We start from the raw sequence: 53,395 nt of genomic DNA on the forward strand, positions 1-53,395 counted from the left end.
GGGCGGCGCTCGATCTACCTGCAAATACAAATTTCAAGGCATGCACTACCGCTTGCCAAGAATCTTCCCCAGCAGCTCCGGCCGCGGCGCGCCTTGCTGGCTCTGCAGGTTGCCCTGCTCATCCTGGTAGAAGATCGCCGGGGTCGCCTGAAGCCCCATCTCTTCCATCAGGGCCATGTTCGCCGCCAGCTTCTGCTGCACGGCATCTGGCACCTTGTCCAGCGGCTTCAGGGCACTCGCCTTGCCTGCTTTCTCGTGCTCATGCAGCGCCTTGGCTGGGTCCTTGGCTGCCAACAGTGCCGCCGACTTGCCGGGGCTGTCCTCGCGGATGATACCGACCATGATATGGCGCAACTGCACCTTGCCCGATTCCACCCACGGCCGCGCTTGTTCCCAGAACATGTTGCAGTAGGGGCAGTTGGGGTCGCTGAACAGGTACACCTTGCGTGGCGCACTGTCCTTGCCGTCGGGGATCCAGGAGGTTTTCTCCATCTTCGCCCAGATTTCCTTGCTCATCGGCGCATACACCAGCTTCTGCAGCGGCTCGGCGCTGAGGTCCTTGCCCTGTTCGTCGAACAGGCTGCCGACCAGCACGTGCTTGCCGTCGGGTGTCAGGTACAGCGCCAGGGCATTGTTCTGGTACTCGGCGGCATAGCCGCGCAGGCCGTTGGGCGCATCGAAGCTGCCCTTGATTTCGGCGCCCTTGGCTTGCAGTTGCTGGATCGCCTTGGGCAGGTCTTCGGCCTGCACCAGCGGGGCGGCCAGCAGGGCCAGGGACAGGGGCAGCAGGGCAGTCAATCGCATGTCAGTTTCCTTGTGCGGCAGAGGCGGGCGGCTTGGCCCGCTCGAAAGGTTCCAGGGCATGGCGCAGGCTGGCCCGCGACAGCTCGCCCAGGTGGCTGCCGATCAGGCGGCCGTCGGCGTCGTAGAACAGGGTGGTGGGCAGGGCCATCGAGCCTACCCGCTGGGCCAGCACGCCGGTGCCGTCGAACAGCACGTGGGTCAGGCTCAGCCCGGTGGTGGCGAGGAACGTTGTGACGTTCTCCGGCGTCTCGCCCTGGTTGACGAAGATGAAGGTCACGTGGGGGTATTCGCCTTGGGCCTGTTGCAGTACCGGCATTTCCCGGCGGCAGGGCGGGCACCAGGTGGCCCAGATATTGATCACCAGCGGCTTGCCACGGTAGCTGTCCAGGGCCACGGACTGGCCAGCAGCATTGCGCAAGCTCAGTTCGGGCAGTGCAGTGCCCTTGCTGTACAGGTGGCTGCCCAGGCTGGCCAGGCCCCAGAACAGCGCACCGCTGAACAGTGCCCAGCCCAGCGGGCGACGCAGGCCAGGCTGGCGCCAGCCCTGCCACAAGGTGGCGAGGACGATGCCGACCAGGCCCGACCAGAGCAGGAAACCGCCATCACGGATATCGATGACTTGCAGCAAGTCGTCGCGGTACATCGGCCAGTAGGCCAGCACGAAACCCAGGCGGGCGCACAGCAGGCCGATCAGGAACAGGTTGAACAACGCCGATTCCGGGCTTTCGCCGCCGCGCCGGGCGGCCCACCAGCCGACCAGGCAGGCCACGCCGAGGGCGGCGAGCATCAGCAGGTGGTTGAGGGCCATGGTCAGTGGCCCAAGGGTTACCGTCAGCATCAGCCTTGGCTCCGGGTCTGGGTCCAGTGTTGCAGGAATGCGGCGGCATCTACCTCACCGGTGATGCGCCGTGCGCGGCGTTCTTCACCTTCCGGGCCGAGCCAGATGATGCTGGGGGGGCCGGGTACCTGGTAGCGCTGCAGCAGCGCGCGGCTGGCCTCGGAATCGGCAGTCACGTCCAGGCGCAGCAGGTGGACGCCCGCCAGGCTGGCTTGCACGTCAGGGCGGTTGAACACCTGCTTTTCCATGACCTTGCACGACACGCACCAGTCGGCGTAGTAGTCGACCATGACCCACTGGCCGCGAGCGTTGGCGGCATCCAGCTCGCGTTGCAGGGCTTCAGGGCTGCTGACCGTGACGAAGTGCTCGTCGGCCTTTTGCACAGTGGCGGTGGCAGTACCGCCGGCGAACGGCCGCAACGGTTGCCACAGATCGTCACCACCGGCTGCCGCGCCGACCAGCAGCAAGCCACCCCACAACGCGCCCAGCAGCGGTACCGCGCGCAGTGCCGGCAAGCGCTGCAGCGCCGGCCAGCTGGCCCAGCCCAGGGCAATCAGCCAGGCGCCGCTCAGGGCCAGCAATACAGGGGCGGCAAGCAGGCTGCGCACGGTGTACAGGGCCATGGCCAGGAACACGAAGCCAAACACACCTTTTACCCGGTTCATCCACGCCCCCGGGCGCGGCAGGTAGCGGTTGCCCAGGGTCACCAGCAACAGCAGCGGTACGCCCATGCCCAGGCCGAGGCTGAACAACACCAATGCGCCTTGGAGCACATCGCCACTCTGCGCGATGTACAGCAGTGCGCCGGCCAGTGGCGCGGTCATGCACGGGCCGAGCAGCAGGCCAGACAGTGCGCCAAGCAGCGCCGCGCCATACAGGTTGCCGCCACGGGTGCCTTGCCCGGCGCGGTCGAGGCGGTCGCGCAAGGCGGCCGGCAGTTGCAGTTCGAAGGCGCCGAACATCGGCAGGGCAAGGAGGATGAACAGGCCGGCCAGGCTGCCCAGCAGCCAGGGCTGCTGCAGCCACGCCTGCAGGCTGGCGCCCAGCAGTGCCGCGACTACGCCAAGGGCCGCGTACACCAGCGCCATGCTCAGTACATAGACCCCGGCCAGCAGCCAGCCACGCCGGGCACTGGCACCGTTGCCCAGGACCAGGCCGGCGAGAATCGGCAGCATCGGCAGCGAGCAGGGGGTGAAGGCCAGCAGCAGGCCAAGGCCGAAGAACGCCAGCAGGCTCCAGCCCAGGCTGGCGCTCTGCAAGCCGCTGGCCAGTGCTTGGTCGCTGGCTTGCTCGCCGGCCGGCGCCTCGCTGCCGCCTAGGTCGATGGGGGTAGTTTGCGGCGGGTAGCACAGGCCGGCATCGGCACAGCCCTGCCAGCCCAGCCGTAGCTGGCCTTGGGCATTGGCCGGGATCAACAGTTCGAGCTGGTCGCGGTACACCGTGGTGTCACCGAAGAACTCATCGTGGTGATTCAGGCCAGCAGGCAGTTGCGGTTGCTGGTCGGCGGGCAGGCCGTCGAACTTCAGGCGCTTCTGGTACAGGTAGTAACCCTGCTTGATCTGGAAGTACAGGCGCATCTGGCCGTCGGCCTGGCGGTCGTGGGTCAGCACGAACGCCTGGTTGACCGGCAGGAAGTCGGGTTTGACGTCGAACGGGTTGGCCTGCAACGGGCCGGCCAGGAGCAATGTCAGGAAGAGCAGAAGGATGCGCATGTCTTCGCCTTGGCAATACGGAATGCTGGCCATGCTGGCGGGGGTCGATTAACCCAAGGTTAACCGTTCCTGGTGAAGCTGTTGCAGCGGCGCCGCGTGTCGGTCTTCGAAACACCGCGACATATTGTCGGCTTGACTTTGCTTATACCCATATTCTTGTTGTAAAGTTGACGCAGAAGTCAGTTTTTCCTGGCTCAAGCGACAAGGTTCTCACCCTTCCGAGTTCCCCGCATAAGAATCAGAAAAAGATGGGCAGATACTCTTCTGCCCAGAGGATCAAGCATGTCCAACCGTGATATTTCCCGGCGCGCCTTCTTGCAAGGCGGCCTGATCGCTGGTGTCGGTGTGACCATGGCGCCGCTCGGCAGCCAGGCATTCGCCGCCCTGATGGAGGAGCGCGTCACCACCTCGCCGCAAAAGTGGATGAACCACGACGGCAAGGCTCGTTTTCGCAATGACGCGCTGTCAAAGGTCTGTGGCAACAAGGTCTTTGCCCGCGACATCCGCGCCAAGGACATGCCCGGCTGGCCGACCCAGCAAGGCCATGCGCTGCTGCTCAAGGCGACCAAGGCCGACCGTATCTACGCCGGCCATGACCTCAGCCTGCTCGGCGCCGACCTGCAGCCGGACCGTATCGTCACCGCCGCCGACCTGGCGAAGGACGGCATCGCCTGGCCCGAGGCCCACTCGCCCGACCCGCTGCTGCCGCCTGGCCAGGTGCCGATGTTCATCGGCCACCCGGTGGCGATCCTGATCTGGCACGACTTCGAGCGCTTCCGCCAGGCCAAGCGCAAGCTGCAGTTCAACGACAAGGCGATCAAGTACGGCGCCCAGGCTCCGCTGTACCAGCGTGACCCCTATGGCAGCTTCCGCTTCGTGCGCGTGGGCGGTGCCACGCCGTTCGACGACGATGAGTTCTCCAGCCTGAAGAACTCCATGCTGTTCCCCACCATCCTCAACCGCAAGCCGGTGTGGTCCAAAGCGCCCAACCAGCACGGTGACCTGACCGAACAGGGCCTGTTCTACGCCAAGCGCATGGGTGAACAACTGGACAATCCGCCCGAGGACTGGCTGGTGTTCGACGAACGCTACAAGACGCCGTCGATCGAGCCTGCCGCGCTGGAGCCGGACAACGGCAACGGCTGGTACGACCCTGCGACCGGCACGCTGCACTTCGTGGTCGCAACCCAGTGCCCGTTCGAAGCGGCACAGGAATGCGTGCACATGATCAAGCCGTCGCGCTTCGCCCTGAACACGCTGAACATGCACCCGGGCTATACCGTGGGCTACGGTTCGAAAGACAACAACATCTTTGTCTTCTACGCTGCCGTGGCCGCGCTGTATGGCAACGGCGTGCCGATCCGCCTGGCCAACGACCGCTACGAGCAATTCCAGAGCGGCATCAAGCGCCATGCCTTCGACATCCGTTACCAGCTGGCCGTGGACAAGAAGGACAACAGCTTCAAGATCTTCCGTGCCGACATGAGTTGCGACGGTGGCGGGCGTATCAACTACAGCCCGTCGGTGGCCGCAGTGGGCGCCACCGCAGCGCAATCGATCTACTACATGCCGCAGAACGACCTGTCGGTGACTGCCTACTTCTCGCGCGGTGTCGAGGCGGGCTCCATGCGCGGCTACGGCACCCTGCAAAGCATGGCGGCCACCGAAATGATGGTGGATGAGATAGCCAGTCGACTGGGCGTCGATGCCATCGACCTGCGCCGCGCCAACGCGCTGAAGTCAGGCATGAAGAACACCCAGGGCGCAGTCCCGGCCGGTGCCCTGCGCCTGTACGAGATCCTCGACAAGGCTGCCGTGCACGACTGGTGGCGCAACCGCGATACGCGCAAGCAACAGATGGACGCCAAGGACCCGGACCACTGGTACGGCGTCGGCTTTGCCATCTGCCAGAAAGACTTCGGCACAGGTTCCGAAGCCCCCATGGCCAGCGTCGAGTTCACCGCCGATGGCCGTATCACGCTGCGTCACATCGGCACCGAACTGGGCACCGGCATGTCCACGTCCCAGGCCCTGGTGGTCAGTGACTTCCTGGGCCGCTCGGCTGATGAGGTCAAGACTGCGGTCACCGAATGGCCGGAGTTGCAGCTGAGCACCAGCGGCAACCCGTACCTGATCAGCCAGCCCGAGCAGGACGCTGCGCTGCGCAACCCGCGCTGGGTCGGCAAGCTGGCCTCGCCGTCGTCGGCGACCAACTCGGCGTTCTACTTCAGCCACGCCACCCGTGAAGCGGCCCGTGTGCTGTTCAACCACGGCCTGTGGCCGGCAGCCATGGCCATCTGGAGCCAGGGGCCGCATGGCGGCCAGGCCAACCCGCTGGTGGTGCGCCGCGAGAATGCGGTGTGGGTCAACGGCGAGCTGACCGGCAACGGCCTGGCGCCGATCCCGTTCGCTCAGCTGGCGCAGAAGGCCCACGAGATGGGCCTGGTCACCGGTGCCAGCGTGCACGGTTTCAACCGTTGGAGCTGGGCCGAGGCCGACTTTGTCATCGATGGCGTGCGCGAACGCTTCCCGCTCGATGCCGTGGCGGTGAAATACGGCGACGGCGCGGTGAATGCCAAGAAGGCGCAGATGAGCAGCCATGGCTACCACTTGCTCGACCGGCAGAATGCCGCGTACCCGGATACCCAGCTGAACAACGCCATGGTCACCTACTACAGCCCGGTGGCGACCATCGTCGAGGTCAAGGTCAACAAGGGCACACACGAAGTGCAGGTGCTCAACCACCACAGCTGGGTCGAGTGTGGCCGGGTGCTGGTACCGGAACTGGTCAAAGGCCAGCTCGAAGGTGGTATTGCCATGGGCATCGGGCATGCGCTGACCGAAGAAATGCCGTTGTACGAGGGCGGGCCCGGGGAGGGCGACTGGAACTTCAACCGCTACCGCCTGCCGCATGCGCGCGATGTGGCGGTGTGGAAGCAGACCAGCGAAATCCTCCCGCCGCTGTCACCGACCGACCCGTCCAAGGGCATCGCCGAAGTGGTGATGATCCCGGTCGTCGGTGCCATCGGCAACGCCGTGGCGCATGCCATTGGCAAGCGCGTGCGCGATCTCCCTATCACCCCAGCCCGTATCAAGGAGGCCCTCAATGGCTAACCGTCCACTGCAACTGACCCTCAACGGTCAACCGGTCGGCCCGGTCGAGGTCCCTGATGACCTGGCGATGATCGACTACCTGCACGAACACCAGAACCTCACAGGTTCCCGCCTGGGCTGCGGCCAGGGCATCTGCCACGCCTGCGTGGTGATCGTCGACAACCCCGACGGCACCAGCGAGGAAGTGCGTACCTGCATCACCGGTGCACATTATTTCGAAGGCAAGAAGGTCCGTACCATCGAAGGCCATGCCAAGCAGGACGAGGCCGGCAACCTGACGCTGAACCCTATCCAGCAGAAGTTTGTCGACCTGTTCGCCTTCCAGTGCAGCTATTGCGCACCAGGCTTCGTCAACGCCGCCACGGTGCTGGTGGAAACCGCCCAGCGCCAGCCGTTGAAAAAGAGCGAAGTGGAAGACCGCATCGAGGCCAGCCTCGGCCACCACATCTGCCGCTGCACCGGGTACGTGCGTTACTACGACGCCACCCGCACGGTGCTCAATGACCTCGGCCTGGTCAAGGAGGGTTGAGCATGGGCTTCATTCGCAGCACTCTCGCGCTGGCCCTGGGCCTTGCGGCCGTCTCGCTTGCCCAGGCGGCCGACGAGGCGCAGGTCAAGCGCGGTGAATACCTGGCCCGTGCGGCCGACTGCATGGCCTGCCACACGGCCGAAGGCGGCGCACCGTTTGCCGGTGGCCTGCCGATCCATTCGCCGTTCGGCACCATCTATGGCAGCAACATCACTCCGGACAAGCAGTACGGCATCGGCAACTACACGGCCGACGAGTTCTTCGCTGCCGTGACCGAGGGCAAACGCAAGGATGGCGCCAACCTCTACCCGGCCATGCCCTACACCTCGTATCACCTGATCAAGCGGGAAGACTCGGACGCGATCCTGGCCTACCTGCTGACCATCCCGCCGATCAACCGCCCGGCGCCGGAAACCAAGCTGAGCTTCCCGTTCAACGTGCGCCTGGGGCTGACGGGGTGGAACATGCTCTATGGCAAGAGCGTGCAACTGCAGCCAACCGAAGGCAACAGCCCGGCCTGGCAGCGCGGGCAGTACATGGTCGAGGTCATGGGCCACTGCGGCGAGTGCCATACCCCGCGCAACCCGATCGGTGCACTGCAACAGGACAAGCGCCTGACCGGCGGCCTGTTGGCTGGCTACCTGGCGCCGAGCCTGCTGGCCCAGGACCTGGCCGAGCGCGGCTGGACCCAGCCGGACCTGACCACTTTCCTCAAGCATGGCATCAGCGCCCAGGGCAGCATGTTCAACGAGATGTTCCCGGTGGTGCACCACAGCACCCAGCATCTTGAAGATGCCGACCTGGCCGCCATGGCCACCTACCTGCTCGGAGACCAGCCGCCGAAGGCCAAGGTGATCGAGGCAGTGCCACTGGAGCAGCTCACCGACAGCGCTAAACGGGGGCGTCAGCAGTACCTGAACGTCTGTGCCGGCTGCCACGGTGTGGACGGTGAGGGCAAACCGCATATCGCCGTGGCCATGCAGGGCAACACCGTGTTGCGCCAGAGCGACTCACGCAACCTCGCGAAGGCGATCCTTGAGGGCATCCGTGAACAGCAGTTCACCGGCTTCGAGCGCATGCAGCCGATGCCGGGCTTTGCTGACAAGCTCGACGACCAGCACGTGACGGACATGGTCAACTACCTGCGCCAGGCCTGGGGTGGATTGCCCGGCGACCTGACCGTACAGCAGCTCGCCGAGCTGAAGGCGGAGTAAACCGTGCAGCATCTCGATCTCCAGGTGATCAGCCAGGCGCTGCAGTGGTCGTGCGATGGCCAGCGGGTGTGGTTGTGCACGGTGCTCGCCACCTACGGCTCGGCGCCTCGTGCGCCGGGCTCGCTGCTGGCGGTCAACGCCAGCGGCCAGTGGCTGGGCTCGCTGTCGGGCGGCTGCGTCGAAGATGACTTCCTCGAGCGGGTAGGGCGGGGCGAGTTTCCCGAACCGATTGCCATCGTGCGCTATGGCGATGGCAGCGACACGCGTTCGAGCATTCGCCTGCCTTGCGGCGGCGTGCTCGAAGTACTGGTGGAAAACCTGCCGGCCGACTGCGAAGTGCAGGCCCACTTGCGTGAGCTGGAAGGCGCGTTGCGCGGCCAGCGTCGGCTGCTGCGCGAAGTGAGTGTGCCGCAAGGCGAGCGCCATCTCATCGACGACCACAGCCAGGGGCCGCGGGTGGAGCGCGAAAGCGGCCGCGTGCGTTTGCGCGTCGGCGCCGCCCAGCGCCTGCTGTTGGCTGGTTACTCCAGCGTTGCGCATTATTGTGCCGAGTTCGGTAAAGGCATGGGTTTCGAGGTCATCCTTTGCGACCCGCGTGACGAGGTGCTCGAAGGCGTGATGCTGGAGGGTATCGAGGTGCGCCGTGAGCTGCCGTCGGAGTTCATCGCCCATGGTGGTTGCCATGCCGATACGGCAGTGGTTGCATTGACCCATGATCCGAAAATCGATGACCTGGCCATGCTTGAAGCGGTGCGTACCGAGGCGTTCTACATCGGCGTGATGGGCTCGAAGGCCACTTCCGACAAGCGTCGCGAACGCTTGCACCGTATTGGCGGCTTGGGCTCTGACGAGCTGGCGCGGATCCACGCGCCGATCGGCCTCAACCTGGGCAGCAAGACCCCGGCCGAAATCGCCCTGGCGGTGCTCGCCGATATCCTGCGCCTGCGCAACGGCATCGGGCGGGCAGCCCTGTGAGTGTGGTGGCGCTGGTGTTGGCAGCCGGCAGCAGTACGCGTTTTGGCGCGGACAAGCGGCGAGCGCTGATGGCCGATGGTCGTAGTTTGCTGGTGCATAGCGTCGAGCGGGCCTGCACGGTGTTCGATGACGTGCGGGTGGTATTGCGTGATGGCGAGCGTGGCGAAGAACTGGGGTTGCCATCGGCGTGCCGGGTCATCTGCAATGCGGATTTCAGGCTAGGGATGGGCCATAGCCTGGCGGCTGGCGCCGCTTCGCTGGTCGACAGCGAGGCGCAGGCGGTGGCGATTCTGCTGGGGGACATGCCCTGGTTGGAGCCCGCGACCCTCGGCTTGCTTGCACGTGAGGCCAGTGGGTCTTCGATAGTCCTGCCTTGTCACGCTGGGCAGCAGGGCCATCCGGTGGTGTTCGGGCGTGATTTCTGGCCAGCGCTTGCGCGGCTGACGGGCGATGAGGGTGCGCGTTCGGTGGTGAGAGCCCATCCGGACAGTTGCGTCAGGCTGGCAGTCGAGGATGCGGGTGTGCTGCGCGATGTCGATACGCCTGATGCACTGCGCCAATAAGTTTGACTATCACGTTGTACTCATTTTCCTCGCCGTCGAGTTCATAAGGTTCCAGTTCGCCAACCGGTAAAGCAGGATCTGGAATGGCTTGTCTCCCTTTTGACCGAGCGCCGCCCACGTGGCGCTTGATCTCATAGGCACTGCAAGGCTTTCGGCGAACCCCAACCCCCACAAAAAGGTCCATAATCCCCCCTTAATCCCCCCATAGTGCAATGCCAGCCACATCACTCCGGGAGCTTCACCATGCACGTTCTGCTCTGCGAGGACGACGACCTGATCGCCAGCGGCATCTGCGCCGGCCTCACCGCCCAGGGCCTGACCGTGGACCGCGTGGCCAATGCCGCCAGTGCCCGGGCCTTGCTGCAGGCGGCACAGTTCGATGTGATGATCCTCGACCTCGGCCTGCCTGACGAAGATGGCCTTAAACTGCTGCGCCGCCTGCGCCAGCAAGGTGTAGACCTGCCCGTACTGGTACTCACTGCGCGCGACGCGGTCACCGACCGCGTCGACGGCCTGCAGGCCGGTGCCGATGACTACCTGCTCAAGCCCTTCGACCTGCGCGAACTGGCCGCACGCCTGCATACCCTGCTGCGTCGGGTGGCGGGGCGTGCGGTCAACGTGATCGAACATGGCCCGCTGCGTTATGACCCGAGCAGCTGCGAAGCATCCCTGGCCGGCCAGCCGGTCGACCTTTCGCGGCGCGAGCAAGCGTTACTGCAGGCATTGCTGCAGAACCCCGGCCGAGTGCTGTCCAGCGAGCAACTCAAGGACTGCGTATACGGCTTCAGCGATGAAGTCGAGAGCAACGCGCTGAACGTGCATATCCACCACCTGCGGCGCAAGCTCGGCAACAGCATCGTCGAGACCGTGCGTGGCCTGGGTTACCGGCTGGGGCCTGCGCAGGCGCCGGAAGAGGCTGCCTCATGAGCCTGCGGGTACGCCTGAGCCTGATCCTCGGCACCGCCTTCATCATCATCTGGGCACTGGCAGCGGCGTGGATGCTGCGCGACCTGCGCCAGCAGATGATGTTCTCCCTCGACCAGCGCCTGGTGGCCTCGGCGCGCATGGTCGCTGGGCTGATCGACCAACTGCCGCAACCGCTGGCGGCCAAGGGCGAGGATGCGCATTTTTCCGCCGACCAGTTGAGCGTGCCCGATGGCATGGCCTGCCAGGTGAGTTCCCTGCGCGGCGAGATCCTCGCCAGCAACCACAAGCATGACGGCGCCATGGACGACCAGCGTAGCGGCTTCCGCGACCAGACCATCGATGGCGCGTTGTGGCGTACTTTCACCTACAACCACGGTGACGTGCGCATCACCACCGCCGACCGGCACATGGAGCGTGAGGCGCTGAACCAGTCGATTCTGCTGGCCGCCTCGGCACCGGTGCTGATGGCCTTGCTCGGCAGCCTCGGGTTGCTGTGGATCGGCCTGGGCAAAGGCCTGGAGCCACTCAACCGCATGCGTGATGCCCTGCGCCGCAGGCGCGCCGACAGTGTGGAGCCGTTGCAGGTGGCTGGCCTGCCCAGCGAACTGCAACCCTTGCTAGACACCCAGAACCAGCTGTTTTTGCGCATCGCCCAGACCATCGAGCGCGAAAGGCGCCTGACCGACGATGCCGCCCACGAACTGCGCAGCCCGTTGACAGCGATCAAGACCCACTTGCAGGTGGCGCGCATGACCGACGGCGCGGTGCGTGAACAGGCCCTGGAACATGCCGAGCAGGGCGCCGACCGCATGCACCGGACCCTGGAGCAACTGCTGATGCTGGCGCGGGTCGAGGGCAGCCTGTCGTTCGAGGATGGTGTGCAGTGCAGCGCAGAGCAGGTCGCCCGCCAGGCAGTACAAGATGCTGGCGGCGGTGACAACCGGCGCATCGTCTTGCGCCTGCCGCAGGAGGCCACGCAGATCTACCTGGGCATGCCCGCGCCGCTTGCGGTGGCGGCCTTGCGCAACCTGCTGGACAACGCCCTGCGCCACGGTGGTGATACCGAGGTGGAGTTGGAGGTGCAGATGGCCGATGGGCAGGTGGGGTTCATGGTCCGTGACCATGGGCCGGGCATTGCCGATGACGACCTGCAGCACCTGACCGAGCGTTTCTGGCGCAATGGCCAGAGCGGTGGGTGTGGGTTGGGGCTGGCGATTGTTCAGGCGATCGTGCAGCGATGTGCCGGTAGCCTCAAGTTCGACAGCCGCAATGATGGGTTGCGAGTGCTGCTGCAGGTGCCGGCGCGTTCCGCTAACTGATCTTAACTGCCAGCACCGGCCTCTTCGCGGGTAAACCCGCTCCCACAGGTACTGCACAGGGCTGGAAGTCCATGCAACATCTGTGGGAGCGGGTTTACCCGCGAAAGGGCCGGTACAGGTACAGCAAAATCCCGCAACAACAGCTAAATCCTCCCCGCACTCAAGCGTTTTCCAAGCGATAACTGCCCATTCGCTTGCTTGCGAGGATTTACCCATGTCCACCGCTACCAGCCTTGCCCAGGTCCTGCCGGCCGGCGCGCCGCACCCTCTGTACGAATTCAGCGAATCTGCGCTGCTGCAACGCCAGCAGCAACAGGAGTCCAATGCCCGCAGCTACCCCCGGCGCATCCCGCTGGCGCTCAAACGCGCACATGGCATCTATGTAGAAGACGTTGAAGGCCGCCAATTCATCGATTGCCTGGCCGGCGCTGGTACCTTGGCTCTGGGCCACAACCACCCGGTGGTGATCGAAGCAATCCAGCGCGTATTGGCCGACGAACTGCCGCTGCATACCCTGGACCTGACCACGCCGGTCAAGGACCGCTTCGTCCAGGACCTGTTCGGCATCCTGCCCGAAGCCCTGCGCCGCGAAGCCAAGGTGCAGTTTTGCGGGCCAACCGGCACCGATGCAGTGGAGGCAGCGCTCAAGCTGGTGCGCGGTGCCACCGGGCGCAGTACCGTGCTGGCCTTCCAAGGCGCCTACCATGGCATGAGCCAAGGTGCGCTGAGCCTGATGGGCAGCCACGGCCCCAAGCAGCCGCTGGGTGCGCTGCTGAGCAATGGCGTGCAGTTCATGCCGTACCCTTATGACTACCGCTGCCCGTTCGGCCTTGGTGGCGAAGCCGGGGTCAAGGCCAACCTGCATTACCTGGAAAACCTGCTGCTGGACCCGGAAAGCGGCGTGCCGCTGCCGGCGGCGGTGATTCTTGAAGTGGTGCAGGGTGAGGGCGGCGTAATTCCGGCCGACATCGAGTGGCTCAAAGGCGTGCGGCGTATCACCGAGCAGGCCGGTGTGGCGCTGATCGTCGACGAGATCCAGAGCGGCTTTGCCCGCACCGGGCGGATGTTCGCCTTCGAGCATGCTGGCATCGTGCCGGACGTGGTCACCTTGTCCAAGGCCATTGGCGGCAGCCTGCCACTGGCGGTGGTGGTGTACCGCGACTGGCTGGATACCTGGAAGCCAGGCGCCCACGCCGGCACCTTCCGCGGTAATCAGATGGCCATGGCCGCCGGTTCGGCGGTAATCGATTACCTGGTCGAGCATCGCCTGGCCGAACATGCCGAGGCCATGGGCCAGCGTTTGCGCGAGCACCTGCAGCGGCTACAGCGGGATTACCCACAACTGGGCGATATCCGTGGCCGTGGCTTGATGCTTGGGGTGGAACTGGTCGACCCGCAGGGGCAACCCGATGCATTGGGCCACCCGCCCGCCAATCGGGTGCTGGCACCAAAAGTCCAGCGCGAATGCCTAAAGCGTGGCCTGATTCTCGAATTGGGTGGGCGCCATGGCGCCGTGGTGCGCTTCCTGCCGCCGCTGATCATCAGCGCACAGCAGGTGGACGAAGTGGCGCAGCGCTTTGCTCAAGCGCTGGCTGCGGCCGTTTGATTCCGGGAGGGCCGCGCTGCGGCCCTTTCGTTCGGCCTGCTCAGTCGCAGGTTTCACCCAGGCGCCAATACCCCATCGTCATCAGGCTTTCACGCGCCAGCCCGCGCTGTTTGGTCAGGTAACGGCGAATATCCAGCACCGTCGCAGACTCCCCGGCCACCCAGGCGTAGAACGCGCTTTCCGGTGGCAGGCTGGCCAGTTCGCGCATGGCGTGCTGCATGGCCTGGCCATGGTCGCAGCGCAGCAGCTCCCGGGGCAGCCAGTGCAGGCGAGTGTTGGCGCTGTGGCGCAGGGGCAGGCAATCAGCTTCCTGAGGGACTTCGATGAAGGCTTCCACGGCCAGTTCGGGCTGTTCCTCGGCCAGCGCTTCGAGAATACCGGCAATGGCGGGCAATGCCGTTTCGTCGCCGATCAGCAGCACATGGCGGGTACCTTGTGGCGGCTTCCACTCATAGCCGCCGGGGTCGCCGGCGTGGGCCAGGTTCGGCGCCACCATCAGCAGCCGGTCGCCCTCCTGGGCATGGGTTGCCCAGGCCGAGGCCGGCCCATTGACCCCGTGAAGTACAAAGTCCACGTCGACTTCCAACGCACCCGGGCGCAAGGCGCGGATGGTGTAGGTGCGCATGGGTGGGCGCTGTTCGGCGGGCAGTGCGCTGTGCGCAGTCTTCCAGTGGACGTCGTGGGGCAGGGTTGGCAATGAACCGTCTGGTGCAGGAAACAGCAGTTTTACGCGCTGGTCCGGCGCCAAGGTGTGCATGAAGTCGACATCCGGGCCGGTGAACACCAGGCGAGCGAACGATGGGCTGAGGCGGATGCGCCGAGCCAGAACCAGTTCGAACGCGCGGTAGGCGCGGGCGCCTGGCGATTGGCCCTGAACCAGGCGGCGCAGGCCTTGTTGCCAAGCCTTGAGCATGCTGGCGGAGCGGGTCATGGGGAAATCCTCTTGCAAGCGGCTTTCCTTATGAACGAGCTGCCAGTGTGGCGAATTAACCCTGATCCGTGTTCGCGAGCTGCCAGCCACCCCCCAACGCTTTGTAAAGCGCCACGCTGCCCTGCAGGCGAGCCAGGCGCAACTGGGCCTGCTGGTCCTGGGCGAGATAGAGCGTGCGCTGGGTTTCGAGTACGCTCAGCAGGGTTTCGGCGCCGGCTGCGTAGCGCCGTTGGGCCAGGTCGAAGGCCAGGCGCGCCTGTTCGACCTCCTGGTCCTGCCATTGGCGCTGCTGTTCGACGCCGTGGATGGCATTCAGGGCCTTCTCGACATCGGCGAAGCCGGCCAGGATGCTGCTGCGGTAGCTTTCCAGCAACTCGTCCTGCTCGGCTTCGGCCAACTTCTGTGCTGCTCGCAGCCGGCCATTATTGAATATCGGTGCGACCAGGCCGGAGGTCAGGGTGTAGTAGGAGCTGTCGAACACCTCGGCGAAGGTGCGTGCACCGGTGCCGATGTTGGCACCCAAGGTCACTTTGGGCAGCAGGGCGGCCCTGGCCACCAGGACATTGGCGTTGGCGGCGGCCAGGCGTGATTCGGCGGCGGCGATGTCTGGGCGACGGGTCAGCAGCTCGCTGGGTATGCCGCTGCCAATCTGCGGCCAATTTACAGCCTGCAGGGCTTCGCTTGTGGTGGGCAGGGCCTGGACTGGGTCGCCAAGCAGTGTGGCCAGGGTAACGCGGTTGTCTTGCCACTGCTGTTCGAGCAGCGGCACTTGCCGCTGCTGGGCGGCCACCAGGCTGCGTTGCTGGGCCAGTTCCAGGCGTGTCGCGGAACCTGCGCGCTGACGAGTTTCGACCAAGGCCAGGACATCACGGGCGTTACGCAGGTTGAGGCGCGCGATGCGCAGTTGTTCTTCCAGGGCCAGGCCCTGCAGGTAACTGTTGGCCACGCTGCTGACCAGGGTCAATTCGACGGTCTGGCGATCGAAGCGGCTGGCGTCGAGGCTGTGCAGGGCGCTTGCACGGGCAGCGCGCAGGCCACCCCAGAAGTCGATCTCGTAGCGGGCGACCAGCTGCATGCCGAACGACGTGCTGGTCGGTTCGTACTTGCTGACATCAAGCTGGTCATAGCCCTCGCCATGCAGCAGGCGCTGGCGGCTGCCGTCGAGTTCAAGCCTGAGCTCCGGCAGCAGTGGCGCGCCGGCGATCACTGCCCGTGCCTGGGCCTGGCGCACGCGCGCCGTGGCGGCGGCGAGGTCGTGGGCATTGTTCCGGGCACGTTCGACCAGGCGGTCCAGTTCGGCGCTGTCGAAGGCCAGCCACCACTGGGTTGAAGGCCAGCTGGCAGTGGCCTGGGCGGCTGCGCCTTGCCAGGCTGTAGGGGCCGAGATGCCGCTGGGTGGCGCCGACGGCAGGCTGCAGGCGGCGAGGCCCAGGCACAGGGACAACAGGCTGATGCGGCTTGGCAGGGTCATGGGCTATTCGCTGGTGAGGGCTTTGACCGGGTCGAGTCGGGCGGCTTTGCGGGCTGGCATGAAGCCGAACGCGACGCCGGTGAGAACGGCGCAGGAGAAGGCACCGAGCATGGCAGGCAGAGTGAAAGCCACGGCAACCTTGCCCAGCATCAATGTGCCGCCGATCAGCAGGGCCAGGCCGATTCCGGCCATGCCGCCGACCATCGACAGCATCACCGCCTCGCTGAGGAACTGGCGCAGAATGTCGCGCTGCCGTGCACCGGTAGCCATGCGGATGCCGATTTCGCGGGTGCGCTCGCGCACGGTCATGAGCATGATGTTCATCACCCCGATGCCACCGACCAGCAGCGAGATCGCGGCAATCGCCCCGAGCATCAGCGACAGGCTGTTCTGGGTGCGGGCCTCGGCCTGGATCAGCGCGGCCGAGTTGGTCAGTTCGAAATCGTGACGGCCGTGGTGGCGCTGGCGCAGCAGGCGGTCGACAGCAGCTTCGGTTTCATCGACCCGCGCGGCGTCGACAGCAGCGATGGTGACGTAGTCGGGGTCGCGCTGGCCGAACAGACGGATCGCCGCTGCCGAGTAGGGCACCACGATGCGCCCATCGGCATCCTGGTCGCCGGAACTCGCGCCTTTGCCGGCGAGAATGCCAATGACCTGGAACGGCACATTGCCGATCAGGATGTACTGGCCCAGCGGGTTGCGGTCAGGTTCGAGCATCTTCTCCCGGACCTTCTGGCCGATCACGGCCACCGCTGCGCCACTGGCGTCGTCGGCATCGGTGAAGAACGCCCCTTCGACTGCCGGCCAGTTGAAGATCAGCGGGAACTGGTTGTTGTTGCCACCCACGTAGAAACGCTGGCTGTTGTTGCCGTGGCGCACCATCACCTTTTCGCCCAGCACCGGCATGATCTGCCTGACCTGCGGCAGTTGGCCGATGGCGGCGACGTCGTCGAGGGTAATGGTGCCGGCAGGTTCGCCCAGTGTGGCGGGTTTGCCGTTGAGGTAGAGGATGTTCGATCCGAAGGCGGCCATCTGCGCCATCACCTGGCGCTTGCTGCCTTCGCCGACGGCCAGCATGACCACCACCGAGGCTACCCCGATGATGATCCCGAGCAGGGTCAGGGCGGTGCGAAAGCGGTTCACCCACATCACCCGCCAGGCGGCTTGCAGGGCGTCGATCAGCTCGCCTTTCCAGGCGCCGCGCAGGGTTGCGCCGCGGTCCAGGCGCTGGCGCAGGTCATCGGCCTGCAGCCCTTGGTGGGGAAGGTTGGGCGCCTGGTCGGTCGCGGTGTCGCTGATCACCTGGCCGTCGCGGATCTCGATTACCCGCTGTGCCCGCGCCGCCACCTTGTGGTCGTGGGTGATCAGGATGACCACGTGGCCTTGGCTGGCCAGTTCGTCGAGCAGTGCCATGACTTCGGTGCCGCTGTGGCTGTCGAGCGCACCGGTGGGTTCGTCGGCAAGGATGATATGGCCACCGTTCATCAGCGCCCGGGCGATCGACACCCGCTGTTGCTGGCCACCCGAAAGCTGGTGCGGGCGGTTTGCGCTGCGGCTGGCCAGGCCCAGGCGGGCGAGCAGGGCGGCGGCGCGGGCATGCCGTTCACTGGCGGGAGTGCCGGCATAAATGGCCGGCATTTCGACGTTTTCCTGGGCCGAGCCTGACGGGATCAGGTGGTAGCCCTGGAATACGAAGCCAAACGCCTCACGGCGCAGCCAGGCCAGTTCGTCGTTACCCAGATCGGCCACGTTCTTGCCGGCGAAGCGGTAGCTGCCCGAAGTCGGGCGATCCAGGCAGCCGAGTATGTTCATCAAGGTAGATTTGCCCGACCCGGAGGCCCCGACGATGGCGACGAACTCCCCGGGGTGGATGCTCAGGCTGATGCCGCGCAACACATCGACCTTGGGGCTGTCCTGGCCGCCGTAGGATTTGCGGATATCGACCAGCTCGATCAGCGGCGCGCTCATTCAGCCTCCGCTGGCGCTGGGGGCGCCCATCAGCAGTTGTTCACCTTCGCTGAGCCCGTCCAGCACCTGAACCCGCAGGCGGTCACTGAGGCCGGTGCGCACCTGGCGCTGCACCACCTTGCCGTGTGGGTCGAGCACTCGCGCCGTGAACAGGCTGCCATTGTTGTCCAGCGCGGCAAGTGGCACGGTCAGCACCTGGCTGGCCTGGCCTGCAACGAAGAACACCTGGGTGGTCATGTCGGCCATCAAGGCGCCATCCGGGTTGTCGACATCCAGCAGCACGGTGTACTGCACCACTTGGTTGCCGGTACTGCCGGCGTTGGCCGGGCTGCCGCCGCCCTGGCTGGTCTGCTCGAGTGGCTTGGGCGGGATCGGCAGAATTTGCCGCACGGTGCTGCTCCAGCGGCGCTTGCCACTGGACAGCGTGGTGAAATAGGCGGTCATGCCCGGCTTGACCTTGCCGATGTCGGCTTCGGAAACTTGCGCCCATACGGTCATGGGCGACAGTTTGGCGATGCGCAGGATCAGCGGGGTGCGTTGCTGGGCATTTAGGGTCTGGCCCTCGCGGGCGTCCACGGCAACCACCGTGCCGTCCATCGGCGCATAGATGCGCGTGTAGCCCAGTTCCGCCTCGTCGCTGCGCAGGCTGGCCTGGGCCTGGCGAATCTGGGCCTGGAACATGTCGATACGCGCCTGGGTCACCTTGAGCTGTGCAGCAGCGGCCTGTACGTCTTCATCACGGGTGGCGCCAGCGGCGGCAAGATCGCGCTGGCGCTTGAGTTGCTGGCTGGCCAGTTCGAATTGCGCGCGCTGTTCGGCGAGCTGGGCCTTGAGGTTGTCGATCGAGAAGCGCCCGGCATCCAGCCGTGCCTGCTGGGTGGAGGGGTCGATCTCGACCAGCAGTTGCCCCTGGCGCACCGGGTCGCCCGCTTCCACGTGCAGTTTGCGGATCTGCCCGGAGGCCTGGGCGCCTACATCCACGTAACGCCTGGGCTGCAAGGTGCCCAGGGCTGTCACGCTGCTTTCGATGTCTGCCCGTGTGACCGTGACGGTACCGAGCGGTTGCGCGCCGAAGGGCAGGGTTTGCCAGGCCAGCAGGCAGCCCAGGCTCAGCAGGCCCGCGGCAGCGAGGGTGAACCGGCGACGGGGTGAGGTTGAACGGCTCATGCGGACTTCCAGCCTGGGTAGTGGTCACGCGCCGCCAATCGTGGTGCGCATCGAAGTCCCAGATAAACGAAGGCTGGCCGGGCGGATTTAGCCTGAATGAGCGGGTGGAGGGTGTGTTGCTGAGAATAGTTATAATTTGTACTATCACAGCCCGGTGTCACTCAGTCCCGCACGTGGGTTGCAAGGACGATTTCAGGTGCTGTTGTGGAACATTACTATCGCGAACTGGTGAGCTTCCTTAGTGCGCGCCTGGGCAATCGCCAGGCTGCGGAGGACGTTGCCCATGATGCCTATCTGCGGGTGCTGGAGCGTACCGCCAGCGGGCAGATCGAGCATCCGCGAGCGTTCCTCTACCGTACTGCGCTCAACCTGGTGATCGACAGGCACCGGCGCCATCAGGTTCGCCAGGCCGAATCACTGGATGCGCTGGATGCCGACGGGCGCTTTCTCAGTGCAGAATTGCAGCAGGACATGCAGCTCGATCAGCGTCTGGCCTTGATGCAAAAGGCCCTGGATGAACTGAGCAAGGTTTGCCGGGACTGCTTTCTGTTGCGCAAGATCGATGGCCTGTCACACCAGCAGATCGCAGAGCGCCTCGGTATCTCCCGCAGCCTGGTGGAAAAGCACATCGTCAATGCCATGAAGCATTGCCGTGTGCGCATGCGTCAGTGGGAGTCCTGAACGTGGGGTGAAGGGCAAGTGAAAATTCTGTGTGATGGCCACTTGATTTCTCCCGGTTTCCCGACAACTATCTAGATTGACCCCTCCAGGTGCAGCCCTGGCGGTTGCCTGTTTCTGGCGCAGTTTGGTCAGGGAGCTTTCCCTAATTCACCTGACGGGCCAGGTCCGACAATGACAAACAAGACCCTGCGCATCCTGATTGCCGATGAGCACCCGCAGCAGCGCCTGCAGCTGGAAAAACTACTCAATGGCCTTGGTTATTACCGGATTGCCCCGGTCGAATCTTTTGAAGAGTTGCAGCGCCTGGTGCAGTGCGCATTGCAACCGTTCAACCTGCTGCTGGGCAACATCGAACTGGCCAGCCATGCTGGCGTCGATCTGGCGCGTTTTTGCCGGGTCAGTACGCAGATCCAGCATGCCCTGCTTTACCATTCGCACCACTTGAAAGTGCCTGTGGTGCCGCAGACCGAGCGTCAGGCCGTCAGCGTGAGCTTGCCGCAGGTGCCCGACAACGATGCGTTGCAGTGCTTCATGGCGATCATTGACAGCCCAGTGCTGGTTGGCACGATAGCCCTGCCTTCCGGGCTTGCTTCTGGCGCCGTTCATGCGCGCAAACCGAGAAATTTCGGCCATACCGTCTTCAGCCGTTAGTGGCTCGGATGGGGCAAGGTGGCGGGCATTTGTTATCCTCTAGCCTTTTGCCGATCTGCGGACTTCTGCCATGACTGCCATCGATACCGTTCGCCCGCCCCGGTTCAGCCGCGGCGACCACCGGACCTTGGGCCTGGCGGCACTGGGCGGCGCGCTGGAAATCTATGATTTCATCATCTTCGTGTTCTTTGCCCTGACCCTCAGCCAGCTGTTCTTCCCGCCGGAAATGCCCGAGTGGCTGCGTCTGTTGCAGAGCTTCGGCATCTTCGTTACCGGCTACCTGGCGCGGCCGCTGGGCGGCATCCTGATGGCCCATTTTGCCGACCACCTCGGGCGCAAGCGGGTGTTCAGCCTGAGCATCCTGATGATGGCCTTGCCGTGCCTGCTGATCGGGGTGATGCCGACCTATGCCGACATTGGCTATGCGGCACCGTTGATCCTGCTGGCGCTGCGCATCCTGCAGGGTGCTGCGGTGGGCGGTGAAGTGCCGAGCGCCTGGACCTTCGTCGCCGAGCATGCGCCAAACGGGCGTCGTGGCTATGCACTGGGCTTCCTGCAGGCGGGGCTGACCTTTGGCTACCTGCTGGGCGCACTGACGGCGACACTGCTGGCGCAAGTGTTCACGCCGCAGGAGATTCTCGATTACGCCTGGCGTTACCCGTTCCTGCTCGGTGGGGTGTTCGGCGTGATGGGTGTGTGGTTGCGCCGCTGGCTCAGCGAGACTCCGGTGTTCCTGGCCCTGCGCGAGCGTCAGGAGCGGCCGGTGCAGTTTCCGCTGCGGCGGGTGTTGGGCGAGTACCGTTCGGCGTTGATCCCGGCGGCACTGCTGACCTGCGTGCTGACTTCTGCGGTAGTGGTGCTGGTGGTGATTACCCCGACCGTGATGCAGCAACGCTTTGGCATGACGGCGGGGCATACCTTCGCCCTGAGCAGCGTGGGCATCGTCTTCCTCAATATCGGCTGCGTGCTGGCCGGGTTGCTGGTCGACCGCCTGGGTGCCTGGCGCGCACTGATGATCTACAGCCTGCTGCTGCCGCTGGGCATCGGTGCGCTTTACGCCAGCCTGGTGGGGCAGTGGGGCATGACCTGGCTGGCCTATGCCATGGCCGGGCTAGCCTGTGGCGTTGTCGGTGTGGTGCCGTCGGTGATGGTCGGGCTGTTCCCGGCCGAGATCCGCGTTTCGGGGATTTCCTTCACGTACAACGTGGCTTACGCGCTTTGGGCCAGCACCACGCCGCTGGCCTTGATCGCGCTGATGCCGTGGAGCCCGTGGGTGTGTGTCGGCTTCTGTCTGATCATGGGTATGGTGGGGCTGATGACCGGCTTGTATTTCGGGCGCCGTGAGCCGTTGACGTTTGGCGCCGAGCCGATGCCGATCATGTGCGCTGAAAAATAGCGGCAGCCGATACAAAAAGCCCCCGGCTCACTCGAACCGGGGGCTTTTTGTTGCGGCGAGGGACAGTGGCCTTACATGTTCGGGTAGTTCGGCCCGCCGGCGCCTTCAGGGGTGACCCAGGTGATGTTCTGGGCCGGGTCCTTGATGTCGCAAGTCTTGCAGTGCACGCAGTTCTGCGCGTTGATCTGGAAGCGCTTGCTGCCGTCTTCCTGGCTGACTACTTCGTACACGCCCGCCGGGCAATAGCGCTGGGCCGGCTCGTCGTACAGCGGCAAGTTGCTGGCGATCGGCACGTTCGGGTCGGTCAGCTTCAGGTGGCAGGGTTGTTCCTCTTCGTGGTTGGTGCTGGAGAGGAATACCGAGCTGAGCTTGTCGAAGCTGAGTTTGCCGTCCGGTTTCGGATAATCGATCTTCTTCGACTCTGCCGCGAGCTTGAGGCAGGCGTAGTCGGGCTTGGTGTCGTGCAGGGTGAAGGGCAGCTTGCCGCCGAACCAGTTCTGGTCGACATAGTTGAACGCGCCACCGAGCAGCGGGCCGAACTTGTGCAGTGCTGGGCCGAAGTTGCGGCTGGCGAACAGTTCTTCGTACAGCCAGCTGGCCTTGAAGGCGCTGACGTAGCCGTTGAGCTGGTCGCCGCCCTCGCTGCCGGCGATCAGTGCGTCGGCGACCGCTTCGGCAGCGAGCATGCCGGACTTCATCGCGGTGTGGCTGCCCTTGATCTTGGAGAAGTTCAAGGTGCCGAGGTCACAGCCGATCAGTGCGCCGCCGTTGAAGACCATCTTCGGCAGCGAGTTCAGGCCGCCCTTGCAGATGGCGCGGGCACCGTAGCTGATGCGCTTGCCGCCTTCGAGATACTGGCTCATCACCGGGTGGTGCTTGAGGCGCTGGAATTCGTCGAACGGCGACAGGTACGGGTTGGCGTAGGACAGGTCGACGATCAGGCCGACCACCACCTGGTTGTTTTCCAGGTGATAGAGGAACGAACCGCCGGTGTTGTCCTTGGCTACCACGTCCAGCGGCCAGCCAGCGGTGTGCACCACCAGGCCCTGCTCGTGCTTGGCCGGGTCGATTTCCCAGATTTCCTTGAGGCCGATGCCGTAGTGCTGGACGTCGGATTCGCTGTCGAGGTCGAAGCGCTTGATCAGCTGCTTGCCGATATGGCCACGGCAGCCTTCGGCGAACAGGGTGTACTTGGCGCGCAGTTCCATGCCCGGGGTGTACAGGCCGTCCTTCGGGTTGCCTTCACGGTCGACGCCGAGGTCGCCGGTGACGATGCCGCGCACCACGCCGTTTTCATCGAACAGCGCTTCCTGGGCCGCGAAGCCAGGGTAGATTTCCACGCCCAGGTTCTCGGCCTGCTGGGCCAGCCAGCGGCACAGGTTACCCAGGGAGATGATGTAGTTGCCGTGGTTGTGCATGGTCTTGGGCACGAACAGGTCCGGGACCTTGGTCGAGCTGCCTGCGTCCTTGAGCACATAGATATCGTCGCGCTTCACTTCCGTGTTGAGCGGCGCGCCGAGCTCTTTCCAGTCTGGGAACAGCTCGTTCAGGGCGCGGGGTTCGAAGACCGCGCCGGAAAGAATATGAGCACCTACTTCGGAGCCTTTTTCCACCACGCAGACGCTGATCTCGCTACCGGCTTCGGCGGCCTTCTGCTTCAGGCGGCAGGCGGCGGACAGGCCCGCGGGGCCTGCGCCGACGATGACCACGTCGAATTCCATGTATTCGCGTTCCACAGGTTCTCTCCTACTCATCAAGGCTCGTGCTGTTGCTTTGTCTTATGGGTGCTTGCGTGCGGGGCGCTTCACTGGCGCGAAACTGTAGCTACGCAATGGGCGGACTACACCGTTTTGTCTTGGCGCGCATTATATCTACACCACTTGGCGGGTCCAATACAAACGTTTGTTTGAATTTGCCGGAGCCCAGTAAAATCACAGGAACACGGCTGGAGGGTGACCGATTTGCCGTATTGACCGGATTGGGTGTTACGGTCAAGATACGAGCGGTTTTACGTTCGCCGTAGGCTTGCAGCCGGGCGCAGGTACACCTCTAAAGACCAGGTGTGGAGCAGGGTTTTGCGGCTTTTGGCCGGTTTGTAGTGGAGTTTACACGCCACGACAGAAAATGACCCGTGGGTATTTGCCGCAACAGTCGCGACAAGACTGTTCGGTCACCATGAAGTTCGCCCCTCCCGGTACGTTTTTAGAGGTGCCCTTGTACCCACGCGCATCGCCGGGCCCAGCCCCAGGCGACTATCTATTCACCGGAGAGTAACGAGGAATCCATGAAGGTTCTTGTAGCTGTCAAACGAGTGGTCGACTACAACGTCAAGGTTCGCGTCAAGGCGGACAACTCCGGCGTCGACCTTGCTAACGTCAAAATGTCCATGAACCCCTTCTGCGAAATCGCCGTGGAAGAAGCCGTACGCCTGAAGGAAAAGGGCGTCGCGACCGAGATCGTCGTCGTCTCCGTCGGGCCGACCACTGCCCAGGAGCAGCTGCGTACTGCCCTGGCCCTGGGTGCCGACCGCGCCATCCTGGTCGAAGCCGCTGACGAGCTGAATTCCCTGGCCGTGGCCAAGGCGCTGAAAGCCGTTGTCGACAAAGAGCAGCCACAGCTGGTCATCCTCGGCAAGCAGGCCATCGACAGCGATAACAACCAGACCGGCCAGATGCTGGCTGCGCTGACCGGTTACGCGCAAGGCACCTTCGCCTCCAAGGTGGAAGTGGCTGGCGATAAGCTGAACGTCACCCGTGAAATCGACGGCGGCCTGCAGACCGTATCGCTGAACCTGCCCGCCATCGTCACCACCGACCTGCGCCTGAACGAGCCACGCTACGCGTCGCTGCCGAACATCATGAAGGCCAAGAAGAAACCGCTGGAAACCGTTACGCCAGACGCGCTGGGCGTTTCCCTGGCCTCCACCACCAAGACCCTGAAAGTCGAAGCCCCGGCTGCTCGCAGCGCTGGCATCAAGGTCAAATCGGTGGCCGAACTGGTCGAGAAGCTGAAGAACGAAGCGAAGGTAATCTAAATGACTATCCTGGTTGTCGCTGAATACGAAGCCGGTGCCGTAGCCCCGGCCACCCTGAACACTGTCGCCGCTGCCGCCAAGATTGGTGGTGATGTGCACGTGCTGGTCGCTGGCCAGAACGTCGGTGGCGTCGCCGAATCCGCTGCCAAGATCGCCGGCGTGGCCAAGGTGCTGGTGGCCGATAACGCCGCCTATGCCCACGTGCTGCCGGAAAACGTCGCGCCGCTGATCGTCGAGCTGGCAAAGGGCTACAGCCACGTGCTGGCCCCGGCTACCACCAACGGCAAGAACATCCTGCCGCGCGTTGCCGCGCTGCTGGACGTGGACCAGATCTCCGAGATCATCTCGGTCGAGTCCGCCGACACCTTCAAGCGCCCGATCTACGCCGGTAACGCCATTGCCACCGTGCAATCGAGCGCGGCCATCAAGGTCATCACCGTGCGTACCACCGGCTTCGACGCCGTGGCCGCCGAAGGTGGCTCTGCTGCCGTCGAAGCGGTGGCTGCTGCGCACAACGCCGGTATCTCGGCCTTCGTTGGCGAAGAGCTGGCCAAGTCCGACCGCCCAGAGCTGACCGCTGCCAAGATCGTCGTTTCCGGCGGCCGTGGCATGGGCAACGGTGACAATTTCAAGCACCTGTACAGCCTGGCCGACAAACTCGGCGCCGCCGTTGGTGCCTCGCGCGCCGCGGTCGACGCAGGCTTCGTACCGAACGATATGCAGGTCGGCCAGACCGGCAAGATCGTTGCGCCTCAGCTGTACATCGCCGTCGGTATCTCCGGCGCGATCCAGCACCTGGCCGGCATGAAGGATTCCAAGGTGATCGTCGCGATCAACAAGGACGAAGAAGCGCCGATCTTCCAGGTAGCCGATTACGGCCTGGTCGCAGACCTGTTCGAAGCCGTTCCAGAGCTGGAAAAGCTGGTCTGATTCGCCTGCTTCACTTATAAAGAAGCCCGGCCCTCGCACTGAGGGCCGGGCTTTTTTGTTGCCGGGCAAGGAGTAAAGGATGGTGTTGCGCGAAGCGGGCAGGGTGCTGGCATGCATGGTGGCGCTGTTGTCGCCAATGGTGATGGCGGCAGGCAAGTGCGAGCGCCTTGTGGCGACTGGCAGCCCGGACGCACCGCCATACTCCTGGCAGGACCCAAGTGACCCGAAACACCTGATCGGCGCCAATGTCGACCTGCTGCGCCAGGTTCTCGGCGAGCTGGGGGTGAAAGTCGAGGTGCTCAGTGCTGGTCGGCGTGATCAGGCGCTGGAAGAGGTGCGCAGCGGGCGCATGGACCTGCTGCTCGATACCCCCATGCACGTGGAGCAACTGACTGCGCTGGACTACATCCATCCACCCCTGCAGCTCAATGAATACCTGGTCTGGACTCGCCATGACGCCGCGCTCGAGTTCGATGGCCCGGCTGACCTGGCCAGGTATCAGGGCAGCCTGTCCGAGCGCGCGCGCCTGACCCCTGCGTTCACTGCCTTCGCCAAGGCTCAGCTCAAGCTGGTGCCGGCGCAAAACCTCACCCAGGCCTTCCAGAAGCTGGTGCTGGGCCAGGTCGACTATGTGTTGGCCGGGCGCTATTCAGGCATGGCCATGACCCAGAGCCTGGGCATGAGCAACAACCTCATCGCGCGCGGCTTGCCAGTGGACCGCCCTGGCTTGTACTTGGCCGTGTCGCACAATTCAGCCTGCAATGACGCGTGGTTGCGTGGGCAACTGGCAAAAAAGCTGACAGAATTGCCGATCTCCGGTGCGTCCGAAGCCGTGCTGCAACGTAATGTCGAGCGTTGGAAAGCGCAGATGCACGTGCAGGCGGATGCCCCAAAACATTAGGAAGAGTGCGTGAGAACCCAATCCCTGATCCTAGCCGTGGCCATGCTCGGCCTGGCTGGCTGCGCCAGCGACCCGGCGCCCAATGAGCAGATGCGAATTTCCGAGCAGGCGCTGGAGCAAGCCAAGGCAGTTGGTGCCACCGACCAGGTCGAGGCGCTGAAACTGGCTGAAGACAAGTTTGCTCGGGCCAAAACCAACATGCTGACCGAGGACTACCGTGATGCGCGCATGCGTGCTGAGCAGGCCGAGCTGGACGCACGCCTGGCCGAGGCGCAGGTGCTGAACCAGAAAAGCGAAGAGCAACTTCAGTTGCTGCAGTCGCGGGTCAAGCGCCTGCGCAAGCAGCTGGAGGTGCAGCCATGATGCGCTTCAATGCGAAAGCCGCATTGGCGCTGCTGGTGCTGACGGCCGGCCTGCAGGGTTGTGCCAGCCAGCGCAGCTCGGCGGCGCTGGATGACGCGACCGCGGCCTTCCAGAAGGTCAAGGACGATGCCGACGTGCTGCGCAGTGCCCCGCGTGATGTGATCCGTGCCGGTGAGTCGCTGTCCCGCGCCGAGCGCCTGTCCAGCTACATCGGCACAGGCAGCGACGTACGTCATTATGCCTACCTGAGCCAGCGCTACAGCGAGATCGCCAGCGAGCACGCCAAGCTGGCGCTGAACGAGGAGCGTCGGGCCAAGCTCGACCTCGAACGCCAGCGCCTGCAACTGGCTCTGCGTGAGGCCAAGCTGGACAGTGTGCAGCAGCAGGGTAAATGGCTGGAAAGCCAGATTGCGGCGCTGGCCTCCGAGCAGGCAGACCGAGGCCTGGTGATGACGTTGAGCGATGTGCTGTTCGACACCGGCAGTGCCGACCTGAAGAACTCGGCTAGCCGCACCGTGCTCAAGCTGGTGCAGTTCCTTCAGCTCAACCCGCGTCGCGTGGTGCGGATCGAAGGTTATACCGACAGCACGGGTGCGCCTGAAGACAATCTCAAGTTGTCGCGGGATCGTGCCCAGTCGGTGGCCGACATGCTGGTCGACCTGGGCATCGATGAGAAGCGCCTGCAAGTCGAAGGTTATGGCGATCAGTATCCGATCGAGGCCAATGCCTCGGAGCGGGGCAGGGCGCAGAACCGCCGGGTTGAGATCGTCTTTTCGGACGACAAGGGCAAACTCGCACCGGCCCGCTGAGCATCGGGAAACGGGGCCGCTGTGCGGCCTCGGGTTAATTGTTTAGACAGGTGTCACACAACTCTATTGTTGACTGCCTTGCCATCTGTCCCAGTACACTTTGCAACTGTTACGGTATGCTCTACCGTCAGTGTGTCGTACAAGAACAACGAGCCCGCCCGCGTGCCGAGACTGCCCCATGACCAACCTGCTGCTGTACCAGCGTATCGCCCAGCAACTGGCCGATGACATCCGTCGCGGTGTCTACCAGCCAGGCGAGCGCGTGCCGTCCGTGCGCAAGATGAGCGCCCAGCTTAACGTCAGCCATGCCACGGTGTTGCAGGCCTATGCCAATCTCGAGGATCAGGGCCTGATTCGTGCCCGGCCGCAGTCGGGCTACTACGTGCACCAGACGCCTGCCCTGACTGCGCAGACGCCGGATATTGCCCGGGTCGAGCGCCCTGGCCTGGTGACGCGTGCCAGCATCATCCAGCAGGTACTGACCGAGGCGCGTCGCGATGGCGTGTTCCCATTCGGCGCCGCCGTGCCGCACGTCGACTATCTGCCGGTGCGCGCCCTGCATCAACAGATCGCCAAGGTCACCCGCTTTCACAGTCCACGTGCCTTCAGCTACATGTTCAGCCCCGGCTTCGAGCCGTTGCGTCGGCAGATCGCCATCCGCATGCGTGATGCTGGCGTGCTGGTCGACCCGCGTGAAGTGATCGTCACCCATGGCTGTGTCGATGCGTTGCAGATGTCGCTGCGGGTGTTGACCCGCCCGGGTGACCTGATCGCGGCCGAGTCGCCGACGTACTATGGGCTTCTGCAGCTGGCCGACCTCTTGGGGTTGAAGGTGATCGAGATCCCCAGTGACCCGTCCACCGGCATCAGTCTCGAAGCCTTGCAACTGGCGGCCAATCAATGGTCGATCAAGGCCTTGGTGCTGACCACGCGCTTGAGCAACCCGCTGGGTGGCACCGTGCCTGAAGAGCGGCAGAAGCAGTTGCTGCGCCTGGCATCGGACTTCGATATCCAGATCGTCGAAGACGATATCTATGGCGAGTTGATGTTCGAGCAGGGCAAGACCAAGGCGCTCAAGGCCTTCGACCGGTTGGACCGGGTCATCTACTGCTCGAGCTTTTCCAAGACCCTTTCGCCTGGGGTGCGCGTCGGCTGGATGGTGGCGGGGCGTTATCAGGATGAAATTCAGCGCCTGCAGACCTTTACCACCCACTCGGCGTGCAGTGTGACGCAGATGGGCGTGGCGGCGTACCTGGAGAACGGTGGTTATGACCGGCACCTGCGCTATATCCGCCAGGAGTACCGCAAGAACCTCAGTGCCTACCAGCTGGCGGTGCAGCAGCACTTCCCGGAGGGTACCCAGATGACGCGGCCAACCGGCGGCTTCATCCTCTGGGTCAGCCTGCCAGGGCGGGTCAATACCCAGGAGTTGCATGTGCGCGCGCTGGAGCAGGGCATCAGTATCGCGCCCGGGCTGATCTTCAGTAACACCGAGCAGTTCAACCACTGCATACGGCTCAACTGTGGCATTCCTTGGAACAAGGAGGCCGAAAGGGCAGTTATCACGCTGGGGCTGTTGGCCCAGCAATTGTGCAGAGAATCGCAGCCCTCACTTTTGTAGGCTTGCCAGCAACGGGTGGAACAGAGAGCATACGCACTTTTACAATTCCACCTGTCTGTCGATGTCCATGAATCTGTTGCGAAGTGCTGCCCTGATAATCTGTATTGCCCCGTTCTGCCTGCCTTGTGGTGTGGTTCAGGCTGCGCAGCCAGCTGTCCAGGTGCAGGCGGGGCACGACAAGGCCAAGGGCAAGGCGCCAGCAAAGCCTGCAGCAAAGGCCAAGCCGGTGAGCAGCAAGGCCAAGTCTAAAGCCAAGCCCAAGCCGGTCAGCAAGGCAGTCTCGCAGTCTTTGCCCAAAGCCAAGCTGGACCTGAGCCTGCCGACCGACATGGTGAAGAACCTCGAGCCTGAGGTGGGCGATGCTTCGACTCGCCGCAAACCTTTGCTGCCCGCCATGTTCACGGAAAAGCCCGAAACCAGCGACAGCCCGTTTCAGCTCAATGGTCGCTTGATCAGCAACGAGATGCAGCTGCAGCTGCGCAACGATAGCCGCCGCGATGTGGAAGGTGCTGCAATCGATTTCGAGTTCCGCAACTGAGCAGGTCCAACTGACTGCCGGGTCACGGCAGATTTCATTGGGCCAGCAATTTCAAACATCTGTTTGAGCGGTTACTATCCAGGGGCGTTCGTCCCGTTTTGCTTCAGGGGGTCCTGATTTAGTCATGAATTGTCGTGAGGGTTGTGGTGCCTGCTGCATCGCCCCGTCCATCAGCTCGGCGATGCCGCGCATGCCTCAAGGCAAGCCGGCGGGCGAGCGCTGCTTGCACCTGACTGCAGAAAATCTCTGCGACTTGTTCGGCAAGCCCGAGCGGCCGGCGGTGTGCGGTGGTTTCAAGGCGGATATCGAGGTGTGCGGCAGTGACCGCGACGAGGCGATCAGGATTCTTGGCTGGTGGGAGCAGATAACGGCGGCGTGAGAGGCTGGATCTTCGACAACAAGGATAAACATGATGAGATCGTTCAAGCGTATTGCACTGCTGTGTGGCATGGGTGCCCTGCTGGCGCCGGCTGCCTGGGCCGAAAACTGGCAGGTGGCCAAGGACGAAGAGGGGATCAAGGTCTCGCTGAGTGAGGTGCCGGGCTCCAAGTACAAGGCTTACCAGGGCGTGACCCTGATCAAGGCGCCGCTGGCCAAGGTCCAGGCGCTGCAGGAGGACGTGGCGGGGGCCTGTGCCTGGATACATGAGTGCAAGTCGCAGAAGCTGCTCAAGCATGAAGGTGACCAGAGCTGGACCTATACCCAGTTCAATACGCCGTGGCCGGTGACGCCGCGTGATTCCGTGTTGCATATCACCACCGTCAAGGGGGCTGACGGCAGCCTGACCCGCAATCTGGTCGAAGAGCCGACCTACATTCCGGAAGAAAAGGGCTTTGTGCGGGTGGCGAAGGTGCAGGGCTTCTGGAAGCTGGTGCCCAAGGGTGATGGCACCGAGGTGACCTATCAGGTGCACACCGAGCCAGGTGGTAGCGTGCCTGCGATGGTGGCCAACAAGTTCGTGGTGGATGCGCCTTTCAATACCCTGAAAGGGCTGCGCGAGCGGGCCGAGAAGAACTGAGGTTCAGGCGGGCTGCGGCCTTTGTGGGGGGGGGCGGCCTTGTGTCGCGAAAGGATCGCTGAGCGACCCCCGGATCATCGGTTTGCCGTGATCCAGCAGGAGTCGCTTCGCGGCCCTTTCGCGACACAAGACCGCTTCTTCAGTACTGCGCGGCTTTGAGTTGGCAATAAAAAAGGCTGCCCGAGGGCAGCCTTTTTGCGTTCGGCTCGTAGAGCTTACTTGCGGTCCCTCAGCTCGACGATGTCGCGCTGCAGTTCGCCGGTGTAAAGCTGGCGAGGGCGGCCGATCTTGTACGGGCTGGAGAGCATTTCTTTCCAGTGCGAGATCCAGCCGACAGTGCGTGCCAGGGCGAAGATCACGGTGAACATGCTGGTCGGAATGCCGATCGCCTTCAGGATGATGCCCGAGTAGAAGTCGACGTTCGGATACAGCGAGCGCTCGATGAAGTACGGATCGGTCAGGGCGATCTCTTCAAGGCGCATGGCCAGTTCCAGCTGAGGATCGTTCTTGATGCCCAGCTCGCCCAGGACTTCGTCGCAGGTCTTCTTCATCACGGTGGCGCGCGGGTCGCGGTTCTTGTAGACGCGGTGCCCGAAGCCCATGAGCTTGAACGGATCGTTCTTGTCCTTGGCCTTGGCGATGTACTTGTCGATGTTCGAAACATCGCCAATTTCATCGAGCATGGTCAGGACTGCTTCGTTCGCACCGCCGTGGGCCGGGCCCCACAGTGCGGCGATACCGGCGGCGATACAGGCAAACGGGTTGGCACCCGAGGAGCCCGCCAGGCGCACGGTGGAAGTGGAAGCGTTCTGCTCGTGGTCGGCGTGGAGGATGAAGATCCGGTCCATTGCCTTGGCCAGCACCGGGCTGATCGGTTTGATCTCGCACGGCGTGTTGAACATCATGTGCAGGAAGTTTTCCGCGTACGACAGGTCGTTGCGCGGATACATCATCGGCTGGCCCATGGAGTACTTGTAAACCATCGCGGCCAGGGTCGGCATCTTGGCGACCAGGCGCACCGCGGAAATTTCGCGGTGTTGCGGGTTATTGATGTCCAGGGAGTCGTGGTAGAACGCCGACAGGGCGCCGACCACGCCGCACATCACCGCCATTGGGTGAGCGTCGCGGCGGAAACCGTTGAAGAAGGACTTCAGCTGCTCGTGAACCATGGTGTGGTTCTTGACGGTGCTGACGAACTGGGCCTTCTGCTCGGCGTTCGGCAGTTCGCCGTTGAGCAGCAGGTAGCAGGTTTCCAGGTAATCCGATTTCTCGGCGAGCTGTTCGATCGGGTAGCCGCGGTGCAGCAGCACGCCCTTGTCGCCATCGATGTAGGTGATCTTCGACTCGCACGAGGCGGTCGCCATGAAACCAGGGTCGAAGGTGAAGTGACCAGTGGCCCCCAACCCGCGGACGTCGATTACATCAGGACCAACGGTGCCGGTTAAAATGGGCAGCTCGACGGGGGCAGCGCCCTCGATGACCAACTGCGCTTTTTTGTCAGCCATGTGGCCTCCTATTAATGCTTGAAATCATCAGACAGCCCCCCACGCAGGGCCCGCACCACTATAGAGAAGTAAATTCGAATGTCAATTTGCCTAAAGGCTGGTTGAAACGGCCTTCAAGGCCTGATTTTTCACGAATTTCTCGCCCATTTACGCCTTTTGCTCACTAAAGGCAATCCGCTATTTGGGCTACCCCGTCACGTTGTCATAAGCAGCCTAACTGTCTATACTCGGCACCCGACTCCCAGGGGCTTGCAAGCCCGAACTGCTGGGGGTCGCCGTTCCCTGGGTGGTGGGTACCTGACCAGTACACTTACCAACAACTTTGCCCTGATTCGCTAGGGGCTCTTCAGTGTGAAAAAAGCCGTGAAAAGCCAACGACCTGTAAACCTAGACCTAAGGACCATCAAGCTTCCTGTCACTGCGTACACGTCCATTCTGCACCGTATCTCCGGCGTCATCCTGTTCCTCGGCCTTGCCATCATGCTTTATGCACTGGGCAAGTCGCTGGGTTCCGAGGAAGGCTTCGGTGAGGTGAAGGCGTGTCTGACCAGCCCGCTGGCCAAGTTCGTGACCTGGGGCCTGCTGTCCGCCCTGCTTTATCACCTCGTGGCAGGTGTACGCCACCTGATCATGGACATGGGTATCGGTGAGACGCTGGAAGGCGGCAAGCTGGGCTCGAAAATCGTGATCGTCATCTCCGTGGTGCTGATCGTTCTGGTGGGAGTTTGGGTATGGTAACCAATGTCACGAACCTGTCGCGTTCGGGCCTCTATGACTGGATGGCGCAGCGCGTATCGGCGGTCGTTCTCGCGGCTTACTTCATTTTCCTGATCGGCTACGTGGTCTGCCACCCAGGCATCGACTACACCCAGTGGCATGGTCTGTTCTCCAACAACGCGATGCGGATCTTCAGTCTGCTGGCCCTCGTTGCCCTGGGCGCTCACGCCTGGGTCGGCATGTGGACCATCGCCACCGACTACCTGACGCCAATGTCGTTCGGCAAGTCGGCGACTGCGATTCGTTTCCTGTTCCAGGCGGTATGCGGCGTTGCGATGTTCGCTTACTTCGTCTGGGGTGTGCAGATTCTCTGGGGTATCTGATCCATGGCTAGCATTCCAACCATTTCCTTCGACGCCATCATCATCGGTGGCGGCGGCGCCGGCATGCGCGCAGCGCTGCAGCTGGCCCAGGGCGGTCACAAGACTGCCGTAGTCACCAAGGTCTTCCCGACCCGTTCGCACACTGTATCCGCCCAGGGCGGCATCACCTGCGCCATCGCTTCGGCCGACCCGAACGACGACTGGCGCTGGCACATGTACGATACCGTCAAGGGTTCCGACTACATCGGTGACCAGGACGCTATCGAGTACATGTGTCAGGAAGGCCCGGCTGCGGTCTTCGAGCTGGACCACATGGGTCTGCCGTTCTCGCGTACCGAAACCGGCCGTATCTACCAGCGTCCGTTCGGTGGCCAGTCCAAGGACTTCGGTAAAGGTGGCCAGGCCGCCCGTACCTGTGCTGCGTCCGACCGTACCGGTCACGCGCTGCTGCACACCCTGTACCAGGGCAACCTGAAGGCAGGCACCACCTTCCTCAACGAGTACTATGCCGTTGACCTGGTGAAGAACAAGGAAGGCGCTTTCGTCGGCGTGATCGCGATCTGCATCGAAACCGGCGAAACCATGTACATCAAGTCCAAGGCCACCGTTCTGGCCACTGGCGGTGCCGGTCGTATCTACGCCTCCACCACCAACGCCCTGATCAACACCGGTGACGGTATCGGCATGGCCCTGCGTGCAGGCGTTCCGGTGCAGGACATCGAAATGTGGCAGTTCCACCCGACCGGCATCGCCGGCGCCGGTGTACTGGTCACCGAAGGCTGCCGCGGTGAAGGTGGCTACCTGATCAACGCCCACGGCGAACGCTTCATGGAGCGTTATGCGCCGAACGCGAAAGACCTGGCCGGCCGCGACGTGGTCGCCCGTTCCATGGTCAAGGAAATCATCGCCGGCAACGGCGTGGGCCCGAACAAGGACCACGTACTGCTGAAGCTGGACCACCTGGGCGAGGAAGTGCTGCACAGCCGCCTGCCAGGCATCTGCGAGCTGTCCAAGACCTTCGCCCACGTCGACCCGGTGGTCGCCCCGGTTCCGGTCGTTCCAACCTGCCACTACATGATGGGCGGCGTTGCCACCAACATTCATGGCCAGGCCATCACCATGGACGAAGAAGGCAAGGATCACATCATCCCTGGCCTGTTCGCCGTAGGTGAAGTGGCGTGCGTATCGGTTCACGGTGCCAACCGCCTGGGCGGCAACTCGCTGCTCGACCTGGTGGTGTTCGGCCGTGCTGCCGGCCTGCACCTGGAGAAGGCGCTGAGCGACGGCATCGAGCACCTCGACGCCAGCGACACCGACATCGATGTTGCCCTGAGCCGTCTGAACAAGCTCAACGAGCGCTCCACTGGCGAAGACGTTGCCAGCCTCAAGCGCGAGCTGCAAAGCTGCATGCAGAACTACTTCGGTGTATTCCGTACTGGCGAATACATGCTGAAGGGTATCGAGCAGCTGGCCGGCCTGCGTGAGCGCATCGCCAACGTCAAGATCAACGACAAGTCCCAGGCCTTCAACACCGCGCGTATCGAAGCGCTGGAGCTGCAGAACCTGCTGGAAGTCGCCGAAGCGACCGCCATTGCGGCCGAAGCCCGTAAAGAGTCCCGCGGCGCTCACGCCCGTGAAGACTTCGAAGACCGTGACGACGAAAACTGGCTGTGCCACACCCTGTACTACCCGGGTGAGAAGCGCGTCGCCAAGCGTGGCGTCAACTTTGCGCCGAAGACTGTTCCAGCCTTCGAACCAAAAGTCCGGACTTACTAAGGGTGGCTGCTATGTTGAAAGTCGAAGTTTATCGTTACAACCCGGACACCGACTCGGCGCCCAAGATGGAGTCGTTCGACGTCGATACCGGCGGCAAGGACCTGATGGTGCTGGACGTGCTGGCGCTGATCAAGGAGAAGGACGAGGGTTTCTCGTACCGTCGCTCCTGCCGTGAAGGCGTTTGCGGTTCCGATGGCATGAACATGAACGGCAAGAACGGCCTGGCCTGCATCACCCCACTGTCGGGCGTGGTCAAGGGTAACAAGCTGGTTCTGCGTCCGCTGCCAGGCCTGCCGGTCATTCGTGACCTGGTGGTCGACATGAGCATCTTCTACAAGCAATACGAGAAGGTGAAGCCGTTCCTGCAGAACGACACGCCGGCTCCGGCCATCGAGCGTCTGCAGTCGCCGGAAGATCGCGACAAGCTGGACGGTCTGTACGAGTGCATCCTGTGCGCTTGCTGCTCGACCTCCTGCCCGTCGTTCTGGTGGAACCCAGACAAGTTCCTGGGCCCGGCCGCTCTGCTGCAGGCCTACCGCTTTCTGGCCGACAGCCGTGACACCAAGACCCAGGAGCGCCTGGCGTCCCTGGATGACCCGTTCAGCGTATTCCGCTGCCGCGGGATCATGAACTGCGTCAACGTTTGCCCGAAGGGTCTGAATCCGACCAAGGCAATCGGTCACGTACGTAACATGCTGCTGCAAAGCGGCACCTGATACAAAGCGTTGTAACTGCAGTAAGCCGAGGTGCGGGTGGTGAGCCCGCACTGAGGTAAAACCTGAGCAAGGGCCCACAAAGCTCGCGCTCGATACCTATGAAGATATGAGACCAGCAGGGGCTTTCCGGGCTGGTACCCGGAAAATCAGCAGGATCCAAGTGGCGTGGTTCAGTCGCTTTATTCGGACTTTTCCAGGTTTGCTGTGGCTCTCGCCGATCAGTCCCCTAACCGAGGGTGACCAAGCATGCAAGAAAGCGTGATGCAGCGCATGTGGGAAAGCGCCCACCTTTCAGGTGGTAACGCTGCATATGTGGAAGAGCTCTACGAACTCTACCTGCACGACCCTAACGCTGTGCCAGAAGAGTGGCGCACTTACTTCCAGAAGTTGCCCGCCGACGGCAGCACCGCTACCGATGTATCGCACTCGACGATCCGCGACCATTTCGTACTGCTGGCAAAGAACCAGCGCCGCGCCCAACCGGTTTCCGCCGGGAGCGTGAGCACAGAACACGAGAAGAAGCAGGTTGAAGTTCTGCGACTGATCCAGGCCTATCGTATGCGCGGTCATCAGGCTGCCAAGCTCGACCCGTTGGGGTTGTGGCAGCGACCTGCGCCTGTAGACCTGTCGATCAATCACTACGGCTTGACCAATGCCGATCTTGATACGACCTTCCGTGCCGGCGACCTGTTCATCGGCAAAGAGGAGGCGAGCCTACGCGAGATCTTCGAGGCACTCCAGAAGACATATTGTCGCACCATTGGCGCCGAGTTCACCCACATCGTCGATTCCGAACAGCGCAGCTGGTTCCAGCAGCGCCTGGAAAGCGTGCGCGGCCGTCCGGAATTCTCGGCCGACGTGCAGGCACACCTGCTCGAGCGCGTGACCGCCGGTGAGGGCCTTGAGAAATACCTGGGCACCAAGTATCCAGGCACCAAGCGTTTCGGCCTCGAGGGCGGCGAAAGCCTGATCCCGATGCTGGACGAAATGATCCAGCGTTCCGGCTCCTACGGCGTCAAGGAAGTCGTGATCGGCATGGCCCACCGTGGCCGCCTGAACGTGCTCGTCAACACCTTCGGCAAGAACCCGCGCGAGCTGTTCGACGAGTTCGAAGGCAAGAAGATGAACGAGCTGGGCTCCGGTGACGTCAAGTATCACCAGGGCTTTTCTTCGAACGTGATGACCCCGGGTGGCGAAGTTCACCTGGCCATGGCGTTCAACCCGTCCCACCTGGAAATCGTCTCGCCAGTGGTTGAAGGTTCGGTGCGCGCCCGTCAGGACCGCCGCAACGATACCGTGGGTGACAAGGTTCTGCCGATCTCGATCCACGGCGACGCTGCGTTCGCCGGCCAGGGCGTGGTCATGGAAACCTTCCAGATGTCGCAGACCCGCGGTTTCAAGACCGGCGGCACCGTGCACATCGTGATCAACAACCAGGTTGGTTTCACCATCAGCAACCCGCTGGATGCGCGCTCCACCGAGTACGCCACCGACGTTGCCAAGATGATTCAGGCGCCGATCCTGCACGTCAACGGTGATGATCCGGAAGCCGTACTGTTCGTGACCCAGCTGGCCATCGATTACCGCATGCAGTTCAAGCGTGACGTGGTCATCGACCTGGTCTGCTACCGTCGCCGCGGCCACAACGAGGCCGACGAGCCGAACGGCACCCAGCCTTTGATGTACCAGCAGATCACCAAGCAGCGCACCACCCGTGAACTGTATGCCGATTCGCTGATCCAGGCGGGCCGTATCGAGGCCGAGCGCGCTCAGGCCAAGATCGACGAGTACCGCAACGCCCTGGACAACGGCCTGCACGTGGTGAAGAGCCTGGTCAAGGAGCCGAACCGCGAGCTGTTCGTCGACTGGCGTCCGTACCTGGGCCATGCCTGGACCGCGCGTCACGACACCCGCTTCGACCTCAAGACCCTCCAGGACCTGTCGGCCAAGCTGCTGGAACTTCCGGAAGGCTTCGTCGTACAGCGTCAGGTCGCGAAGATCTACGAAGACCGTCAGAAGATGCAGGCCGGTGGCTTGCCGATCAACTGGGGTTATGCAGAGACCATGGCTTACGCCACCCTGCAGTTCGAAGGTCACCCGATCCGCATGACCGGTCAGGACATCGGCCGTGGCACCTTCTCGCACCGTCACGCGGTGCTGCACAACCAGAAGGACGCCAGCACCTACGTACCGCTGAAGAACCTGTTCCCGGGCCAGCCGCGTTTCGACCTGTACGACTCCTTCCTGTCGGAAGAAGCGGTACTGGCCTTCGAATACGGCTACTCGACCACCACGCCGAATGCGCTGGTGATCTGGGAAGCCCAGTTCGGTGACTTCGCCAATGGTGCCCAGGTCGTGATCGACCAGTTCATCACCAGCGGCGAGCATAAGTGGGGCCGCCTGTGCGGTCTGACCATGCTGCTGCCACACGGTTATGAAGGGCAGGGCCCGGAGCACTCCTCCGCGCGTCTGGAGCGTTACCTGCAGCTGTGCGCCGAGCACAACATCCAGGTCTGCGTACCGACCACCCCTGCACAGATCTACCACCTGCTGCGTCGCCAGGTCATCCGCCCGCTGCGCAAGCCGCTGGTAGTCCTGACGCCGAAGTCGCTGCTGCGCCACAAGCTGGCCATCTCGACCCTGGAAGACCTGGCAGAAGGCTCGTTCCAGACCGTGATCCCGGAAATCGACAACCTCGACCCGGCCAAGGTAGAGCGCCTGGTGCTGTGCAGCGGCAAGGTCTACTACGACCTGCTGGAAAAACGCCGTGCCGAAGGCCGCGAAGACATCGCGATCCTGCGTCTGGAGCAGCTGTATCCGTTCCCTGAGGACGACCTGGTCGAAATCCTGGCGCAATACACCAACCTCAAGCATGCGGTCTGGTGCCAGGAAGAACCGATGAACCAGGGCGCCTGGTACAGCAGTCAGCACCACATGCGCCGTATCCTGGGCCGCCACAACAAGGCGCTGGTCCTGGAATACGCCGGCCGCGACGCTTCCGCCGCGCCAGCCTGTGGTTACGCATCGAAGCACGCCGAGCAGCAGGAAAAACTGCTGCAAGACGCCTTCACTGTTTAATGCCTTCGCGCACCTGAAACCGAATTTAAGGAAACACAGATAATGGCTATCGAGATCAAAGCCCCAACCTTCCCGGAATCGGTTGCCGATGGCACCGTTGCCACCTGGCACAAGCAGCCGGGCGACGCCGTCAAGCGTGACGAGCTGATCGTCGACATCGAGACCGACAAGGTCGTCCTGGAAGTTCTGGCTACCGCCGACGGCGTGCTGGGCGCTATCGTCAAGGGCGAGGGCGACACCGTCCTGTCCGACGAAGTACTGGGTTCGATCGTTGAAGGTGGCGCTGCTGCCGCCGCGCCTGCAGCTGCACCGGCCGCCGCTACTCCAGCCGCTGCTGCCGCCGACGCTGGCGAAGACGACCCGATCGCAGCTCCTGCCGCTCGCAAGCTGGCTGAAGAGAGCGGTATTGATCTGGCTGCCGTTGCCGGCACTGGCAAAGGCGGCCGCATCACCAAGGAAGACGTCGTTGCCGCCGTCGCCAACAAGAAGTCGGCTCCGGCCCCAGCGGCCAAGCCTGCCGCCGCCGCTGCTGCCCCGGTTGTCGTTGCCGCTGGCGACCGCACCGAGAAGCGCGTGCCGATGACCCGTCTGCGCGCCAAGATCGCCGAGCGTCTGGTCGAAGCCCAGTCGAACATGGCCATGCTGACCACCTTCAACGAAGTCGACATGACCGAAGTCATGGCCCTGCGTTCGAAGTACAAGGACCTGTTCGAGAAGACCCACAACGGCGTACGCCTGGGCTTCATGTCGTTCTTCGTCAAGGCGGCCACCGAAGCGCTGAAGCGTTTCCCGGCTGTCAACGCCTCGATCGACGGCAACGACATCGTCTACCACGGCTATGCCGACGTCGGCGTTGCCGTGTCGAGCGACCGTGGCCTGGTGGTACCGGTTCTGCGTAACGCGGAATCGATGAGCCTGGCTGAAATCGAGAACGGCATCGCCACCTTCGGCAAGAAGGCCCGTGACGGCAAGCTGGCCATCGAAGAGATGACCGGTGGTACCTTCACCATCACCAACGGCGGCACTTTCGGCTCGATGATGTCGACCCCGATCGTCAACCCGCCACAGGCTGCCATCCTGGGCATGCACAACATCATCCAGCGCCCGATGGCCATCAACGGCCAAGTGGTTATCCGCCCGATGATGTACCTGGCACTGTCCTACGATCACCGCCTGATCGATGGCAAGGAAGCGGTAACCTTCCTGGTCACCATCAAGAACCTGCTGGAAGATCCGTCTCGCCTGCTGCTGGACATCTAACCCTCTGGCTGCGTACCGTGCCGGCCCTGGCTTCGCGAGAAGCCATGCCGCGCGGTCCGCGGCCTGTAGCTTGTAGCTGATAAGGAATCTTTTATGACCCAGAAATTCGACGTAGTGGTAATTGGTGCAGGCCCTGGCGGCTATGTTGCTGCCATCAAGGCCGCACAACTTGGTCTGAAGACTGCCTGTATCGAGAAGTACACCGACGCCGAGGGCAAGCTGGCCCTGGGCGGCACCTGCCTGAACGTAGGCTGCATTCCGTCCAAGGCGCTGCTGGACAGCTCCTGGAAGTACAAGGAAGCCAAAGAGAGCTTCAACGTCCACGGTATCTCCACGGGTGAAGTGAAGATGGACGTCGCCGCGATGGTTGGCCGCAAGGCGGGCATCGTCAAGAACCTGACCGGTGGCGTTGCCACCCTGTTCAAGGCCAACGGCGTTACTTCGATCCAGGGCCACGGCAAACTGCTGGCTGGCAAGAAGGTTGAAGTCACCCAGGCTGACGGCACCACCGAAGTCATTGAAGCCGAGAATGTCATCCTCGCTTCCGGTTCGCGTCCGATCGACATTCCGCCGGCTCCGGTCGACCAGAACGTCATCGTCGACTCCACCGGCGCCCTGGAATTCCAATCGGTACCGAAGCGCCTGGGCGTGATCGGTGCTGGCGTGATCGGCCTGGAGCTGGGCTCGGTATGGGCTCGCCTGGGGGCTGAAGTCACCGTCCTGGAAGCGCTGGACACCTTCCTGATGGCTGCCGACACCGCCGTGTCGAAAGAAGCCCAGAAAACCCTGACCAAGCAAGGCCTGGACATCAAGCTGGGTGCCCGCGTCACCGGCTCGAAAGTCAACGGCAACGAAGTCGAAGTGACCTACACCAACGCCGAAGGCGAGCAGAAGATCACCTTCGACAAGCTGATCGTCGCGGTCGGCCGTCGCCCCGTGACCACTGATCTGCTGGCTTCCGACAGCGGCGTTACCATCGACGAACGTGGCTACATCTTCGTCGACGACTACTGCGCTACCAGCGTTCCTGGCGTATACGCCATCGGTGACGTGGTGCGTGGCATGATGCTGGCGCACAAGGCCTCGGAAGAGGGCATCATGGTTGTCGAGCGCATCAAGGGCCACAAGGCTCAGATGAACTACGACCTGATCCCGTCGGTCATCTACACCCACCCGGAAATTGCGTGGGTTGGCAAGACCGAACAAGCCTTGAAGGCCGAGGGTGTTGAGGTTAACGTAGGCACCTTCCCGTTCGCGGCCAGCGGCCGTGCGATGGCAGCCAACGATACCGGTGGTTTCGTCAAGGTCATCGCCGATGCCAAGACCGACCGCGTGCTGGGCGTTCACGTGATTGGCCCATCCGCTGCCGAACTGGTACAGCAGGGCGCAATCGCAATGGAATTCGGCACCAGTGCCGAGGATCTGGGCATGATGGTCTTCAGCCATCCAACCCTGTCCGAAGCGCTGCATGAAGCAGCGCTGGCAGTGAATGGCGGCGCCATTCACGTGGCCAACCGTAAGAAGCGTTAATTATAAGAAACCACGGCGGGCTGCCCGTCGTGAGTCTTGCGTGCATGACTCACCGCGGAACGTCCGCCGGACCGGACTACACGGGAAAACCCGGGGTCAATGGTCACAGGTGGTGCGGCGCCAGCAAAGGCGCAGCGCCGAAGCGCAGTACCTAACGAAGACGGTAAAAAGCATGAATCTTCACGAGTATCAGGGTAAGCAGCTGTTCGCTGAATACGGCCTGCCAGTTTCCAAGGGTTTCGCTGTCGATACCCCTGAGCAAGCGGCTGAAGCCTGCGACAAGATCGGCGGTTCGGAATGGGTCGTCAAGGCTCAGGTCCACGCGGGTGGTCGCGGTAAAGCGGGCGGCGTCAAGCTGGTTCGCAGCAAGGAAGACGCCAAGGCGTTCGCTGCGCAGTGGTTGGGCAAGAATCTGGTGACCTACCAGACTGACGCCAACGGTCAACCAGTCTCCAAGATCCTGGTCGAGTCCTGCACTGACATCGCCAAAGAGCTGTACCTGGGCGCTGTAGTGGATCGTTCGAGCCGCCGTATCGTGTTCATGGCTTCCACCGAAGGTGGCGTGGACATCGAGAAAGTCGCTCACGAAACTCCTGAGAAGATCCTCAAGGCTACCATCGACCCACTGGTTGGCGCTCAGCCGTTCCAGGGTCGTGAGCTGGCGTTCCAGCTGGGTCTGGAAGGCAAGCAAGTTCAACAGTTCGCCAAGATCTTCGTTGGCCTGGCCAAGCTGTTCAAGGACCACGATCTGGCCCTGCTGGAAGTGAACCCGCTGGTGATCAAGGCCGATGGCGACCTGCACTGCCTCGATGCCAAGATCAACATCGACGCCAACGCCATGTACCGTCAGCCTAAGCTGAAGACTTTCCACGACCCGTCGCAGGACGACGCCCGTGAAGCCCACGCTGCCAAGTTCGAACTGAACTACGTTGCCCTCGAAGGCAACATCGGCTGCATGGTCAACGGTGCCGGCCTGGCCATGGGTACCATGGACATCGTCAACCTGCACGGCGGCAAGCCAGCCAACTTCCTCGACGTGGGCGGCGGCGCGACCAAAGAACGCGTTACCGAAGCGTTCAAGATCATTCTGTCCGACAGCAATGTCGCGGCTGTTCTGGTCAACATCTTCGGTGGCATCGTTCGCTGCGACATGATTGCCGAAGGCATCATCGGTGCAGTGAAAGAAGTCGGCGTTAAAGTTCCGGTTGTCGTTCGCCTTGAAGGCAACAACGCCGAACTGGGCGCTAAAGTACTGGCAGAAAGCGGTTTGAACATCATTGCGGCAACCAGCCTGACCGACGCTGCTCAACAAGTTGTCAAAGCTGCGGAGGGCAAGTAATGAGCGTCCTGATCAATAAAGACACCAAAGTCATCTGCCAGGGCTTCACCGGCTCGCAGGGTACGTTCCACTCCGAACAAGCCATCGCCTACGGCACCAAGATGGTCGGCGGCGTTACTCCAGGCAAGGGTGGCACCACCCACCTGGGCCTGCCAGTGTTCAACACTGTGAAAGAAGCCGTAGAAGCCACCGGCGCTGACGCTTCGGTCATCTACGTTCCGGCTCCGTTCTGCAAGGACTCGATCCTGGAAGCGGCATTCGGCGGCATCAAGCTGATCGTCTGCATCACCGAAGGCATTCCTACCCTGGACATGCTGGATGCCAAGGTCAAGTGCGACGAACTGGGCGTGACCCTGATCGGCCCTAACTGCCCAGGCGTCATCACTCCGGGCGAGTGCAAGATCGGCATCATGCCAGGCCACATCCACCTGCCAGGCAAGGTCGGTATCGTTTCGCGTTCCGGCACCCTGACCTACGAAGCGGTCAAGCAGACCACCGACGCCGGCTTCGGCCAGTCGACTTGCGTGGGCATCGGTGGCGACCCGATTCCAGGCTCCAACTTCATCGACATCCTGAAGCTGTTCCAGGAAGACCCGAAGACCGAAGCGATCGTCATGATCGGTGAGATCGGCGGTTCGGCTGAAGAAGAAGCTGCGGCCTACATCAAGGCCAACGTCACCAAGCCAGTCGTTTCCTACATCGCGGGTGTTACCGCACCTGCGGGCAAGCGTATGGGCCACGCTGGCGCCATCATTTCCGGCGGCAAAGGCACTGCGGACGAGAAGTTCGCCGCGCTGCAGGACGCTGGTGTGAAGACCGTGCGTTCCCTGGCTGATATCGGCAAGGCCTTGGCCGAGCTGACCGGCTGGGAAGCCAAGAAGTAATACCTGCTACATCCCCCCACGCGCACAGAGGCCACCTTCGGGTGGCCTTTGTCGTTTTCGGGGGGGGAGCTGCACCGGCCTCTTCGCGGGCACGCCCGCTCCCACAGGAAAATCACTAGCCTTGATACTTGTGAGGTACCTGTGGGAGCGGGTTTACCCGCGAAGAGGCCGGCACAGGCAATGCGGAATTTCGATGGGTACCATAGGAATTTTGAAGCAGACGAACGTTTCAATACGGTGATAATTCCTACTGTCTCCGGTCACACAGACGACAAACATGTACGCACATCGGACAAGCAGCACTGTATCAGTGCGTTTACCGGGTAAAACGGTTAATCTACGCGTTCACTCTGTGCCCGTACCCCAAAAGGGAACGACACGCTAAACGGGTCTGGCCTATCAAGCCGGGCAGCATTTCCCCTCATCCAAAGGGAAATCCCCTCTCGAATCCCGATTTCAGCAGTGTGGTACTACCTTAAATGAAAGTTCTCAAAGGCCAGGATATCCTGGCGCTTGGCTTTATGACGTTTGCGCTTTTCGTAGGCGCTGGCAACATCATCTTCCCGCCTATCGTTGGACTGCAGTCTGGCCCGCACGTATGGATGGCGGCCCTGGGCTTCCTGGTTACCGCCGTGGGCCTGCCGGTCATCACCGTGGTCGCCCTGGCCAAGGTCGGTGGTGGTATGGACGCCCTGAGCAGTCCGATCGGCAAGTTCTTCGGTGGCCTGCTGGCGGCCGTGTGCTACCTGTCGGTCGGCCCGCTGTTCGCGACGCCGCGTACCGCGACCGTGTCGTTCGAAGTGGGCGTGGCGCCGTTGACCGGTGAAAGCCCGACAGCGTTGTTCATCTACAGCCTGGTGTACTTCGTCGTGGTACTGGCCGTGTCCATGTACCCGGGCAAGCTGCTTGACACTGTCGGCCGCTTCCTCGCGCCGCTGAAGATCATCGCCCTGGCGGTGCTGGGTATCGCTGCCTTCGCCTTGCCAGCCGGGACCATCGGTGAAGCACAGCCGGCCTATGCCGCCGCTGCGTTCTCCAAAGGCTTTTCCGATGGCTACCTGACCATGGACACCCTTGGTGCCCTGGTATTCGGTATCGTCATCGTCAACGCCATCCGCTCGCGCGGTGTCGAGTCGCCGAAGCTGATCACCCGCTATGCCATCATCGCCGGCCTGATCGCCGGTGTCGGCCTGGCCCTGGTGTACATCAGCCTGTTCCGCCTGGGTGCCGGCAGCCACGATATCGCCGCCGATGCCACCAACGGTGCCGCTGTTCTGCACGCTTATGTACAGCACACCTTCGGTTCCCTGGGCAGCGGCTTCCTTGCCGTGCTGATCGCCCTGGCGTGCCTGGTGACTGCCGTTGGCCTGACCTGCGCCTGCGCCGAATACTTCAGCCAGATTCTGCCGCTGTCGTACCGTGCACTGGTGGTGATCCTGGCAGGCTTCTCGCTGCTGATTTCCAACCTGGGCCTGACCAAGCTGATCATGTTCTCGATCCCGGTGCTGACCGCGATCTATCCGCCGTGCATCGTGGTGGTGGGCCTGAGCTTCGTGAAGGACCTGTGGAATTCGCCGACTCGCATCCTGGCTCCAGTGATGCTGGTTTCGCTGGTGTTCGGTATCGTCGACGCGATCAAGGGCAGCGACATCGCCCACGTGCTGCCAGACGTCATGGCGCACCTGCCGCTGAGTGATCAGGGCCTGGCCTGGCTGGTGCCTTCGGTCGTGACACTGATCGGCGCCGTGGCCTGCGACCGCATGCTCGGCAAGCCGCGCGAAGCGTTGGCCTGAGCAGTTGAAGCCTGAGGGCGGCACCGGCCACAAGCCGTAGGGTGCTCGCCAAAGGTGGAGACTCGAAAGCCCCGCATCTGAAAGGATGCGGGGCTTTTTCGTTTCATGTTTGTGCCTTTTACCGCTTGTAGGCGTCGAAATCCGGTCACTATTCTTTGTGCACCTGGCCTTCGGGAATTCTGCATGAACTTCATCCAAAGCAACCTCCACAACCTCCTGGCTGTCTGCTGGTTCGCCCTCTGCTGGGGCGGTTACACCCGCTATGCCATTTGGAAGGGCCGCGACACCGCGTGCCTGGCCAGCGTGCTGCACCTGTACCGGGAAGACTGGATGCGCCGTATGCTACTGCGCGACAACCGCATCGCCGACGCCAGCGTGATCGGTAACCTGGAGCGCAATGCCTCGTTCTTCGCCTCCAGTACTCTGATCATCCTCGCTGGTATTCTCACCGTGCTGGGTGCTTCGGATCGCGCGCTGTCACTGCTGGCGGACCTGCCTCTGGTGCAGCAGGCGTCCCAAGGCATGTCGGAGATCAAGCTGCTGTGCCTGGCAATGGTCTTTGTCTACGCCTTCTTCACCTTCAGCTGGTGCATGCGTCAGTACAACTTTGCTGCAGTGCTGGTGGGGTCCGCGCCTATGATCGGTGAGCGCCAGGTCAATGAACTGGAGCGCAAGGCTTTCGCTTCGCGCGCAGCACGGGTGCTGTCCCTTGCAGCCAACCAATTCAACTTTGGCCTGCGCTCTTATTACTTCGGGATGGCCATGCTTACCTGGTTCATCAGCCCCTGGCTGTTCATGGTCGTGAGTGTGGGTGTCGTGCTGATTCTGTATCGGCGGGAGTTCCATTCCGATGTATTGGACGTGATGGTGTTCACCCCCACTGAGAGTGCGATGACAGAAGTGCCCAGGGAAAGTTCCAACAGCATTAACTGAAACGTTTAACTCACTAAAAGCAGGCACAAAAAAACCCGACGATGTCGGGTTTTTTTGTTTGGGTCGATTACTGCTTGGCAGGTTCTGCAGGCGCAGTTGACGGCGCAGGAGTAGCTGGGGCGGCCTCTTCGGCGGCCTTCTGCTCGGCTTCGGCCTGATCTTTGGCAGCTTCGGCGTTTTCCTTGGCGGCGTCGTTCATCTTATCCTGAGCATCACCCATCTTTTCCTGGGCTTGTTCACGATGTTCTTGTGCGTCTTGGGCTTTGTCTTCGCTCGCTTTATCGCAAGCAGCCAGGCCCATGGCAGCAGCCAGCATCAGAGCAAAAGCAAAAGGTTTACGCATGGGGGTGTTTCCTCTTGGTGAATAAGTGAGTTGTTCCTTCGAGTTCAGTCATGCGGAATAAGTTCCACGCGTTTTAAAGATATATAACACCCCGTGCTATATAGACTTTTTACCGGTTTTATGCCGCCACTGCAGTGATCACGGAAGCAGCGTATGAACGATTCAAGCTTGCAGGCCATGGCCGAACGCTTTCTTTCAGCATTGAAACATTGCCAGTTGTTGCAGATGCGCGTGGCCCAGGCCGACAGCGACGGCATGACGTTGGTCATGCCCTGGTCGCCGGCGATCGTCGGCAACCCACAAACCGGCGCGGTGCATGGCGGGGCGTTGACCACGTTGATGGATACCACGTGTGGCATGGCCACCTTGTGCGTGCTGCCACGCTTCGAGGTGTGCCCGACGCTGGATCTGCGTATCGACTACATGCACACCGCGGTACCGGGCAAGCCGATTTACGGCCATGCCCAGTGCTATCGCGTGACCCGCGACGTCATTTTCACCCGCGGCACGGCCTATCAGGACGACCCTGGGCAGCCGATCTGCCATGCGGTAGGGACCTTCATGCGCCTGGGTCAGGAGATCAAGGGTGGCATCCGTTTCGGCAGCAGCCTGAAGGAGGGTGGGGCATGATCCCTGAAGACGTTCGCAGGCAGTTGAACGCGGCTCACGCGGTGGGTGACTACGGTCCCTTGCTGGCCTTGATCCCATACGCCGGCCTGATCGGCATCGAGTGCCAGCGCGATGGCGACGACTTGCTGTTCCGCCTGCCGGCCAGCCAGGACAACATCGGCAACCCGTTGCTGCCGGCCATCCATGGTGGCGTCATTGCCGGCTTCATGGAGCTTTCCGCGGCCCTGTACCTGCTGATCTACAGCGAGAGCGCGAGCATTCCGAAGATCATCGATTTCTCCATCGACTACCTGCGTGCCGGGCATTTTCGCGATACCTACGCCCATTGCCAGTTGTGGCGTCAGGGGCGGCGGGTGACCAATGTCGCCATCACCGCCTGGCAGGCAGACCGGCAGTCGCCGATCGCCACTGCTCGCGCACATTTCAAGATCGAACCGGAAAAGCCCTTGAAATCGTCCGGGCAGCCCCCATCTGCATGACATCCGCCGTTAAGGCAGGCCATATCGGCCGCCAGGCGCCACTGCCATCAGATCGGAGTTTTGAAGACCATGAGTGTGGAGACTCAAAAAGAAACGCTGGGCTTCCAGACCGAGGTGAAGCAACTGCTGCACCTCATGATCCATTCGCTGTACTCGAACAAGGAGATCTTCCTCCGTGAGCTGATCTCCAATGCCTCCGACGCCGCCGACAAGCTGCGCTTCGAGGCCCTGGCCAAGCCAGAGCTGCTCGAGGGCGACGCCGACCTGAAGATCCGCCTCAGCTTCGACAAGGACGCCGGTACCGTGACCCTCGAGGACAACGGCATCGGCATGAGCCGCGAAGATGTCATTGCCCACCTGGGCACCATCGCCAAGTCCGGCACCGCCGACTTCATGAAAAACCTTACCGGTGACCAGAAGAAGGATTCGCACCTGATCGGTCAGTTCGGTGTGGGCTTCTATTCGGCCTTCATCGTCGCCGACAAGGTCGACGTCTACAGCCGGCGCGCCGGCCAGCCGGCCGCCGAAGGCGTGCACTGGTCGTCCAAAGGTGAGGGCGAGTTCGAAGTCGCCACCATCGACAAGCCGCAGCGCGGTACCCGCATCGTTCTGCACCTGAAGAAGGACGAGCAGGAATTCGCCGATGGCTGGCGCCTGCGCAACGTGGTCAAGAAGTACTCCGACCACATTGCCCTGCCGATTGAGCTGCCCAAGGAGCAGGCCGAAGCCGCCGAGGGTGAAGAAAAACCTGCGCAGGAATGGGAAACCGTCAACCGCGCCAGCGCCCTGTGGACCCGTTCGCGCTCCGAGGTGAAGGACGAGGAATACCAGGAGTTCTACAAGCACATCGGTCATGACTTCGAGAACCCGCTGGCCTGGAGCCACAACAAGGTCGAAGGCAAGCTCGAATACAACTCGCTGCTGTATGTACCGGCCCGTGCACCGTTCGACCTGTACCAGCGCGAAGCACCGCGCGGCCTGAAGCTGTATGTGCAGCGCGTGTTCATCATGGACCAGGCCGAGTCGTTCCTGCCGCTGTACCTGCGTTTCATCAAGGGTGTGGTCGACTCCAATGACCTGTCGCTGAACGTATCCCGCGAAATTCTGCAGAAAGACCCGATCATCGACTCGATGAAGACCGCGCTGACCAAGCGTGTGCTGGACATGCTGGAGAAGCTGGCCAAGAACGAGCCTGAGCAGTACAAGGGCTTCTGGAAAAACTTCGGCCAGGTGCTGAAGGAAGGCCCGGCTGAAGACTTCGCCAACAAGGAAAAGATCGCTGGCCTGCTGCGCTTCGCCTCCACCCAGGACGACAGTGGCGAGCAGAGCGTTGCCTTGGCCGATTACCTGGCTCGCGCCAAGGAAGGCCAGGACAAGATCTACTACCTCACCGGCGAGTCTTACGCGCAGGTCAAGAACAGCCCGCACCTGGAAGTCTTCCGCAAGAAGGGTATAGAGGTACTGCTGCTGACCGACCGTATCGACGAGTGGCTGATGAGCTACCTCAACGAGTTCGACGGCAAGGCATTCGTCGACGTCGCCCGTGGCGACCTGGACCTGGGCAAGCTGGACTCGGAAGAGGACAAGAAGGCCCAGGAAGAAGTCGCCAAGAACAAAGAAGGCCTGGTCGAGCGTCTGAAAGGTGCATTGGGTGACAGCGTGGCCGAAGTGCGGGTGTCGCACCGCCTGACCGACTCGCCGGCGATTCTGGCCATCGGCGAACAGGACCTGGGCCTGCAGATGCGCCAGATCCTGGAAGCCAGCGGGCAGAAGGTGCCGGACTCGAAGCCGATCTTCGAATTCAACCCGACTCACCCGTTGATCGAGAAGCTGGACAACGAGCAGAGCGAAGACCGTTTCGCCGAGCTGTCGCACATCCTCTTCGATCAGGCCGCGCTGGCGGCCGGTGACAGCCTGAAGGACCCGGCGGCTTACGTTCGTCGCCTGAACAAGCTGCTGGTCGAGCTGTCTGCTTGAGTTGATGCATAGGAAAGCCCGCTTCGGCGGGCTTTTTTCATGGCGGGTTGTTTTATGAAAAAGTGCCTAAGGAGTGCTTGATGAGCAAGGTAATCGTCGAATCGCTGGTCTATCACCTGTCCGGCAAGACTTATGAGAGCCGCCTGGTCTACGAGCCGGGTGCGCTGCCAAAGCCCGGCCTGGTGATGGCGCCGAACTGGATGGGTATTGGCGAAGGCGCCGAGCGCATTGCCAAGGAAGTGGCCGAAAAGGGTTACGTGGTGCTGATTGCCGACCTGTATGGGCAGTCGGTACGCCCGTCCAATGCGGATGAGGCTGGCGCGGCGATGATGCCGCTGAAAAATGACCGGGCCGAGCTGCGCAAGCGCATGAACGAGGCGTTGTCGCAGCTGCTGGCGCAGTCCAAAGCGTTACTGGAGCCAGGCAAGGTCGCCACCTTCGGCTTCTGCTTCGGCGGTTGCTGCGCCTTGGAACTGGCCCGTACCGGTGCCGACCTGAGGGCGGCGGTGTCGTTCCACGGCACGCTTGATACGCCGAACCCGGAAGACGCCAAGCGCATCAAGGGCTCGGTGCTGGTGCTGCATGGCGCTGCCGATCCGCTGGTGCCGAAGGAGCAACTGCCGGCGTTCGAGGAGGAGATGAATGCGGCCAAGGTGGATTGGCAGTTGCTGAGCTACGGTGGTGCGGTGCATTCGTTCACTGACCCGAATGCCAATGTGCCGGGCAAGATGCAGTACGACCGCCGTACCTCTGAGCGGGCGTTCCGCTCGATGCACAACCTGCTCACCGAAGTGTTCCAGCGCTGACATTGCATGGGGCCGCAAAGCGGCCCCAATTCAGCGAGGTAACTCGATTCTCGACGTTTCCCCAGGCACCGTCGGCCAATCCCCCGCTGCCCACTTGGCCCGTGCCTGCTCGATCAACTCCACATCACTGGCCAAAAAATTCCAGTTCATCCGCCGCGGGCCATCCAGCGGCTCGCCGCCAATGAGCACCAGTTGGCACTCCTCCTCGGCATACAGCGTGACCTCTTCCCCTTCCGCCAGCACGATCAGGCTACAAGCCTCGACCTGCTCGCCGTCCATGAACAGCTCGCCGTCGAGCAGATACAGCGCCCGCTGCGCATGTTCGTCAGGAACCACCAAGGTGGTGGCCGGCTGCATCAGCACATGCGCATAAAGGGTAGGGGAGAGCACCGGCACCGGTGACTCCAGGCAGAACCCGCTGCCGGCAATCATGCAGATACGCACGCCCAGGTTGTCACTGACCGGCAAGCTCGCCGCGGGGTGGTGGCTGTAGCTCGGTTCGCCTTGTTCGAGTGCCTGGGGAGAGGCCAGCCACACCTGCAGCCCATGCAGGCGTGAGCCATGGGCCAAGGCGTCCACAGGTGTACGCTCGACATGCGCTACCCCTTTGCCGGCGGTCATCCAGCTCACATCACCAGGCAGTACGCGCTGCTCCGAGCCAAGGCTGTCCTTGTGCAGGATCGCGCCTTCGAACAGATAGGTCAGGGTGGACAGGCCGATATGCGGGTGCTGGCGGATATCCATGCCATGGCCCGGCGCATAGTCGGTCTCGAGCATATGGTCGAAAAACACGAACGGGCCGACGCTGCGACACTGGGCCGAGGGCAGCGGGCGCAGGATCGGTTGGCCCTCGACCGATTCGGCGCGTGGGCGGATGATCAGGGGGCTGCTCATGGTGGGCTCCAGGCGAGGTGGAAATGCCCCAAGCATAGCGGTTTGCCGGGCAATGCTGAACCGTTGCGCTGGCTGCCCGGTCTACCCTGTTCATGCATGGAGAAGGAGCACGCCCATGATTGCCAGAGCGCTGGCCTGCATGCTGTTGTCTGGCTGGCTATGCCAGGCGGCACAGGCTCGTGACTACCGCTACAGCGATGCCCATTTGCACTACGTGGACTTTTTCCAGGAGACCGAGGGCATGCCGGCGCTGATCAAGGCCATGGATCAGGCGGGTGTCGAGCACTCGATGATTTCTGGTATTCCGGTCGCTAAGAAATGGCACGAAGACGAGCCCAAGCGCCCGCGCTATTACGCCGGCGACGACGCTGATGCCTATTGGTATAGCGCCACCGATACCTATGTCGCTGCCGCGTTGGAAAAGCTGCCGGCCGAGCAGCGAAAACGTTTCCATCCTTTTCTGACCGGTTTCAATCCAGTGGACAAGAATGCTGTCAGCCATATCGAGCGCATGCTCGAACTTAACCCGGGGCTGTGGCAAGGGATCGGCGAGGTGTTTACCCGGCATGACGACCTGACTGCGCTGACCAGTGGCGATACACCGCGGGCCAATAACGAAGCCATGACGCGCATCTACCACCTGGCGGCCGAGCGCGACCTCCCGGTGCTCCTGCATTCCAACATCACCTCCAAGCGCGAGCGCAACCCGCTGTACCTGGCGGAGATCGAAGAGCCGCTGCGCAACCACCCGCACACGCGCTTCATCTGGGCGCATGCCGGCAGCAGCATGGAAATTCACCGGCACCAGACGCAGATGGACTTCCTGCTGCCGGTGCTGACGCGGTTGCTGGAGGATTACCCAAACCTGTATGTGGACCTGTCGTGGAGTGTGTTGCAGCCTTATCTGCTGGACGACAAGGGCGTGCCGCGCAAGGAATGGCTGGCGTTGGTCGAACAGTACCCGGAGCGGTTCATGCTGGGGTCGGATGTGGTGGGGCGGTTTGGCAGCCTGGGGGAGCAGATGCACGGGTTCAGGCCGTTTCTGGATGCCTTGCCGGAAGAAGTAGCCAATAAGGTGGCGCGGGATAACTTTCTGGCGGTGCTGCCCAAGGCTCAGCATTAGCCTGTACCGGCCTCTTCGCGGGTAAACCCGCTCCCACAGGGGCCCCGCAGGTTCCGAAGTCTGTGCAGTACCTCCCACAGGGACCCCATAGGTTCCGAAGTCTGTGCAGTACCTCCCACAGGGACCCCGCAGGTTTCGAAGTCTGTGCA

47 protein-coding genes are annotated in these 53,395 nt (G+C 62.6%); 36 read left to right on the top strand and 11 right to left on the bottom strand.

Annotated features, from left to right (window positions below):
* Positions 1-45 precede the first annotated feature (45 nt).
* The 3 genes from dsbG to dsbD are packed head-to-tail and all read right to left on the bottom strand — an operon-like array spanning position 46 to position 3,354.
* Positions 46-804 (bottom strand): thiol:disulfide interchange protein DsbG, encoded by a 759-nt coding sequence (gene dsbG, locus H040_RS26045; protein ID WP_027921291.1) that lies wholly within the window; start codon positions 802-804, stop codon positions 46-48.
* A gap of 1 nt (position 805) precedes the next feature.
* A complete protein-coding gene (locus H040_RS26050) occupies positions 806-1,642 on the bottom strand; it encodes a TlpA family protein disulfide reductase (protein WP_027921292.1) in 837 nt (278 codons plus the stop codon).
* The gene (dsbD, locus tag H040_RS26055) at positions 1,642-3,354 is read right to left on the bottom strand and encodes a protein-disulfide reductase DsbD (protein WP_027921293.1); all 1,713 of its coding nucleotides are present in this window, start codon (positions 3,352-3,354) and stop codon (positions 1,642-1,644) included. The genes H040_RS26050 and dsbD overlap by 1 nt, the downstream gene beginning before the upstream one ends.
* A gap of 282 nt (positions 3,355-3,636) precedes the next feature.
* Here dsbD and H040_RS26060 point away from each other — a divergent pair, with 282 nt between their 5' ends.
* The 8 genes from H040_RS26060 (at position 3,637) to H040_RS26105 (ending at position 13,601) form a co-directional block, all read left to right on the top strand.
* Entirely contained in the window at positions 3,637-6,468 is a 2,832-nt protein-coding gene (locus H040_RS26060) for a xanthine dehydrogenase family protein molybdopterin-binding subunit (protein WP_027921294.1), read from the top strand.
* Positions 6,461-6,997 carry a (2Fe-2S)-binding protein gene (locus H040_RS26065; protein ID WP_013973477.1) on the top strand — a complete coding sequence of 179 codons (537 nt, stop codon included), beginning with the start codon at positions 6,461-6,463 and terminating at the stop codon, positions 6,995-6,997. Before H040_RS26060 ends, H040_RS26065 begins: the two co-directional genes overlap by 8 nt.
* Positions 6,998-6,999: 2 nt before the next feature.
* Entirely contained in the window at positions 7,000-8,211 is a 1,212-nt protein-coding gene (locus tag H040_RS26070) for a cytochrome c (protein ID WP_033696656.1), read from the top strand.
* Positions 8,212-8,214: 3 nt separating this feature from the next.
* A complete protein-coding gene (locus H040_RS26075; protein WP_027921296.1) occupies positions 8,215-9,186 on the top strand; it encodes an XdhC family protein in 972 nt (323 codons plus the stop codon).
* Positions 9,183-9,749: a nucleotidyltransferase family protein gene (locus H040_RS26080; protein ID WP_027921297.1), complete on the top strand. Its 567-nt coding sequence runs from the start codon at positions 9,183-9,185 to the stop codon at positions 9,747-9,749. The genes H040_RS26075 and H040_RS26080 overlap by 4 nt, the downstream gene beginning before the upstream one ends.
* A 243-nt stretch (positions 9,750-9,992) precedes the next feature.
* Complete coding sequence (locus tag H040_RS26090; RefSeq protein ID WP_027921299.1) at positions 9,993-10,676, top strand: response regulator; 684 nt, start codon at positions 9,993-9,995, stop codon at positions 10,674-10,676.
* Positions 10,673-11,995 (top strand): ATP-binding protein, encoded by a 1,323-nt coding sequence (locus tag H040_RS26095; protein WP_027921300.1) that lies wholly within the window; start codon positions 10,673-10,675, stop codon positions 11,993-11,995. Before H040_RS26090 ends, H040_RS26095 begins: the two co-directional genes overlap by 4 nt.
* A gap of 214 nt (positions 11,996-12,209) precedes the next feature.
* Complete coding sequence (locus tag H040_RS26105) at positions 12,210-13,601, top strand: aspartate aminotransferase family protein (RefSeq protein ID WP_027921301.1); 1,392 nt, start codon at positions 12,210-12,212, stop codon at positions 13,599-13,601.
* A gap of 40 nt (positions 13,602-13,641) precedes the next feature.
* Here the strand turns inward: H040_RS26105 and H040_RS26110 are convergent, their stop codons facing one another.
* Genes H040_RS26110 through H040_RS26125 form a run of 4 tightly spaced genes read right to left on the bottom strand, consistent with a single transcriptional unit; the run spans position 13,642 to position 19,138 of the window.
* Positions 13,642-14,532 (bottom strand): siderophore-interacting protein, encoded by an 891-nt coding sequence (locus tag H040_RS26110; RefSeq protein WP_027921302.1) that lies wholly within the window; start codon positions 14,530-14,532, stop codon positions 13,642-13,644.
* A gap of 55 nt (positions 14,533-14,587) precedes the next feature.
* On the bottom strand, positions 14,588-16,003 hold the full coding sequence (locus H040_RS26115) for an efflux transporter outer membrane subunit (protein WP_027921303.1): 1,416 nt from the start codon (positions 16,001-16,003) through the stop codon (positions 14,588-14,590).
* Between the two features lie 3 nt (positions 16,004-16,006).
* Positions 16,007-17,971, bottom strand: a complete 1,965-nt coding sequence (locus H040_RS26120; RefSeq protein ID WP_027921304.1) for a MacB family efflux pump subunit — start codon at positions 17,969-17,971, stop codon at positions 16,007-16,009.
* Positions 17,972-19,138, bottom strand: coding sequence for an efflux RND transporter periplasmic adaptor subunit (locus H040_RS26125; protein ID WP_027921305.1), 1,167 nt, complete (start codon positions 19,136-19,138; stop codon positions 17,972-17,974). It lies immediately after the preceding gene.
* 204 nt (positions 19,139-19,342) lie between these two features.
* On the opposite strand from H040_RS26125, the gene H040_RS26130 reads away from it, so the two are divergent.
* From H040_RS26130 to H040_RS26140, 3 genes are all read left to right on the top strand, one after another.
* Positions 19,343-19,819 (top strand): sigma-70 family RNA polymerase sigma factor, encoded by a 477-nt coding sequence (locus H040_RS26130; RefSeq protein ID WP_027921306.1) that lies wholly within the window; start codon positions 19,343-19,345, stop codon positions 19,817-19,819.
* 171 nt (positions 19,820-19,990) lie between these two features.
* Entirely contained in the window at positions 19,991-20,470 is a 480-nt protein-coding gene (locus H040_RS26135; protein ID WP_027921307.1) for a response regulator, read from the top strand.
* Positions 20,471-20,540: 70 nt separating this feature from the next.
* Complete coding sequence (locus H040_RS26140) at positions 20,541-21,866, top strand: MFS transporter (protein WP_027921308.1); 1,326 nt, start codon at positions 20,541-20,543, stop codon at positions 21,864-21,866.
* 71 nt (positions 21,867-21,937) lie between these two features.
* Here the strand turns inward: H040_RS26140 and H040_RS26145 are convergent, their stop codons facing one another.
* A complete protein-coding gene (locus tag H040_RS26145) occupies positions 21,938-23,620 on the bottom strand; it encodes an electron transfer flavoprotein-ubiquinone oxidoreductase (RefSeq protein ID WP_081784363.1) in 1,683 nt (560 codons plus the stop codon).
* A 530-nt stretch (positions 23,621-24,150) separates the two neighbouring features.
* On the opposite strand from H040_RS26145, the gene H040_RS26150 reads away from it, so the two are divergent.
* The 9 genes from H040_RS26150 to H040_RS26190 all read left to right on the top strand — a co-directional run bounded on the left by H040_RS26150 (position 24,151) and on the right by H040_RS26190 (position 31,080).
* Complete coding sequence (locus tag H040_RS26150; protein WP_027921310.1) at positions 24,151-24,900, top strand: electron transfer flavoprotein subunit beta/FixA family protein; 750 nt, start codon at positions 24,151-24,153, stop codon at positions 24,898-24,900.
* Positions 24,901-25,830 (top strand): electron transfer flavoprotein subunit alpha/FixB family protein, encoded by a 930-nt coding sequence (locus H040_RS26155; RefSeq protein WP_027921311.1) that lies wholly within the window; start codon positions 24,901-24,903, stop codon positions 25,828-25,830.
* Positions 25,831-25,909: 79 nt separating this feature from the next.
* Entirely contained in the window at positions 25,910-26,731 is an 822-nt protein-coding gene (locus tag H040_RS26160) for a substrate-binding periplasmic protein (protein WP_027921312.1), read from the top strand.
* A 9-nt stretch (positions 26,732-26,740) separates the two neighbouring features.
* A complete protein-coding gene (locus H040_RS26165) occupies positions 26,741-27,094 on the top strand; it encodes a DUF4398 domain-containing protein (RefSeq protein WP_027921313.1) in 354 nt (117 codons plus the stop codon).
* Positions 27,091-27,903, top strand: a complete 813-nt coding sequence (locus tag H040_RS26170) for an OmpA family protein (RefSeq protein ID WP_027921314.1) — start codon at positions 27,091-27,093, stop codon at positions 27,901-27,903. Before H040_RS26165 ends, H040_RS26170 begins: the two co-directional genes overlap by 4 nt.
* 178 nt (positions 27,904-28,081) lie before the next feature.
* Positions 28,082-29,524: an aminotransferase-like domain-containing protein gene (locus tag H040_RS26175; RefSeq protein ID WP_027921315.1), complete on the top strand. Its 1,443-nt coding sequence runs from the start codon at positions 28,082-28,084 to the stop codon at positions 29,522-29,524.
* A 67-nt stretch (positions 29,525-29,591) separates the two neighbouring features.
* A complete protein-coding gene (locus H040_RS26180; protein ID WP_027921316.1) occupies positions 29,592-30,062 on the top strand; it encodes a hypothetical protein in 471 nt (156 codons plus the stop codon).
* A gap of 124 nt (positions 30,063-30,186) precedes the next feature.
* Positions 30,187-30,441 (top strand): YkgJ family cysteine cluster protein, encoded by a 255-nt coding sequence (locus H040_RS26185; protein WP_027921317.1) that lies wholly within the window; start codon positions 30,187-30,189, stop codon positions 30,439-30,441.
* Between the two features lie 33 nt (positions 30,442-30,474).
* Positions 30,475-31,080: an START domain-containing protein gene (locus H040_RS26190; protein WP_027921318.1), complete on the top strand. Its 606-nt coding sequence runs from the start codon at positions 30,475-30,477 to the stop codon at positions 31,078-31,080.
* A 215-nt stretch (positions 31,081-31,295) separates the two neighbouring features.
* Here the strand turns inward: H040_RS26190 and gltA are convergent, their stop codons facing one another.
* Positions 31,296-32,585, bottom strand: a complete 1,290-nt coding sequence (gene gltA, locus H040_RS26195; protein WP_027921319.1) for a citrate synthase — start codon at positions 32,583-32,585, stop codon at positions 31,296-31,298.
* 351 nt (positions 32,586-32,936) lie between these two features.
* Between gltA and sdhC the strand changes: the two genes are divergently transcribed.
* From sdhC to H040_RS26255, 11 genes are all read left to right on the top strand, one after another.
* The gene (gene sdhC, locus H040_RS26200) at positions 32,937-33,323 is read left to right on the top strand and encodes a succinate dehydrogenase, cytochrome b556 subunit (RefSeq protein WP_012315350.1); all 387 of its coding nucleotides are present in this window, start codon (positions 32,937-32,939) and stop codon (positions 33,321-33,323) included.
* Entirely contained in the window at positions 33,317-33,685 is a 369-nt protein-coding gene (gene sdhD / locus H040_RS26205) for a succinate dehydrogenase, hydrophobic membrane anchor protein (protein ID WP_027921320.1), read from the top strand. The genes sdhC and sdhD overlap by 7 nt, the downstream gene beginning before the upstream one ends.
* A gap of 3 nt (positions 33,686-33,688) precedes the next feature.
* Positions 33,689-35,461 (top strand): succinate dehydrogenase flavoprotein subunit, encoded by a 1,773-nt coding sequence (gene sdhA, locus H040_RS26210; RefSeq protein ID WP_027921321.1) that lies wholly within the window; start codon positions 33,689-33,691, stop codon positions 35,459-35,461.
* 11 nt (positions 35,462-35,472) lie between these two features.
* A complete protein-coding gene (locus H040_RS26215) occupies positions 35,473-36,177 on the top strand; it encodes a succinate dehydrogenase iron-sulfur subunit (protein WP_012315348.1) in 705 nt (234 codons plus the stop codon).
* A gap of 246 nt (positions 36,178-36,423) precedes the next feature.
* Positions 36,424-39,255 (top strand): 2-oxoglutarate dehydrogenase E1 component, encoded by a 2,832-nt coding sequence (locus H040_RS26220; protein ID WP_027921322.1) that lies wholly within the window; start codon positions 36,424-36,426, stop codon positions 39,253-39,255.
* Positions 39,256-39,297: 42 nt separating this feature from the next.
* Complete coding sequence (gene odhB, locus H040_RS26225; protein WP_027921323.1) at positions 39,298-40,515, top strand: 2-oxoglutarate dehydrogenase complex dihydrolipoyllysine-residue succinyltransferase; 1,218 nt, start codon at positions 39,298-39,300, stop codon at positions 40,513-40,515.
* Between the two features lie 93 nt (positions 40,516-40,608).
* A complete protein-coding gene (lpdA, locus tag H040_RS26230) occupies positions 40,609-42,045 on the top strand; it encodes a dihydrolipoyl dehydrogenase (protein ID WP_027921324.1) in 1,437 nt (478 codons plus the stop codon).
* A gap of 172 nt (positions 42,046-42,217) precedes the next feature.
* A complete protein-coding gene (gene sucC / locus H040_RS26235) occupies positions 42,218-43,384 on the top strand; it encodes an ADP-forming succinate--CoA ligase subunit beta (RefSeq protein WP_011534748.1) in 1,167 nt (388 codons plus the stop codon).
* Positions 43,384-44,268 (top strand): succinate--CoA ligase subunit alpha, encoded by an 885-nt coding sequence (gene sucD, locus H040_RS26240; protein ID WP_016393102.1) that lies wholly within the window; start codon positions 43,384-43,386, stop codon positions 44,266-44,268. The genes sucC and sucD overlap by 1 nt, the downstream gene beginning before the upstream one ends.
* Before the next feature lie 479 nt (positions 44,269-44,747).
* Complete coding sequence (gene brnQ, locus H040_RS26250) at positions 44,748-46,061, top strand: branched-chain amino acid transport system II carrier protein (RefSeq protein WP_027921325.1); 1,314 nt, start codon at positions 44,748-44,750, stop codon at positions 46,059-46,061.
* A gap of 183 nt (positions 46,062-46,244) precedes the next feature.
* A complete protein-coding gene (locus H040_RS26255; protein ID WP_027921326.1) occupies positions 46,245-46,994 on the top strand; it encodes a DUF599 domain-containing protein in 750 nt (249 codons plus the stop codon).
* Positions 46,995-47,061: 67 nt separating this feature from the next.
* Here H040_RS26255 and H040_RS26260 read toward each other — a convergent pair whose 3' ends face one another.
* Complete coding sequence (locus tag H040_RS26260; protein ID WP_027921327.1) at positions 47,062-47,337, bottom strand: hypothetical protein; 276 nt, start codon at positions 47,335-47,337, stop codon at positions 47,062-47,064.
* 153 nt (positions 47,338-47,490) lie between these two features.
* On the opposite strand from H040_RS26260, the gene H040_RS26265 reads away from it, so the two are divergent.
* From H040_RS26265 to H040_RS26280, 4 genes are all read left to right on the top strand, one after another.
* A complete protein-coding gene (locus H040_RS26265) occupies positions 47,491-47,967 on the top strand; it encodes a PaaI family thioesterase (protein ID WP_027921328.1) in 477 nt (158 codons plus the stop codon).
* The gene (locus H040_RS26270; protein ID WP_027921329.1) at positions 47,964-48,446 is read left to right on the top strand and encodes a PaaI family thioesterase; all 483 of its coding nucleotides are present in this window, start codon (positions 47,964-47,966) and stop codon (positions 48,444-48,446) included. The genes H040_RS26265 and H040_RS26270 overlap by 4 nt, the downstream gene beginning before the upstream one ends.
* 69 nt (positions 48,447-48,515) lie before the next feature.
* Positions 48,516-50,423 (top strand): molecular chaperone HtpG, encoded by a 1,908-nt coding sequence (htpG, locus tag H040_RS26275; protein ID WP_027921330.1) that lies wholly within the window; start codon positions 48,516-48,518, stop codon positions 50,421-50,423.
* Between the two features lie 80 nt (positions 50,424-50,503).
* Positions 50,504-51,229: a dienelactone hydrolase family protein gene (locus H040_RS26280; protein WP_027921331.1), complete on the top strand. Its 726-nt coding sequence runs from the start codon at positions 50,504-50,506 to the stop codon at positions 51,227-51,229.
* A gap of 30 nt (positions 51,230-51,259) precedes the next feature.
* Here H040_RS26280 and H040_RS26285 read toward each other — a convergent pair whose 3' ends face one another.
* A complete protein-coding gene (locus H040_RS26285) occupies positions 51,260-52,123 on the bottom strand; it encodes a pirin family protein (protein WP_027921332.1) in 864 nt (287 codons plus the stop codon).
* 115 nt (positions 52,124-52,238) lie between these two features.
* On the opposite strand from H040_RS26285, the gene H040_RS26290 reads away from it, so the two are divergent.
* Positions 52,239-53,246 carry an amidohydrolase family protein gene (locus tag H040_RS26290; protein WP_027921333.1) on the top strand — a complete coding sequence of 336 codons (1,008 nt, stop codon included), beginning with the start codon at positions 52,239-52,241 and terminating at the stop codon, positions 53,244-53,246.
* Positions 53,247-53,395 lie beyond the last annotated feature (149 nt).

It is taken from the genome of Pseudomonas sp. URMO17WK12:I7, from assembly GCF_003269045.1.
GTDB classification, from domain to species: Bacteria; Pseudomonadota; Gammaproteobacteria; order Pseudomonadales; family Pseudomonadaceae; genus Aquipseudomonas; species Aquipseudomonas putida_J.

What these genes read in the sequence shown, in the direction of transcription:
- H040_RS26120 (WP_027921304.1), bottom strand. Translation starts at nt 17,971, where the DNA reads ATGAGCGCGCCGCTGATCGAGCTGGTCGATATCCGCAAATCCTACGGC.
- H040_RS26190 (WP_027921318.1), top strand. Translation starts at nt 30,475, where the DNA reads ATGAGATCGTTCAAGCGTATTGCACTGCTGTGTGGCATGGGTGCCCTG.
- lpdA (WP_027921324.1), top strand. Translation starts at nt 40,609, where the DNA reads ATGACCCAGAAATTCGACGTAGTGGTAATTGGTGCAGGCCCTGGCGGC.
- H040_RS26090 (WP_027921299.1), top strand. Translation starts at nt 9,993, where the DNA reads ATGCACGTTCTGCTCTGCGAGGACGACGACCTGATCGCCAGCGGCATC.
- H040_RS26070 (WP_033696656.1), top strand. Translation starts at nt 7,000, where the DNA reads ATGGGCTTCATTCGCAGCACTCTCGCGCTGGCCCTGGGCCTTGCGGCC.
- H040_RS26135 (WP_027921307.1), top strand. Translation starts at nt 19,991, where the DNA reads ATGACAAACAAGACCCTGCGCATCCTGATTGCCGATGAGCACCCGCAG.
- htpG (WP_027921330.1), top strand. Translation starts at nt 48,516, where the DNA reads ATGAGTGTGGAGACTCAAAAAGAAACGCTGGGCTTCCAGACCGAGGTG.
- H040_RS26145 (WP_081784363.1), bottom strand. Translation starts at nt 23,620, where the DNA reads ATGAGTAGGAGAGAACCTGTGGAACGCGAATACATGGAATTCGACGTG.
- H040_RS26105 (WP_027921301.1), top strand. Translation starts at nt 12,210, where the DNA reads ATGTCCACCGCTACCAGCCTTGCCCAGGTCCTGCCGGCCGGCGCGCCG.
- H040_RS26255 (WP_027921326.1), top strand. Translation starts at nt 46,245, where the DNA reads ATGAACTTCATCCAAAGCAACCTCCACAACCTCCTGGCTGTCTGCTGG.
- H040_RS26095 (WP_027921300.1), top strand. Translation starts at nt 10,673, where the DNA reads ATGAGCCTGCGGGTACGCCTGAGCCTGATCCTCGGCACCGCCTTCATC.
- H040_RS26185 (WP_027921317.1), top strand. Translation starts at nt 30,187, where the DNA reads ATGAATTGTCGTGAGGGTTGTGGTGCCTGCTGCATCGCCCCGTCCATC.
- H040_RS26180 (WP_027921316.1), top strand. Translation starts at nt 29,592, where the DNA reads ATGAATCTGTTGCGAAGTGCTGCCCTGATAATCTGTATTGCCCCGTTC.
- H040_RS26160 (WP_027921312.1), top strand. Translation starts at nt 25,910, where the DNA reads ATGGTGTTGCGCGAAGCGGGCAGGGTGCTGGCATGCATGGTGGCGCTG.
- H040_RS26285 (WP_027921332.1), bottom strand. Translation starts at nt 52,123, where the DNA reads ATGAGCAGCCCCCTGATCATCCGCCCACGCGCCGAATCGGTCGAGGGC.
- H040_RS26270 (WP_027921329.1), top strand. Translation starts at nt 47,964, where the DNA reads ATGATCCCTGAAGACGTTCGCAGGCAGTTGAACGCGGCTCACGCGGTG.
- gltA (WP_027921319.1), bottom strand. Translation starts at nt 32,585, where the DNA reads ATGGCTGACAAAAAAGCGCAGTTGGTCATCGAGGGCGCTGCCCCCGTC.
- H040_RS26265 (WP_027921328.1), top strand. Translation starts at nt 47,491, where the DNA reads ATGAACGATTCAAGCTTGCAGGCCATGGCCGAACGCTTTCTTTCAGCA.
- brnQ (WP_027921325.1), top strand. Translation starts at nt 44,748, where the DNA reads ATGAAAGTTCTCAAAGGCCAGGATATCCTGGCGCTTGGCTTTATGACG.
- H040_RS26150 (WP_027921310.1), top strand. Translation starts at nt 24,151, where the DNA reads ATGAAGGTTCTTGTAGCTGTCAAACGAGTGGTCGACTACAACGTCAAG.
- H040_RS26290 (WP_027921333.1), top strand. Translation starts at nt 52,239, where the DNA reads ATGATTGCCAGAGCGCTGGCCTGCATGCTGTTGTCTGGCTGGCTATGC.
- H040_RS26220 (WP_027921322.1), top strand. Translation starts at nt 36,424, where the DNA reads ATGCAAGAAAGCGTGATGCAGCGCATGTGGGAAAGCGCCCACCTTTCA.
- H040_RS26050 (WP_027921292.1), bottom strand. Translation starts at nt 1,642, where the DNA reads ATGCTGACGGTAACCCTTGGGCCACTGACCATGGCCCTCAACCACCTG.
- H040_RS26060 (WP_027921294.1), top strand. Translation starts at nt 3,637, where the DNA reads ATGTCCAACCGTGATATTTCCCGGCGCGCCTTCTTGCAAGGCGGCCTG.
- H040_RS26110 (WP_027921302.1), bottom strand. Translation starts at nt 14,532, where the DNA reads ATGACCCGCTCCGCCAGCATGCTCAAGGCTTGGCAACAAGGCCTGCGC.
- sdhD (WP_027921320.1), top strand. Translation starts at nt 33,317, where the DNA reads ATGGTAACCAATGTCACGAACCTGTCGCGTTCGGGCCTCTATGACTGG.
- H040_RS26140 (WP_027921308.1), top strand. Translation starts at nt 20,541, where the DNA reads ATGACTGCCATCGATACCGTTCGCCCGCCCCGGTTCAGCCGCGGCGAC.
- sdhA (WP_027921321.1), top strand. Translation starts at nt 33,689, where the DNA reads ATGGCTAGCATTCCAACCATTTCCTTCGACGCCATCATCATCGGTGGC.
- H040_RS26115 (WP_027921303.1), bottom strand. Translation starts at nt 16,003, where the DNA reads ATGACCCTGCCAAGCCGCATCAGCCTGTTGTCCCTGTGCCTGGGCCTC.
- dsbG (WP_027921291.1), bottom strand. Translation starts at nt 804, where the DNA reads ATGCGATTGACTGCCCTGCTGCCCCTGTCCCTGGCCCTGCTGGCCGCC.
- H040_RS26260 (WP_027921327.1), bottom strand. Translation starts at nt 47,337, where the DNA reads ATGCGTAAACCTTTTGCTTTTGCTCTGATGCTGGCTGCTGCCATGGGC.
- dsbD (WP_027921293.1), bottom strand. Translation starts at nt 3,354, where the DNA reads ATGCGCATCCTTCTGCTCTTCCTGACATTGCTCCTGGCCGGCCCGTTG.
- H040_RS26155 (WP_027921311.1), top strand. Translation starts at nt 24,901, where the DNA reads ATGACTATCCTGGTTGTCGCTGAATACGAAGCCGGTGCCGTAGCCCCG.
- H040_RS26125 (WP_027921305.1), bottom strand. Translation starts at nt 19,138, where the DNA reads ATGAGCCGTTCAACCTCACCCCGTCGCCGGTTCACCCTCGCTGCCGCG.
- odhB (WP_027921323.1), top strand. Translation starts at nt 39,298, where the DNA reads ATGGCTATCGAGATCAAAGCCCCAACCTTCCCGGAATCGGTTGCCGAT.
- H040_RS26215 (WP_012315348.1), top strand. Translation starts at nt 35,473, where the DNA reads ATGTTGAAAGTCGAAGTTTATCGTTACAACCCGGACACCGACTCGGCG.
- sucD (WP_016393102.1), top strand. Translation starts at nt 43,384, where the DNA reads ATGAGCGTCCTGATCAATAAAGACACCAAAGTCATCTGCCAGGGCTTC.
- H040_RS26065 (WP_013973477.1), top strand. Translation starts at nt 6,461, where the DNA reads ATGGCTAACCGTCCACTGCAACTGACCCTCAACGGTCAACCGGTCGGC.
- sucC (WP_011534748.1), top strand. Translation starts at nt 42,218, where the DNA reads ATGAATCTTCACGAGTATCAGGGTAAGCAGCTGTTCGCTGAATACGGC.
- H040_RS26170 (WP_027921314.1), top strand. Translation starts at nt 27,091, where the DNA reads ATGATGCGCTTCAATGCGAAAGCCGCATTGGCGCTGCTGGTGCTGACG.
- H040_RS26175 (WP_027921315.1), top strand. Translation starts at nt 28,082, where the DNA reads ATGACCAACCTGCTGCTGTACCAGCGTATCGCCCAGCAACTGGCCGAT.
- H040_RS26280 (WP_027921331.1), top strand. Translation starts at nt 50,504, where the DNA reads ATGAGCAAGGTAATCGTCGAATCGCTGGTCTATCACCTGTCCGGCAAG.